The sequence below is a fragment of the Sphingomonas corticis genome (assembly GCF_012035195.1).
Lineage (GTDB): Bacteria > Pseudomonadota > Alphaproteobacteria > Sphingomonadales > Sphingomonadaceae > Sphingomonas > Sphingomonas corticis.
Window position 1 is genome coordinate 1 of the sequence record NZ_JAAVJH010000003.1, and the last position, 53,694, is coordinate 53,694.

The following is a 53,694-nucleotide window of genomic DNA, read 5'->3' on the forward strand; positions in this document are numbered from 1 at the left end:
GTCGGGCTACGCCCGCCCTACGCCGCAACCAGCGCGAACGGTGCGACCCCCATACCCGTCACGCTGCTTGACGAAGGGGGTCCCTTTTGCACGCCGATAGGGGGTCCTTTTTGGACGCCGATTGACAATGACGTTCCTGGTCGTCCGCCCGAACAGGATCACCCGCGCGCTCGTCTACCTGGGCGACGCGTCGTACAGCATCTACGTCTCGCACATCGTCTTCTCGGTGTCGGCCTGGCAGGTGGAGAGAAGGCTGCCGCTGCCTACCGACGCGGTCGGCGTGTTGCTCACCGCCATGGCGATCGTCGTCGGCTGCCTGTCGTACAGCCTGTTCGAACGGCAAGTGACCGACCGCCTCAAGGCTGCACGACGGACGCGCCGCACCGAACCGCAGGCGGTCAGCCCGTGACCCGACGCGAGCGTCGCCACGGGCAGGCGCCTCGCGGGACCGGAACGATGTTCGGGAAAGGCTTGGTGGAAGGGGCTGGATTCGAACCAGCGTACACTTGCGTGGGCAGATTTACAGTCTGCTGCCTTTAACCACTCGGCCACCCTTCCACGGGCGTCGCTTCGAAAAGCGAGGGCGCCCCATGCCGCCTCGATCCCCCCCTGTCAACGCACCTGTTGCACGGTTGCCGCGCGGGCGGCCCCGGCCTAACGCGTGCGGCATGACCGAGGGATCGAGATAATGGCGCGTCGCGGACACCGGCCGAGCCAGGCGACGGGGCAGCGGCCGCGGCTGTGGGGGCGGCATCCGGTGACGGCGGCGCTCGCCAATCCGAACCGCGTCGTGCGCAAGCTGTGGGCGACGCGCGAGGCGCTGGCGTCGCTGGACCTGCCGTCCACGCTCACCGTCGTCCATGCCGAGGCGCCGGACCTCGGCCGCCTGGTGCCCGCCGACGCGCCGCACCAGGGGCTGGTGGCGGAGGTCGATCCGCTCGACGACGTGTGGCTGGGCGACCTGCTGGCGAGCGAGGACGCCGGGCGCCGCCCGCTGGTCGTGCTGGACCAGGTGACCGATCCGCACAACGTCGGTGCGATCCTGCGCTCCGCCGCCGCGTTCGACGCGCTCGGCATCGTCACGCAGGATCGCCACGCCCCGCCCGAATCGGGCGCGCTGGCGCGGGCCGCATCGGGCGCGCTGGAGACGGTGCCCTGGGTGCGCGTCGTCAACCTGGCGCGCGCGCTGGAGGAGATCGCGGGCGCGGGCTACTGGCGGATCGGCCTCACCGGCCACGCGCGCGGCACGCTGGCCGACGCGCTCGGGCCGGAAAAGATCGCGATCGTGCTGGGCGCGGAGGGCGAGGGGATGCGCCAGAACACCGAGGCGCATTGCGATGACCTTGCCCGGCTGCCCATCTCCGGCCAGGTGGAGAGCCTGAACGTGTCGAACGCCGCCGCGATCGCGCTCTACGCGGTGGCCGCGCGGGGGTGATCCCCCGCGCGCGTCAATCCTCCTCCGCCACCGTCACCGTCAGTCCGTCGAGCGCGTCCTCGAACGGGATCTGGCACGACAGGCGCGAGTTGGCGTCGCGCGTCGCGCTCGAATCGAGCAGGTCGTTCTCGTCCTCGCTCATCGGCGGCAGCCGGTCGGCGAAGGCCGGGTCGACGTGGACGTGGCAGGTCGCGCAGGAGCAGCAGCCGCCGCACAGCGCCAGCACCTCGTCGATGCCGGCGTCGCGGATCACCTCCATCACGGAGAGGCCGGCGCTGCCGTCGATCTCGCGTTCTTCCCCTTCGCGCGTCACGACGATAAGCTTCGGCATCATGGCATCCTCATTGTGTCGGCCACTCCATGCCGCCGGATCGCAGGCCCCGCAATGGGATTGAGCGAGGGCGACCTGCGCGCCGGGCTGGACGCGCTGGCGACGATCGAGCCCGCGTTCGGCGCGGCGCTGGCGCGCGTCGGCTATCCCGCGCCGCGCATCCGCCCGCGCGGCTATGCCACGCTGCTGCGCACCATCCTGGGCCAGCAGGTGAGCGTGAAGGCGGCGGACGCGGTGTGGCGCAAGCTGGCGGAGCGGCAGGGCGATCCCGCCGATCCGGCGACCATCGTATCGGCGACCGACGAGGACCTGCGCGCCTGCGGCTTTTCGCGCCAGAAGGCCGCCTACGCGCGCCACCTGGCGGACGAGGTGACGAGCGGCCGGCTCGACCTCGCCAACCTCGCCGCCGACGACGAGGAAGCGATCGCGCAGCTGGTGCGGATCAAGGGCATCGGCCGCTGGTCGGCGGAGGTGTACCTGCTGTTCGCCGAGGGGCGGGCGGATATCTGGCCGGCGGGCGACCTCGCCGTGCAGATCGAGGTCGGCCGCATCCTCGGCCACGCCGCGCGCCCCGGCGAGCGGCAGGTGCGCGAATTGGCGGAGGCGTGGCGCCCCCACCGCGGCGCGGCGGCGATCTTCACGTGGCACCATTATGGCGCGACGGGGGATGCGCCGCTTTGATGGAAGCGTCCGGTTGTGGGTGGAAAACGGAAGTTGCTTAAGGCACGAACCCGCCGACGATGCGCTGCACACGAGCCCACAGCTCGTCCGACATTCCGTTCTGCCAGACACATGCTAAGGTCCAGAAGAAGCGGCGGTCTGCTCGTGCCTCGACCTCGACATCAGCGATCACTCGGTCACCATTTTCGCCAAGCAGCGTTTCAAGCGGCCCAGCGCCCAGCATGCCGAGGACTTGCTTAGCGCCGGTCTGACCTTCCGTGAACAGGTCCGACTCTGCATACCTGCTCACAACATCCTTAATCACGCTGAAGGCGAGTTCCGGCTCATCGTAGGCAAGTTCATCTAACCGGAAGCCCTTCTCAAAGACATCCTCCGGTGCGTCATCAGAGCTCTTATAGCACTGCAACGCAATCCAATCGTCACCATGTTCTTTCACTGAAAGCTGCATCGGCGACACGGTGCCAGCGACCCCTGATGTCCGCAAGTGGGCGATAGCGGACGCGGCGCCGGTGGGAGCGGCGGTGTCGTGTTCCGGTGGTGAGCGGACGCCCGGCGTACTGGAAGGCCGGCGGGGAAGCGGGCATGGCGGTCGCGCGCGAACGGAACGACCATGCCGACCGGCCGCGACCTGATCGCCGAAGTTGACCACGATCAAGATCCGTCGCACACCGTCGACGGGCAATTGCATCGGGGGCGATCGTGCGGCTGTCGCGGCGCGTGAAGGTGGCGGGCGGCGTGGTCCTGGCTGCGCTCGTGCTTGCCGGAAGCTGGATCGGCTATCGCATCCTGACGCACGGACCGCCCGCGCTGATCTACGCGCGGGTCGGTCCGCCCGCCGCTCGCCTGCGCTATGGGCCGGGCACCGCGCAGACGATCGACCTCCGCGTGCCGACGGGGGCGGGCCCCTTTCCGGTGGTCGTGCTGATCCATGGTGGCTGCTGGACCACCGAATACGGCAGCCCGGCCTACATGGCACCGCTGGCGGACGCATTGCTCCGGCACGGCGTTGCCAGCGCCAACATCGGCTATCGGCGAGTGGGCGAGGCGGGCGGCGGATGGCCGGGCACATTTCGCGACGTGGGGGCGGCGGTGGACGCGATCCGGATGGTCGGACCGCGCTATCGCCTCGATCCGACGCGCGTCGTCGTGGCGGGCCATTCCGCCGGTGCCCCGCTGGCGCTATGGAGCGCGACGCGCGCCCGGCTCCCGGCAACGAGCGATGTCTACGCCGACCGCCCCCTGATCCCGCGCGCCGTCGTCGCGATCGACGGACCGGGGGCATTGGGCCGCTTCATCGGCCAGGACGCGGACATTTGCGGCGACCCGGCGATCGTGCCGCTGATGGGCGGCACGCCGACGCAATTTCCGCGGCGTTACGCCGACGTCACGCCGCAGGACCGCTTGCCGCTCGGCGTGCCGCAATTCCTGATCCAGGGCGGCATGGACCATCCGGACGACGCGTACGTCGTGGCTGCCCGCGCGTCCGGCGATCCCGTCCGCTTCGTGCGGCCGCCGGGGCGCGTGACGCACTTCGACGTGCTGATGCCGTGGCAGCAGCAGGGAAAGCCCACGCTCGATGCGTTGCTGAGCGCCGCAGCCGTGACAGTCGGGGCAAGAACGCCATCTGCGATCCCGGCTCGATGAACGTCGGTCGCGACCGACGCGGCGGTGCCGGACGTCCGCAAGCGGGCGGCGCCCCCCGTTTCACCGCTTCCACACCACCCGCAGGATGACCGGAGATGAAGACGCCACTCGCCACCGGTGCCGGTCTCGCCCTTCTCCTGATCGCGGCAACCGCAGCGGCGCAGGCCAGTCCCTGGTTCGGCACCTGGTCGCTGCGGCCGAAGGATGCGGGCGGGAAGCCGGAGACGCTGGTATACAGCGACGCGGGCGGCGGCGCGATGCGGATGGAGTCGGTCGAGCAGCGTAGCGTCATCGTCACCCGCTTCGACGGCATACCGGCGGCGGATGTCGGCGCCGGCGCCGCGAAGGGGAACGCGCTCGCCGTCAAGGCGATCTCGCCGACCGTCTACGACTGGACCTTCTTCACCGGCGGAAAGCCGTTCGTGCAGGGGCGCAACACGCTCGCGCCCGACCGGAACTCGTTCAGCGAGGTGAGCTGGCTCGTCGGCAAGCCGGGCGACATCGTTACGCTGGTCTACGAGCGGCGGTGAGGCTGTCGAGCGCCTTCATGTGACGGCGCGATGCCACGCCGCCCGCCTTACGTGCGGCGCCCCGCGCAACGCCTTGAGGTTGAAGCCTTCGCACCCCGCTTCTATACGCCGCCCGTCGCCGCTGCGCGGGGTGCGGTGTCGTTCGGCGGCGCAGAGGGCAGGGTCGATGGTCGGATGTTGACGTGCTGATCCTGATGCTCTCCGCGCTGATCGCCGCCCCGGCTCCGGTCGCCGCCCCTCCTGCCGTCCGCCGCGCCCGCGCCGCCGCCCCGTTGCGCCGTCGCAAGGCGCGCCGCCCGATCTATCCCCGCCTGGAGGAGGTGGACACCGTCGTCGTGGAGGAGGACGCGCCCGATCCCGCGCCGCTCGACTGGGGCGAGCTGGTCGCGCTGCTGCCCGTGGTGCGCCCGCCCGAGATCCCGGCGGAGATCCGCGCCATGCTGGACGCCGCGATGCAGGACGGCGACGAGCGCGGCGTCGACACGATCGTCAAATACGCCCGTGTCGGCGATCCCATCTCCGCCGACCTCGTGCTGCGCCGCGCGACCGAGTGGCGCGACGCGCGCGCGCGGGCGCGCGACCAGAAGGTGCGCTCGGCGGGCATGTTCCAGCTCTGGCGCGGCCGGGTGGAGGCGGGCGGCTTCGTCTCGTCGGGCAATTCCAACGTCACGGGCCTCAGCGGCACGGCGGACCTGACGCGCGAGGGGCTGCGCTGGCGCCACCGCGTGCTGGCGCAGGCCGACCTGCAGCGCACCGACGGCATCACCAGCCGGGAGCGCTACGTCCTGGGCTACCAGCCCAATTACAAGATCAACGACCGCGGCTACATCTACGGCAACGCGCAGTTCGAGGCGGATCGCTTCCTCGGCTACGACCAGCGCTACAGCGCGTCGGCGGGCGCGGGCTACGGCGTGCTGCGGCGTGCCGGCCTGACGCTCGACCTGGAGGTCGGCCCGGCGTTCCGACAGACCGACTTCACCGACGGCACGATGCAGAGCAGCCTCGCCGCGCGCGGCAGCGTCGACCTGGACTGGACGCTGGTGAGCGGCCTCGTCTTCACGCAGGACGCCTCGGCCTATCTCGAGCGGTTCAACAGCACGGTGCGCAGCGTCAGCGGCATCGAGGCGAAGCTGATCGGCCCGCTGTCCGCAAAATTGTCGTACACGCTGCAATATGAGAGTCAGCCGCCGGAAGGGCGCCTCTCCACCGATTCGATCACCCGCGCGTCGCTGGTCTACAGCTTCTGAGGACCGGCTCGCCATCAGGTGATCCGTTCGTCCCGCCGAGCCGCTGAGCGAAGCGAAGTGGCGTCTCGAAGGACAGGTGTGTCCCATCTCCTTCGAGACGGGCTTTCGCCTGCGCTCGATCCCTCCTCGGGACGAACGGAGGCGGGCGACCCGACGCCGCTCCGGAGTCCGCCCTTACCCCACCCGCTTCAGCGTGGCGGAGAAGGCGAACACCGCGCGGTCCTCCTGCTCCATCGTGCCGCGCACGAAGATGAGGCTGCGGCCCTGGCGCAGCACCTCGCCGCGCGCGGTCAGCAGCGTGCCCGGATGCGCGGCCGCGAGGAACTCGGCATTGAACGTCACCGTCACGCCGTGGACGCCCTGTTCGGCGCCGCCGGCGATGGCGAACAGCGCGAAGTCCGCGAAGCTCATCAGCGCGCCGCCGTGGATCGCGCCCGATCCGTTGCGGTGGTGCGCCTGCGGCAGGAAGCCGCACAGCACGCCGCGCTCGTCGCGCCGCGCGTAGAACGGGCCCACGTGATCCTCGTAGGGATCGCCGGGCATCCACGTGGACCAGCCCGCCCACTCGCCCGTCTCGACCGCGACGAAGTGCGCGCCGGGCGCCGCATTCTCGGTCATGCCGCTGCTGTCCTCACGCCATCGCCTCCACCTGCTCCGCCAGCTCCAGCCAGCGCAGTTCCGCCGCATCCTTCTCCGCGCGCTGCGCGGCGATCCCCTGCGACAGGCGGTCGAACCCGGCGGGATCGCGCGCGTAGAGCGCGGGGTCGGCCAGCGCCGCCTCGTCGCGCGCGATGGCGGCGTCCAGCGCCTCGATCCGCGCGGGCAGCAGGTCGTAGTCGCGCTGGTCCTTGTAGCTCAGCTTCGCGCGCACCGGCTTGGCGGGCGCGGGGGCAGGGGCCTCCTTCGCCGCCGCCGCCTTGCGCGGCTCGGCGCGCGGCCGGCGCCGGCGCTCCCAATCCTCGTAGCCGCCGGCGACCACGTCCACCTGCCCGCTGCCGTCCAGCCCCAGCGTGACGGTGACGGTGCGGTCGAGGAAGTCGCGGTCGTGGCTGACGATCAGGACGGTGCCCTCGTAATCGGCGATCACCTCCTGCAACAGGTCCAGCGTCTCCAGGTCGAGGTCGTTGGTCGGCTCGTCCAGCACCAGGAAGTTCGACGGCCGCGCGAACTCGCGCGCCAGCAGCAGCCGGGACCGCTCGCCGCCCGACAGCGTGCCCACCTTCGCCTCCACGAGGTGCGGATCGAACAGGAAGTCCTTCAGATAGCCGTGGATGTGCTTGCGCGTGCCCAGCACGTCGATCCACTCGCCGCCGTCGGCCAGCACCTCGCGCACCGTCTTGTCCGGTGCCATCAGGCGGCGCTGCTGGTCGATGACGATGCCGTCCAGCGTGCGGGCGCGCTTCACGCTGCCGCTGTCGGGCTCCAGCTCGCCGGTCAGCAGCCGCAGCAGCGTCGTCTTGCCCGCGCCGTTGGCACCGACCACGCCGATCCGGTCGCCGCGCGCCACGCGGAAGGTCAGGTCCCTGATGACGGGGCGGTCGCCCCAGGATTTGGTGACGTGCTCGGCGTCGATCACCACCTTGGTCTTGCTGTCGTCGCTCGCCATCGCCAGCGCGGCGGTGCCCTGCGGCCCGATCATCGCGGCGCGGGTAGCGCGCATCTCCTTCAGCTTGGCGAGCCGGCCCTGGTTGCGCCGCCGCCGCCCGGTGACTCCGCGCTGCAGCCAATGCTCCTCGATCTTCAGCTTGGCGTCCAGCCGCTGCGCATTGCGCTCCTCTTCCGCGTGCACCGCGTCGGTCCACGCCTCGAATCCGCCGAAGCCCACCTCGTTGCGGCGCAGCTGGCCGCGATCGAGCCACAGCGTCTGCTTCGTCAGTCGGGTGAGGAAGGTGCGGTCGTGGCTGATGACGACGAAGGCGCCGCGGAACCGGCCCAGCCACTCCTCCAGCCACTCGATCGCGGTGATGTCGAGATGGTTGGTCGGCTCGTCCAGCAGCAGCACGTCGGGATCGAGCGCCAGTGCGCGCACGATCGCGGCGCGCCGCCGCTCGCCCCCGCTGGCGGTCGCCGCCTCGCGGGTCAGGTCGATGCCGAGCTGCCCGGCGATCGCGTCCGCCTCGTACCGCTCGGGCGCGCGCGCGCCGGACAGGACGTAGTCGGCCAGCGTCGCGCAGCCCGTCAGGTCGGGTTCCTGCTCCAGCATCACCACATTGGTGCCCGGAACCAGGGTGCGTCGCCCCTCGTCCGCCTCGATCGCCCCCGCGATCAGCCGCAGCAGCGTCGACTTGCCCGCGCCGTTGCGCCCGATCAGCGCCAGCCGGTCGCGCGCGCCGATGTAGAGGTCGAGATGTCGGAAGAGCCAGCCGGAGCCCTGGACGAGGCCCAGGTCTTCGTAGGCGAGGATGGGAGCGGCCATGACGGGGGCAGCTAGGACGTCGCGCGCCCGCTCGCAACCGCGGCGGACCAGGACCGTTGGCGGGGGCGCCACATTCATTCGCTATTCAACGCGTCGTCCCTATGGTCTTATGGTGAGATTGCCCCTGCTGCTTCCCCTCCTCGCCGTGCTGGCCGCCGCCGCGCCGCTTCCCGGCGACCAGGATCGCGAGAGCGTGCAGGCGTGGCGCGCGACCCGGCAAGGCCGCGTGCTGCCGCTGAAGGAGATCGAGCGGCGCGTGGTGCCCATGATGAAGGGGGCGCAGTACATCGGCTTCGACCTGGAGCTGCCCAGCGGCGTCTACACGCTGAAGTTCCTGAAGAACGGCAACGTGATCTGGGTGGACGTGGATGGCCGCTCGGGCAAGATCCTCGGGCAGACGGGGCGCTGATTGTCCGCGTTCAGCCCCGCGACAGTCGCATTTCCATAGCGGCCGGCTTTCGTGCTAGCGCGCGATCCGGCCGTTTTTTCTTGCAGGAGCTCCACCACCGATGCGCGTGCTGATCGTCGAGGACGAGCCCAACCTGGGGCAGCAGCTGAAGAACACGCTGGAGGGCGCGGGCTATGCCATCGACCTCGCCACCGATGGCGAGGAGGGGCATTTCCTCGGCTCGACGGAGAGCTACGACGCGATCGTGCTGGACCTGGGCCTGCCCGAGATCGACGGGCTGACCGTGCTCGACCGCTGGCGCAAGGAGGGCAAGACCATGCCCGTGCTGGTGCTGACGGCGCGCGACAGCTGGTCGGACAAGGTGGCGGGGCTGGACGCGGGCGCGGACGATTACGTCGCCAAGCCGTTCCAGACCGAGGAGCTGATCGCCCGGCTGCGCGCGCTGATCCGCCGCGCGTCGGGCAACGCCTCGTCGGAACTGACCGCGGGCGACGTGCGGCTCGACACCCGGTCGGGCAATGTGACGCGCGCGGGCGAACCGGTGAAGCTGACCGCGCAGGAATACAAGCTGCTCAGCTACCTCCTCCACCACAAGGGCAAGGTGGTGAGCCGTACCGAGCTGATCGAGCACATCTACGACCAGGATTTCGACCGCGATTCGAACACGATCGAGGTGTTCGTCACGCGCATCCGCAAGAAGCTGGGGCAGGACGTCATCACCACGATCCGCGGGCTGGGCTACAGCCTGGAGGATCCGGACGCCTGACCGGCTTTCCGGCCGTGCCTCCGCCCCGGCGAACGCCGGGGTCCAGGTGGGAAGAGCCCCGTGATGATGCGCGACGCCCAGTGACGATCCGTCCACAGCTCAACCCCGGCGCGCGCCGGGGTGGTCGCCGATGACCGAAGAGGCATCCGCGCCGGACATGCCCCGCGCGCGCGGGTCGCTGTCGCAGCGCATGATCCTGATCGCCGCGGTGTGGATCAGCGTGCTGCTGGCCGGCGGCGGCTTCGCGCTCGACCGCGTGCTGGTGGCCGCCGTCACGCGCAACGCCGACGACCAGCTCGAATACGTCCTGCGATCGCTGCTCGTCTCCGCGGAGATCGGGCCGGAGGGCGAGGTGATCTTCAACCGCGAACCCGCCGACCAGCGTTTCCTCGAACCCTATTCGGGCCTCTACTGGCAGGTGTCCGCGCCGGGGAAGGAGACCTTTCCGTCGCGCTCGCTGTGGGACCGCCAGCTCGCCTATGGCGCCCGCCACCGCGACCGCAACATCCACACCTACGACAGCCGACAGTTCGGCGAGGAGAAATTGCGCGTCGTCGAGCGCGACGTGAAGCTGCCCGGCTCGCCGACGTGGTGGCGCTTCCAGGTCGCCTCCAGCCGCGAGGCGCTGGACGCGCAGATCGCGATCCTGCGCCGCACGCTGGTGCGCAGCTTCGTGCTGCTGGGCCTCGGCCTCATCATCCTCGCCGCGATACAGACCTTCTACGGTCTGCTGCCGCTGCGCCGTGTCCGGCTGGAGATCGCGAAGATGCGCGCGGGCCGCTCCAGCCGCATCGCCGGCGACATGCCGGTGGAGGTCATGCCGATGGTGGAGGAACTGAACGCGCTGGTCGCGCACAACGAGACGCAGGCGGAGGAGGCGCGGCGCCACGCCGGCAACCTCGCGCACGCACTGAAGACGCCGCTCACCGTCATCATGAACGCCGCCACCGCGCAGGCCGACGACCTCGCCGACACGGTGGTGCGCGAGGCGCGGACGATGCGGCGACAGGTGGACCACCACCTCGCCCGCGCCCGCGCGGTCGGTCGCCGCGGCTCCGCGCACAGCCGGGCGGAGGTGTGGCCCAGCGTCGAATCGGTCGAGCGCGCGGTGCAGCGCCTCTATCCCCACGTCCGCATCGACATGGACGGGCCCAGGGGCCTGGTCGCGCATATCGAGCGGCAGGACCTCGACGAGATCATGGGCAACCTGGTCGAGAACGCCGCCAAGTACGGCGGCGGCAGCGTGTTCGTGACGGTGGGCGTGCAGGCCGGCTTCGTCGAGGTCATGGTGGAGGACGACGGCATGGGCATTCCCGAGGCCGACCGCATCCGCATCTTTGACCGCGGCGTGCGGCTGGACAGCGGCAAGCCCGGCACCGGCCTCGGCCTCGCCATCGTGCGCGACGTGGCGGAGATCTACGACGGCACGGTCAGCCTGGAGGAGAGCGAGGACCTGGGCGGCCTGCTGGTCCGCCTGCGCCTGCCGGCGGCGAGCTGATCCGCGAGCCGCCGCGCACCCCGTTCCCTTTCACGCCGCCCGCCGCGCTCCCGCGACCGGCACCACCTCGTCCCGCCGCAGCGTCAGCACCTCCACGCCGTCGCGCGTCACCGCGACCGTATGCTCGAACTGCGCGGAGAGGCGGCCGTCCTGCGTCACCACGGTCCAGCCGTCGTCCTGCGTCGCGACGCGGCGACTGCCCTGGTTCACCATCGGCTCGATCGTGAAGGTCATGCCCTCGCGCAGCACGGGGCCGGTGCCCGGCTTGCCGAAGTTCAGCACCTGCGGCTCCTCGTGCATCTCGCGGCCGATGCCGTGGCCGCAGAACTCGCGCACCACCGCATAGCCGTTCTTCTTCGCGTGGCGCTCGATCGCGGCGCCGACGTCGCCCAGCCGCGCGCCGGGGCGCACCGCACCGATGCCTTTCCACATCGCCTCCTGCGCCACGCGCACCAGCCGGCGCGCGGCGGGGCTGGCGGCGCCGACGACGTAGGTCTTGCTCGAGTCGGCGATGAATCCGTCCTTCTCCAGCGTGATGTCCAGGTTCACGATGTCGCCGTCGCCTATCGTCGCATCCGCGGCGGGTACGCCGTGGCAGACGACCTGGTTGATCGACGAGTTCAGCACGAAGCCGTAGCCGTACTGCCCCTTGCTGGCCGGGCGGGCGGCCAGGTCGTCGGTGATGAACCGCTCGACACGATCGTTCACCTCCAGCGTCGAGCGTCCGGCGAGGTCCAGCCCGTCCAGCATTTCGAACACCTGCGCCAGCAGCCGGCCCGACGCGCGCATCAGCGCCAGTTCGCCCGGCGACTTCACCACGGTCATGCCGCCTCCTGCACCGCCGCCGCCGCCGCCAGCTGCCGGCGGACCAGGTCGTTGAACGACAGCATCGGGTTGGCTTCCGCCAGCATGCCGATCTTCATCCAGAACTCCGCCTGCGCGTTGATCGAGCGGCACATCACCCCGCTCGCCCGCCGTGCCTCCTCGTGCAGCGCCTCGTCGATCTTCACGATGCCCATGCCATGCTCCTGTCGCTGCACGTGCCCGAAACGTCCGTCGCCGCGTGGCCTTCGACTGCGCTCAGGTCGAACGGCGGAACGTACGCACACGCGATCGGTACCCGTGCCAAGACGCCCACCTTCCGTTCGTGCTGAGCGAAGTCGAAGCACATGCACCGCCCGCGCTCGGCCCGAACAGGGACGCAGCCTCCATCCGAACTATATACGATCCGTATGCCGTGCGGTCAAACGGCCGCACCTCGCTGTCCTACAATGGCGGAAACTGCGATGGTCCCGACCCGCTCTTTCGCATCGTCGATCCCGCGACCGGCACGCCGGTTCCGCGCCTCAACATTCGCCGCGCGCAACCGCGCCGGCGGGTCAACACCCTCAACGTTCGCGCCAGACGGCGCGGCGCTCAGCCGTCGCCGGCGCGCTCGATGTCGGCGCCCACCGCGGACAGCTTCTCCTCCAGCCGCTCGTAGCCGCGGTCGAGGTGGTAGACGCGGCTGACCGTCGTCTCGCCCTCGGCGACCAGCCCGGCGATGATGAGGCTCATCGACGCGCGCAGGTCCGTCGCCATCACCGGAGCGCCGACCAGCCGGTCGACGCCGCGCACCACCGCGGTGCGCCCGCGCACCTGGATGTCCGCGCCCATCCGCGCCAGCTCGGGCACGTGCATGTAGCGGTTCTCGAAGATCGTCTCCGTCAGCACGCTGGCGCCGTCGGCCTTGCACAGCATCGCCATGAACTGCGCCTGCATGTCGGTGGCGAAGCCGGGATAGGGAGCGGTGGAGAGCGTCAGCGGTGCGAGTTTCCCGTCGGAGACGACGCGCATGCTGCGCTTGCCTGCCTCCACCGTCACGCCCGCGGCGCGCAGCGCGTCGATCGTCGCGCCCATCTCGTCGGGCGCCACCTCGGTCAGCTCCACGTCGCCGCCCGCCACCGCCACCGCGCAGGCGTAACTGCCCGCCTCGATCCGGTCGGGCATGACGGCGTAGGTCGCGCCGTGCAGCTCGTCCACGCCCTCGATCTCCAGCGTCTCCGTGCCGATCCCCTCGATCTGCGCGCCCATCGCCACCAGGCAGCGGCACAGGTCGACGATCTCCGGCTCGCGTGCCGCATTCTCGATCCGGCTCGGCCCGCGGGCGGTCGCCGCCGCCATCAGCACGTTCTCCGTCGCGCCGACGGACACGATCGGAAAGGCGTAGCGCCCGCCGCTCAACCGTCCCCCCGGCGCCCGCGCCGTGACGTAGCCCGCGCTCATCTCCAGCTCCGCGCCGATCGCCTCCAGCGCCTTCAGGTGCAGGTCGATCGGGCGGTTGCCGATCGCGCAGCCGCCGGGCAGCGACACCCGCGCCTCGCCCATCCGCGCCAGGATCGGGCCCAGCACCAGGATCGAGGCGCGCATCTTGCGCACGATGTCGTAGGGGGCCTCCGTCGACGTCAGCTGCCCGGCGCGGATCGTCATCACGCGCCCGAACTCGCCGGGGCTCGTCCCCTCGATGCTGGTCGAGGCGCCGACCTGGTTCAGGAGGTGGCCGAACCCGTCCACGTCGGCCAGCCGCGGCAGGTTGCGCAGCGTCACCGGCTCGTCCGTCAGGAGCGCGCAGGGCATCAGCGTCAGCGCCGCGTTCTTCGCGCCGGAAACGGGAATCTTGCCGGAAAGGCGGTTGCCGCCGCGGATCAGGATACGGTCCATGTCGCGGCTCTACCCAACCGGCTTCCCGCCGCCAAGCGATCGTCAGGGCCGGTTGATCGACTTTAATGCGAGCGTTCCCCACCGCCGCCTAGGCATATAGGACAAATCGGGGGATTACAGACACGTGGCCATCCGTTGCCTTGCCGATCACATCGGGGGCCTTCTTGATCTGACACCGGAGGAGCGGGCGACGCTCGACCGGCTGGGCGAGCGCGAGCGGTCGATCCGGCGCGGCGCCGTGCTGCTGCGGGAGAACGACCGCACGTCGGAACTCTTCGTGCTGCTGTCCGGCAACATGATGTCCTACGTCCTGCTGGACGACGGCAGCCGGCAGATCCTGCGCTTCCTGTTCCCCGGCGACCTGCTGGCGACCGCGGCGATCGGCTATTCCAGCTCGCCGGAGACGCTGGTGGCGCAGACGGAGAGCGTGGTGTGCCCGATCGACCGGGTCGAGTTGCTGACGATGGCGCAGCAGCACCCGCGGCTGCTGCTGACGCTGGTGGCGATCGAGCAGGCGGAGCGGACGGCGCTGATCGACCGGCTGGCGGGGCTGGGCCGCACGTCCGCGCGTGCGCGCGTGGCGGCGGTGCTCCTCGACATCCGCGACCGCATGAGGCGCGGCGATCCGGCGATCGCGAACAGCTTCGTCCTGTCGCTGACGCAGGAAGAGATCGGCGACGCCACCGGGCTGACGGCGGTGCACGTCAACCGGATGCTGCGCACGCTGGAGGACGACGCGCTGATCGCGCGCTCGGGCGGGCGGGTGACCGTGCTGAACGAGCCGTCGCTGCGCCGCGCCGCCAACTACGTCGACCGGCAGGCGACGATGGACCTCAGCTGGATGCCCGCGCCGGCGGCGTGACGCCGGCCGCGGCCAGATAGCCGTCGATCGCGCCGGTCAGCCGCGCGAGGCCCGCCGCGTCGCGCCCCTCCGCGCGCAGCGTCAGCGCGGCCTCGGTGTTGCTGGCGCGCAGCAGCCACCAGCCGTCGGCGGTGGTGACGCGTGCGCCGTCGGTGCGGTCTACGCAGGCGCCGTCCCGCTCCAGCGCGGCGACGATCGCGTCCACCACCGCGTGCTTCTCCGCCTCCGCCACCGCGACGCGGACTTCCGGTGTCGCGCGGCGCGGCGGCAGGTCGTCGCGCAGCGCCGCCAGGGTCGTGCCCGACCGGTGGAGCGCGTCGATCAGCCGGATCGCCGCGTAGAGCGCGTCGTCGAAGCCGTACCAGCCGTCGCCGTAGAAGATGTGGCCCGACAGCTCGCCGCCGATCGGCGCGCCGGTCTGGGCCATCAGCGCCTTCATGTGGCTGTGCCCCGTCCGTCCCATCACGACGCGACCGCCCAGGCCGGTAATGCGGTCGAACACCGCCTGGCTCGACTTCACGTCGGCGACGATCGCCGCGCCGGGGAAGCGTGCCAGCAGCGGCTGCGCCAGGATCGCCAGGATCTCGTCGCCGTAGAGCACGCGCCCGCGGCCATCGACCAGGCCGATGCGGTCGCCGTCGCCGTCGAAGGCCACGCCGAAGTCGAGCCCTTCCGCGGCGACCAGCGCCTTCAGGTCCGCCAGGTTCGCCTCGACCGTGGGATCGGGATGGTGGTTGGGAAACTCGCCGTCGATCTGCGTGAACAGCAGGTGGTGCTCCCCCGGCAGGTGCCGGACCAGCCGCTCCAGTATCGGCCCCGCGGCGCCGTTGCCGCAATCCCAAGCGATGCGGAACGCGCCGCCGGACTGGCCCTCCGTCAGGCGGGCGACATAGGCATCCGCGACGTCGGCATCGACGATCCCGCCCGCGCCCTCGCTCCACGCGCCCGCCGCGGAAAGGCGGGCGAGGTCGCGCACGTCGTCGCCGTAGAAGCTGGCGCGCTGCAGCACCATCTTGAAGCCGTTGTCCTCCTTGGGATTGTGGCTGCCCGTCACCTGGATGCCGCCATCCACCTCGAGCGTGTGCGCGGCATAGTACAGCATCGGCGACGGGCAGAGGCCGATCCGCACCACGTCCACCCCGCCGGCGGCCAGCCCCTCGGCCAGCGCCGCCGCCAGCATGGGCGAGTGGGTGCGCCCGTCGTAGCCCAGCGCCACGCGCCGCCCGCCGACGCCGCGCACGCGCGTGGCGAAGCTGCGCCCCACCGCCCACGCGTCCGCCGCGGCCAGGTTGCGGCCGACGGTGCCGCGGATGTCGTAGTCGCGCAGGATCTCGGGTGCGAGGACGTGGCTCATCGCGCGCGGTCGACCCGCGCGAGCAGCAGGTCGCGCGCCGCGTTCAGCCGCCTGGCCGCCTCGTCGGAGCCGCCGCGGTCGGGATGCGCCTGCGCCATCAGCCGGCGATGCGCGGCGCGGATCGCGTCGGCATCGGCGTCGGTGCGCACGCGCAGCAGCCGGCGCGCGGCGACGGCCGGGTCGGCCTTCGCCTTCGGCTTCGCGAGCAGGCGCCAGGCGAGATAGATCACCAGCGCCGCGACGATCCACTTGGTCATGCGTGCGCGCCCTACGCTGCGAACAGCGGCATGGCCGGCTCGGGCAGCGACAGGCCGGCCATCATCTCGCGCAGTTCCTGCCGCGCCGCGACGTGGCTCAGCCCCATGCCGCCGATCGCCTTGGCGTCCAGAAGGGTCAGGCCGGATGGGAACAGCTCGCGATAGATCACGCGCTCGCCCAGACCCGGGATGATGCGGAAGCCGACGCGGCGGGCGAGCTGGGTCAGCGCCTCCTGTACGCGGCGCATGTTGCGCGCCTCGAGGTATTGCAGCCGGTTGCGCAGCACGACCCAGTCGATCGTCGCGCCGTCCTCCTTCGCCCGCGCCTTGCGCGCGTCCCAGATCAGTTCGGAGTAGAAGCTGGGCCGCGTCACCTTGAACGTGTCCGGATCGACCTGACCGATCAGGTCGAAGTCGACGAAGCTGTCGTTCATCGGCGTCACCAAAGTGTCGGCGATGGCCGCCGCGGTGCGCGCGCACGGGTCGTCGCGGCCCGGCGTGTCGATGACCAGAAAATCGTGCGTACCCATGAAGCGCTGGAAATGCTCCGCGAAATTGCCGTCGGCACGCCCGTCCCCGGTGGCGTGCGCGGGCAGCGGCAGGTCCAGCTCCTTGGCGCGCGCGGTCGCCTCGCGGTTCTCCAGATAGCGGCCGAGCGTGCGCTGGCGGTGGTCGAGGTCGATGCAGGCGACCTGCGCGCCCTTCGCCGCCAGCGCGATCGCGACGTGGACGGCGGTGGTCGACTTGCCCGTGCCGCCCTTCTCGTTGGCGAAGACGATGACGTGAGTCTTGAGATCGGCCAACGCCCTAACTTCCCTGGTTGATCGGCTTTCGGCGCGATCATAGAAGCCCCGTCGCCGAGTTTCGAGGGGGTACGCGCGTTGGAGGTGTTTCGTGAACTGGCGGGCCTGCGGGCCGCGCTGGCGGCGGCGGCGGGCGAGGGGCGGGAAGTCGCGCTGGTGCCGACCATGGGTGCGCTTCACGCAGGGCACATCGCGCTGATCGAGGCGGCGCGGCGCCCCGGCGCGTGCGTGGTCGCGTCGATCTTCGTCAACCCGCGGCAGTTCGGCGCGGGCGAGGACCTGTCGCGCTACCCGCGCAAGGAACTGTCCGACATCGCGATGTTGAACGAGGCCGGCTGCGATCTGGTGTGGCTGCCGCCAGTGGAGGCGATGTACCCGGCGGGCTTCGCGACCAGCATCGCCGTCGGCGGGGTCAGCGAGGGGCTGGACGGCGCGGCCCGGCCGGGCCACTTCGACGGGGTCGCGACGGTGGTGGCGAAGCTGTTCAACCAGGTGCAGCCCGCGCGCGCCTATTTCGGCGAGAAGGACTTTCAGCAGCTGGCGGTGATCCGCCGGCTGGTCGCGGACCTGGACTTCGCGGTCGAGATCGTCGGGGTGCCGACGCAGCGCGACGACGACGGCTTGGCGCTGTCCAGCCGCAACGTCTACCTGGACGAGGAGCAGCGTGCGAAGGCGGTGGCGCTGCCGCGCGCGCTGGGCCAGGCGGCGCGGGCGATCGCGGGCGGTACCGCGCCTGACGCCGCGCTGGCGGAAGCGCGCGCCACGCTGACCGCGGCGGGGTTCGACGTCGACTATGTCGAGCTGGTCGATGCCGGATCGCTGCTGCCCGATCCGCCCGCCGACCGGCGGCGCCAGTTGCTGGCCGCGGCCCGGCTCGGCAGCACGCGGCTGATCGACAACCTGGCCGTTTCACCCACGATATAAATCGTTTACGACTATCGTCTTAGAGTAATCCAGCGCGGTTAACGCGTTAACCATTTGGAAGGCCGAATCGGCCGATGGTCATCATCGAGATTGGGGGGCAATCCGATGGAGCCGACCGTGGACAATATCTTCTTCGACCGACAGGTGGCCCGCGCCACGCAGGGTGACGCCAACGCAGCCTTCGACCTGGGCGTCGCCTATTCCACCGGTACGCGCGGCGTGACGGTGGACCTGACCTGCGCGCATCAATGGTTCAACCTGGCCGCCGCCTGGGGGCATGAGGACGGCCCCGCGGCGCGCGCCGATGTGTCCGAGGACATGACCGCGCGCGAGATCGCCAACGCACAGCGCGCCGCCCGCGCCGTACTGGCCGCGATGCAGCGCCGCGCGGCCTGAGATCACCCGTCCAGCCTGAGCGCAGTCGAAGGCCACGGGACACCGTGGCTGGGCTTCGACTTCGCTCAGCACGAACGGAGGCTTATTTCTTCGCCGCCGTCTTTCTTGCCGGCGCCTTCTTCGCCGGGGCCTTCTTTTTGGCCGGCGCCTTCTTCTTCTTGCCCGCGGGCGCTGCGGCGGCGCGCGCGTCGATCAGCTGCGCGGCTTCCTCCAGCGTCAGCGCGTCGGGCGCGACCGTCTTGGGCAGCGTCGCGTTGGTCGTGCCGTCGGTGACATAGGGACCGTAGCGGCCCTCCATCAGCTTCAGCTCCAGCTCGGTACGCGGGTGCGCGCCCAGCACCTTCAGCGGCTCGCGCGCGGCCCCGCGCTGCGGCCGCCCGCCGCCCGCCGCGGCCTCGGCCAGCTTCACCACCGCGGCGTTCATGCCCGTCTCGAACACGTCCGCGGTCGATTGCAGCCGCGCATACTTGCCCGCATGGGCGAGATAGGGGCCGTAGCGCCCGATCGAGGCCGTGATCGGCTCGCCCGTCTCCGGATGCGCGCCGATCGTCCGCGGCAGACTGAGCAGCTTCAGCGCCATCTCGAGATCAAGCTCGCCGATATCCTTGGGAATGGAGGCGCGCTTCGCCTCCTTGCCCTCGCCCAGCTGGATATAGGGGCCGAAGCGTCCCGACTTGCGCTCCACCGGCAGCCCGGTCTCCGGATCCTTGCCCAGCGTCTCCGGCCCGGCATCGCCTTCCGCCGCGTCGCCGCCCTGCGCGAAGCGGCGGGTAAACTTGCAGTCGGGATAGTTGGAGCACGCGATGAACGCGCCGAACCGCCCGCCGCGCAGCGCCAGTTGGCCGTCGCCGCACGCCGGGCAGGCACGCGGATCGCCCCCGTCCGCCTTCTCGGGGAACAGATAGGGCGCGAGGAACTGGTCGAGCGCGGCGGTCACCTCGCTCGGCTTCTGCTCCATCACCTCCGCGGTGCGCGGCTTGAAGTCCTTCCAGAACGCCTCCAGCACCGCCTGCCACGCGGCGCGGCCGCCGGACACGTCGTCCAGCTCCTCCTCCAGCTCGGCGGTGTAGTCGTAGCCGACGTAGCGCTCGAAGAAGCGCTCGAGGAAGGCGGTCACCAGCCGGCCGCTCTCCTCGGCGAAGAAGCGGTTCTTCTCGACGCGGACATAGGCGCGGTCCTTCAGCGTCTTGATGATCGAGGCATAGGTGGAGGGGCGACCGATGCCGAGCTCCTCCATCCGCTTCACCAGCGTGGCCTCGGAGAAGCGGGGCGGGGGCTGGGTGAAATGCTGCTCGGCCTCCACCGCCGTCTTCGCGGGCGCATCGCCCTCGCGCAGGCGCGGCAGGCGCTTCGCGTCCTCGTCCGCGCTGTCGTCCTGCCCTTCCTCGTAGAGCGCGAGATAGCCGGGGAACAGCACGACCTGCCCGGTCGCGCGCAGCACGTTGCGGCCCGTGCCGTCGGCCATGTCGACGGTCGTGCGCTCCATCCGCGCCGACGCCATCTGCGAGGCGAGCGCGCGCTTGAAGACGAGGTCGTAGAGGCGCGCATGGTCGCCCGACCCGACGCGATCCTTGCCGAAGTCGGTCGGACGAATCGCCTCGTGCGCCTCCTGCGCGTTCTTCGCCTTGGTCTGGTAGTGGCGCGGCTTGTCCGGCACGTAGCTGCCGTCGTAGCGGTTCGCGATGGCGGCGCGGGCGGCGGAGATGGCGCTGCCGTCCATCTGCACGCCGTCCGTCCGCATGTAGGTGATCGCCCCGTCCTCGTAGAGCTGCTGCGCGATCCGCATCGTGTGGTCGGCGGAGAAGCCCAGCTTGCGCGCGGCTTCCTGCTGGAGCGTCGACGTGGTGAAGGGCGGCGGCGGGTTGCGCGTGGCGGGCTTGGTCTCGACCGACTGGACGGTGAAGCGGCCGTCCTCGACCGCCTTCCTCGCGGCCTGCGCGTCGCCCTCGTTGCCGATCGACAGCCGGTCCAGCTTCCTGCCGTTCCATTGCGTCAGGCGCGCGGCGAACGGCGTGCCATCCTGTTCCATCGTGGCGGTAACGGACCAATATTCCTGCGCGCGGAACGCCTCGATCTCGCGCTCGCGCTCGACGATCAGGCGCAGCGCCACCGACTGCACGCGGCCCGCGGACTTCGCGCCCGGCAGCTTGCGCCACAGCACGGGAGAGAGGGTGAAGCCGACGAGATAGTCGAGCGCACGCCGCGCGCGATACGCGTCGATCAGGTCGGTATCCAGCTCGCGCGGCGCCTTCATCGCGTCGGTCACCGCCTGCTTGGTGATCGCGTTGAAGGTGACGCGCTCCACCGCCTTGGGCAGCGCCTTGCGCTTGGCCAGCACCTCCTGCACGTGCCAGGAGATCGCCTCGCCCTCGCGATCGGGATCGGTCGCCAGGATCAGGCGGTCCGCATCCTTGGCGAGGTCGGTGATCGCCTTCAGCTGCTTGGCCTTGTCGGCGTAATTCTCCCACTCCATCGCGAATCCCTGGTCGGGATCCACCGAGCCGTCCTTGGGCGGCAGGTCGCGGACGTGGCCGAAGCTCGCGAGAACGCGATAGTCGGCGCCGAGGTACTTTTCGATGGTCTTCGCCTTGGCGGGCGATTCGACGATGACGAGCTGCATTGGTGCCTTAACTAGGAAGCCTCACACGTACGCGCGAGGGTTGGACGTCGGTGGCGGCGCGTCAAGCCGACACGACGGCCGAGATTGACAGCGGCGCCCCCGCGCCCGAGGACGGCGCGGGGCGAAGGGGACGATGGCATGACGGGACGATCGGCTGTGCTGGGAGCGGTTCTGGCGCTTGCGCTGTTCGGCCCGTCGGCACCGGCGGCGGCGCGACCCGAGGCGCCCGCAGCCTGTTCGATCAACGAGACCCGCGACGATCGCGTCGCCGCCGCGATGGGCGAGCGTCCCTATGCCTTCGCCGGGTACGACACGCTGTGCCGCTTCCTGAAGGAGCGCGGGCTGTCGGTCGATCTGGCGGGCGACAGCGGCGTGCTGTCGGGACGGTCCTACGGCTGGGTGTACGTGCGGCTGGTGGATCGGACGACGCGGATCGCCTCCTACGGCTCGTCCTTCACCACCGTGCTGAACGCCGAGGCGTCGACGCCCAAGGCGGAGGAGGCGATGCGGCAGGCGCTGAACGGCGCGATGGCCACGCTGGCGAGCAATCCGCAGTTTCGTGCCCAGCTGGTCGAGCAGATCGCGACGGAGACCGCGCGGTTGCGGCGCGTGCTGGCGAAGCCCTAGTCGATCAGGCTCACTCGCCCGCCGGCGTGCCGTTCCAGCCGGCCGGCGAGTTCCCACTCCAGCAGGACCGCCTGCACCACCGCGGGGGACAGTGCCGACTGGCGCACCAGCTCGTCCACCGGCACCGCCACCGTGCCCAGCAGCGTGGAGAGGCGGCGGCGGTCGGCGTCGGTCGCGTCCTCCGGCGGCCCACCGTCCCAGGGCGATGCGGGAGCGCGGACCGCGCGCGCGTCGATCGGGCGCAGCTGTTCCAGCACGTCGGCGGCGCCCTGGATCAGCGTGGCGCCCTCCCTGATGAGGCCGTTGCACCCGGCCGCGCGCGGATCGCCGGGGTGGCCCGGCACCGCCATCACCTCGCGCCCCGCCTCGCCCGCGAGCCGCGCGGTGATGAGCGAGCCGGATCGTGGTGCCGCCTCGATCACGACGGTGCCGAGCGAGAGGCCGGCGATGATGCGGTTGCGATAAGGAAAGTGTCGCGCGCGCGGCTCGGTGCCGGGCGGCATCTCCGCCAGCAGCAGTCCCTCCGCGGCGACGCGTTCCTGCAGCGCGGCGTTCTCCGGCGGGTAGACCACGTCGATCCCGCCCGCGATCACCGCGACCGTCGCCGGCAGGGCGCCCTGGTGCGCGGCGGAATCGATGCCCCGCGCCAGGCCGGAGACGACCGTGGCACCGCGGGCCGCCAGATCGTGCGCCAGCCCGCGGGCATAGCGGCACGACGCAGCGGAGGCGTTGCGCGCGCCGACCAGCGCGACCGTGGGCGCGCGCGTCAGGGCGGCGTCGCCGCGCGCGGTCAGCACCGGCGGCGCGTCGTCCAGCTCGGCGAGCAGCGCAGGATAGTCCGCCTCGCCCAGGAACAGGTGGCGTGCGCCGATCCGCGCCACCGCCTCCCGTTCCCGCGCGATCGCCGCCGCATCGGGCAACCGCGGCGCGCCGCCGCCCCGTCGCGCCAGGTCGGGCAGCGCGTCGAGCGCCGCGGCGGCGGTGCCGAAGCGGGCGAGCAGCTGGCGGAACGCGACCGGGCCGACCCCCGGCGTGCGGATCAGCCGGAGCCGGTCGGCGGCGTCATCCAACGGGGTCGGCACCGGCGCCCGTGTCGGCGTCGGAACCCGGCGCCCCGGTGCGCCGGCCGACGCGCGGCTCGTCGCCGTTGATCAGGCGGCCGATATTCTCGCGATGCTTCCACAGCACGATGCCCGCCAGCGCCATCAGCAGCGGCACCAGATCGAACGCGTCGGTCATGGCCGCGGTGACGGGGGTGGAGATGGCCGCGATCATGCCCGCCAGCGAGGAGATGCGCGTCGCCGCCAGCAATCCCAGCCACAGCAGCGCGAACACCGCGCCCAGCGGCCAGTGCAGCGCCAGTGCGATGCCCATCAGGGTCGCCACGCCCTTGCCCCCGCGGAACCGCAGCCACACGGGGTAGCAATGCCCGATCAGCGCGGCGGCGGCGGCCAGCACCTCCTCGCCGGGCAGCAATGCGCGTACCGCCAGCACCGCGACGACGCCCTTGGCGAGGTCCAGCAGCAGCGTCGCGGCGGCCAGACCCTTGCGCCCGGTGCGCAGGACGTTGGTGGCGCCGATGTTGCCGGACCCGATGGTACGCAGGTCGCCCGCGCCGAACGCACGCGTGAGGATGACGCCGAACGGGATCGAGCCGAGCAGATAGCCGATCAGCAAGGCGGCGGCGGGCGCGGTCCAGACGATCTGTGTCGGCAAGCGTGCTGTTCCCCCTTCGTCCCGGTGCGTAGCGGATTGTAAGGAAGGGCGCCACTAATCTGGATCAAGATTGATGCGGTCCTTTTGCCTCGCGCTGCCGCATTGTCGCTGACCGTCGTGCACCGTAGAGCCGCGCCATGCACGATACCGCGCCGATCCTGTTCTTCGATTCCGGTGTCGGGGGTCTCTCCGTGGTGGCGCCGACCGTGGCGCTGCTGCCGACGGCGGGAATCGTCTACGTCGCCGATTCGGCGGGTTTCCCCTATGGCACCAAGTCGGAGGGCGAGATCGCGGCGCGGGTGCCCGCGCTGCTCGGGCGACTGGCGGAGCGCTATCGCCCGCGGCTGATCGTGATCGCGTGCAATACCGCCTCCACGATCGCGCTGGGCGCGGTGCGCGCCGCGCTGGACGTGCCGATCGTCGGCACCGTTCCCGCGATCAAGCCTGCCGCGGCGATCAGCCGGACGCGCACCATCGGCGTGCTGGGCACCGCGGCGACGGTGCGCCAGCCCTATGTCGACGACCTGGTCGCGCGCTTCGCCGCGGATTGCACCGTGCTGCGCTACGGCTCCGCCGCGCTGGTCGAGATCGCCGAGGCGGCGCTGGCGGGGGAGGCGCCGTCGCCCGACGCCGTGGCGACCGAACTGGCTGGGCTGTTCGGCCAGCCGGGGGGCGTGCGGATCGACACGATCGTCAACGCCTGCACGCACTTCCCCCTGCTGGAAGGCGACATGACCGCGGTGGCGCCGCCGGGCGTCGCCTTCGTCGATGGCGGACCCGGAATCGCGCGGCGAGTCGCGGCGCTGACCCACGGGCAGGCGTGGCCCGCCGTCGCGCCGCCCGCGCGGCTGGTCTTGACCCGGCTGGGCGAGCGGGAGCGCGCGATCGCCGCGACGCTGGCAGACCGCGGGTTCGCCTCCGCCGAGACACTGTGATCGAGCAAATCCACTGGCGTTGATGCTGGCACGGGGGTAAGTGCCCGTGCCCATGAGCATCGACAGCAGCACGCGGCCGCTCGACTATTCGCGCGTCTTCACCCAGGCCATCGACCGGCTTCACGCCGAGGGCCGGTACCGCGTGTTCATCGACATCCTGCGCAACAAGGGCATGTTCCCCAACGCGCGCTGCTTCGCCGGGCACAACGGGCCCAAGCCGATCACCGTGTGGTGTTCCAACGACTATCTCGCGATGGGCCAGCATCCCAAGGTGATCGCGGCGATGGAGGAGGCGCTGCACGACGTGGGCGCCGGCAGCGGCGGCACGCGCAACATCGGCGGCAACACGCACTATCACGTCGACCTGGAAGGCGAGCTGGCCGACCTGCACGGCAAGGAGGCGGCGCTGCTGTTCACCAGCGGCTATGTGTCGAACGAGGCGACGCTGTCGACGCTGGCCAGGGTGCTGCCGGGCTGCATCATCTACTCGGACGAACTGAACCACGCCTCGATGATCGCCGGGATCCGCAACTCGGGGTGCGAGAAGCGCGTGTTCCGCCACAACGACGTTGCGCATCTCGAAGCGCTGCTGGCCGCCGACGATCCCGCGCTGCCCAAGCTGATCGCGTTCGAGAGCGTCTATTCGATGGAAGGCGACGTCGCGCCGATTGCCGCGATCTGCGACCTCGCCGACAAGTACAATGCGCTCACCTATCTGGACGAGGTGCACGCGGTCGGCATGTACGGCCCGCGCGGCGGCGGCATTTCCGAGCGCGACGGCGTGGCCGACCGGCTGACCATCATCGAGGGCACGCTGGGCAAGGCGTTCGGCGTGATGGGCGGCTATATCGCCGCGGACCGCACGATCGTCGACGTGATCCGCAGCTACGCGCCCGGCTTCATCTTCACGACCTCGCTTTCGCCCGTGCTGGTCGCGGGCGTGCTGGCCAGCGTGCGCCACCTGAAGGCGTCGAGCGTCGAGCGCGAGGGGCAGCAGGCGGCGGCTGCCACGCTGAAGGCGATGCTGGCCGACGCCGGGCTGCCGGTGATGGCGGGCGAGACGCATATCGTGCCGGTGATGGTCGGCGATCCGGTGAAGGCGAAGAAGATCAGCGACATCCTGCTCGCCGAATACGGCGTCTACGTGCAGCCGATCAATTACCCCACCGTGCCGCGCGGCACCGAGCGGCTGCGCTTCACGCCCGGTCCGGCGCACGACGAGGCGATGATGCGCGACCTGACCGACGCACTGGTCGAGATCTGGTCGCGGCTGGAACTGCGCGCCGCCGCCTGACGATCGGCGTCAGGCGAAGGCGACCAGCGAGGGCCTGCCGCCGAGATAGAGCGCGGCCGTGTCCGCCGGGTTCAGCCCTGCCGCCACCAGCTCGGTCACGCGGCGCAGGCCGTAGGCGGTGGTGATGCCCCCGTCCCTGGCGATCGACGGTCGCCGGTACTGCGCCTCGCCGACCAACCACCCGCCCTCCACCTGCCGCACCAGCCCGCGCTGCTCCAGCGCGGCGGCGTGGCGCCATGCGGTCGCGTAGGGAATGCCCAGCGTGCGCGCGATCACCGCCAGCACGGCGGGAACGCGCTCCGCGTCGGCGACGTAATCGCGCGCGAAGCGTGCCGATAGCGCGGGATCGACGGTGATGTGGCGCACGTTCGCCGCCGCGATCGCCCCCCAAATCGTCATCGCGCGCCAACCGCCCAGCGTGTCGCGCCACGTCTCGAACGGCAGCAGCGCGATGTCGAGCGCGGTCGCCAGCACCGCGGGTACCAGCGGGCGTGCCGGCGCGCCACGGGGCGCGGGCAGCACGCCGCCGATCGCGTCGAACTCCTCCACCAGCCGGATCAGCAGGTCGTGCGCCTCGGTGTAGAAGGCGGTGACGCGCGGCGCCGCGGCGGCGGCGGTGCTGATCGACACGCCGCGCGGATCGATCGACACCAGCCCGTCGCGGGCCAGCGCGTGAACGTGGCGACGCACCGTCTCGAACGGGCGGCCGAGCGAGCGTGCCAACGCGTTGATCGATCCGACGCGCGTCGCCGCCGGCGGCCGCGCGATCCTGCCCTGCGCGCTCCAATCGGGCGCCGAGAGCCGCGCCAGCAGCAGCACCACGACGCCGGGATCGTGCCTGATGGTCAGGTGGCGCGCGACCGACTGGCCGATCGCGAGATAGATCTCGCCGGTCCAGCGCGACAGGCGGAGATGGGGAATGGGGGCGGGATCGATCATTGCGGCGGCCGGCGAGCGGACCTATTCCACGCGCGCGGGCGCCGTACCAGCGGCCATCCCGTTCAAAGGTGTCGAAATGGGGCAGCGTCTGCATCGATACGCCGTGACCCTCGCCTGGACGGGGAACACCGGCACGGGTACCGCCACCTACCGCGGCTACGAGCGCGCGCACGTCATCCGCGTGGCAGGCAAGCCCGACCTCCCCGGCTCCTCCGACCCCGCCTTTCGCGGCGACGGGGCCCGCTGGAACCCGGAGGAGCTGCTGCTCGCCTCGCTCTGCGCCTGTCATCAACTGTGGTACCTCTCGCTCTGCGCCGAGGCGGGAGTGGTCGTCACCGCCTACGAGGACGCGGCCGAGGGCGAGATGGTGGAGGAGGCGGACGGCGCGGGCCGCTTCGTCCGCGCCACGCTCCACCCGAGGGTGACGGTGACGGCCAACTCCGATGTCGCCGCGGCGGCGGCGCTGCACGACCGGGCCCACGCGATGTGCTTCATCGCGCGATCGGTGGCCTTTCCGGTGGAGCATCGCGCGACGATCGTGCGGAGCGAATAAGGGGCGGGACGGTTCGGACAGGCATTCCCTTTTCCCGATCGACGTCGGCGGTTTCGGCATCGGGGAACTCGCGGTCGGGCGTCGGATGATCGGCGCGGCGGGATAGCAAAGATCGGTTCGCCGTTGTGAACGCGCGCGCGCAGGTCGGCCTGGACGAGGATGGTCACGTCCATGGTGTGCCGTGCCAGAGGCGACCAGGTTCCGGAATCGCCATCCGCACCGAGAAGCGCCCGCGCATCTCCGCTTCCCGTCCCGCGGGCCAGACCCTACTCTGGCCCGATGCCCACCCCGGATTCGATCGTCATCCTCACCGGCGCGGGCATTTCCGACGAGAGCGGCATCGCCACCTTCCGCGGGCCGGGCGGGTTGTGGGAGGGGCATCGCGTCGAGGACGTGTGTACGCCCAAGGCGCTGGTGCGTGACCCGGCGCTCGTCCACCGCTTCTACGACGAGCGGCGCGGCGCGCTGGCCGGCGTCGCACCCAACGCCGCGCACCGGGCGATCGCGCGGTTGCAGCGCGAGTGGCCGGGCGAGGTGCTGCTGGTGACGCAGAACGTCGACGACCTGCACGAGCGCGCGGGGTCGCACGACGTGGTGCACATGCACGGCGCGCTGCTGTCCGCGCTGTGCGCGCATTGCGGCGTGCGCACGCCGTGGGACGGGGAACTGCCCCCGGCCGCGTGCTGTGGTGACTGCGACGTGCCCGCGCTCCGGCCCGACATCGTCTTCTTCGGCGAGATGCCGTACGAGATGGAGCGGATCGAGGCGGCGCTGGCGCGGGCGGACCTGTTCGTGTCGATCGGCACGTCGGGCGCGGTCTATCCCGCCGCGGGCTTCGTGCGGCTCGCCCGGCACCACGGCGCCGCCACGCTGGAGCTCAACCTCGAACCCTCGGCCGGCAGCGCGTGGTTCGATGACACGCGGCTCGGCCCCGCGGGCGTGCTGGTGCCGTCATGGGTCGAGGCGCTGCTGGCGGGGTGACGCGACGGCGATTAGCCGCTACCCTCGTTGCGATATGAAACGTAGGTGAGGAGACAGTGAGATGGCCACGCTCGCATCGGTCGCGACGCCGCATTACGCCCCCGGCGAGTGGGAGGCGCGAGTCGATCTGGCCGCCGCCTATAGGTTGGTGGCGCTCTATGGCTGGGACGATCTGATCTTCACCCACCTGTCCGCGCGCGTGCCCGGGCCAGAGCACCATTTCCTCATCAATCCCTACGACATGATGTTCGAGGAGATCACCGCGTCCAGCCTGGTGAAGATCGACGTCGAGGGCAATCCGATCGGCGAGACGACGCATCCGGTGAACCCCGCGGGCTTCACCATCCACTCCGCCATCCATATGGCGCGCGAGGATGCGGCGGCGGTCATGCACCTGCACACGCCCCATGGGCAGGCGGTGAGCGCGATGGAGTTCGGGCTGCTGCCGCACACGCAGACGGCGATGATCGCCAGCCACGACGTCGCCTATCACGACTACGAGGGCATCGCGACCGACCTGGAGGAGCGCGAGCGGCTGGTGGCGGACATCGGCGACCGGAACGCGATGATCCTGCGCAACCATGGCACGCTGGCGGTGGGCGAGTCGGTCGGCGCGTGCTTCGTGCGGCTCTACTTTCTCGAGCGCGCCTGCGAGGCGCAGGTCATGATGCTGTCCGCAGGCCGCGAGAATCTGAACCGCGTCCACCAGGGCGTGGAGGAGAAGGTGGCGCATCAGTCCAATCCCAAGGGGATGGGAATGCTGGCGCAGAAGCTGGCATGGCCGGCGCTGCTGCGCAAGCTGGACCGGATCGACCCGAGCTACCGGAACTGACCAGCCGCGTCAGGAGAAGCCGATCGCGGTGATCCGGTCGTCCGCATCCACCGACACGTTCACGCGGTGGGTGCGGAAATCGAGCGTTATCATGTCGCCCGGGCGAATCACGCGCAGCTCCCAGCCGAGCAGCTCGCGGATCGCGACGGGCAGCGTCGCCGCGTCGGTCAGCCGCTGCACGGCGGCGGCGATCTGCGCAGGCGAGGCGTCGCCCTGCGGCATCGGGCCGGGATCGCCTCCGGCGCTGGCCGCCGGAAGCAGCGTGCGGGCGCCGATCGACATGGGAAAGGGCACCTCCGGCCCGGCGCGACCGGCGAAGCGGACGACGTCCCCCGCCCCCTCGCAGGGCGGCTCGGCGAAGGGCCAGGCGGCCCAGCCGTCGCGCCCCACGATCCCGTCCATCAGCAGCGCGAAGCCCGCGTCGGTCAACCGGCACGCATTGAAGCCGCCGCCCGGCGCCCCGCACATCGCGATCGTGGGTCGCGCGAAGGTGCAGGCCTGCTCGATCGCATCGGCACCCACGATGCGGGCCAGCTCCGCCCGAGCCTCGTCAAGCGGCGTGGCCGGAACGCCCGTGCACTGGATCGCGCCATCCGCCTTGAACACCCACGTCCCCATCGCGTCCTCCCCCCGTCGCGTCGCGGGCGAGGGTCGCGGCCCGCGCGACCGGCGTCGAGGAAAGATGCATCCGAACCGGAACGATCACGCCGCCTCCAGCGCGGCGTCGCCTTCGTCCACGTCGGGCGCGCTGTCGGCGTCGGCGGCGCCGTCCTCCAGCGCCGCCTCGTCCGCGGCGAGCGCGTCGGCGTCCGCCGCGGTGATGCCGAAGCGGGCGGCGACGTCGGGCGCATAGCGCAGCAGGTCGGGCCGCAGCTTCAACAGGCTGACGTCCTTCGCCTTGCCCTCCATCATCACGTCGAACGTCAGCCCCTGCGCGGTGCGCATGAAGGTGCCGAATTCGAACGGATTGGTGAAGTCGGCGTGGCCGGTCCATACCGGCGGGCGGAGCACCGTCTTCACCCGCGCCGTCGCCTTCACCGGCGCCTTGACGATCTCGCCCTTCTTTACCGCCTTGCCGCTGGCGCGCTGCTTCGGCGTGATCTTCTGCTTCAGTTCGCGCATGGCGGTGTTGGGCGAGGAGAAGTGGATCTTGGGCCGCACGCCGGTGGGCCAGGTGGCGAGAAAGCGCTCCAGCGTGTCGCGCAGGTCCAGCCCCTCCTTGTTGAGGCACCAGAAATGCTGGTAGTCGAAGATCAGGCGCACGCCCGTCCGCTCGTGGATCCACAGCACGTCCGCGGCGGAGAAGCGCAGATCGTCGTTCTCCAGCACCAGGCGGCGGCGGACGTGGTCGGGACATTTCTCATAGCCCTGGATCCAGCGCGCGCGGCTCGCCTCGTGATCGTCGTAGACGCCGCCGACGTGCGTCACCATCACCGCCTCGTCGTCCAGCCCCATGCGATCGAGCATCTCCGCCTGGCTGGCGAGGTCCCAGATCGACTTGGCGGTCAGCCCCTCGTCGGGACTGTTGAGGAGGACATATTGCGACGGGTGGAAGGACAGGCGGATGCCCAGCCGCCGCGCCTTGGCGCCCAGCCCAGCGAGCTCGGCATCGCTCTCCGCCACCATCGCGTGGAACTGCGGCATGTCCGGATGGGTGGCATAGGGAGCAAGGTCGGAGGACAGGCGGTACATCTCCAGCCGCTCGCGCGCGAGATAGTCAAGGATCGCGTCGACATGCTCCAGCGAGACCTTCAGGTGCGGCCCCGCCTGCCAGCGGCGGGTATCGTGCGACTTCAGGTCGGGACGTCCCATCACCTTGACGGGAAAGCCCAGGCGGAGCGGATGATCGGTGGGCGTGCTCATGCGCGGTGCAACGCCGTGGGGCGTCGCCGGGTGCCCGCCGCGATGCCGGCACCCGCGAGCAGCAGCGCCATTCCGCGCAGCCAGCGCCCCCGTCGCAGCATCGACAGGCCATAGCCCGCGGCGGTCGCACCCGCGAGCGGCAGGCGGGGCGCGGCGTCGCGAGGAGCGGCCGGGATGGACGCTGGCCGCTCGACCAAGGGATCGACGACGTGATCCGCCACCCAGGCGCCGCGTGCGCCCAGCGGCCTGGCGGTGCCCGTGGTGGTGTCGTGCGCGGTCTGGTGCTCCAGCTCGCTGTTCAGCTCCGCACCGAAGAGCAGCAGGTAGCTGGAAAGATAAAGCCAGGTGAGCAACACCACCACGGCGCCGAGCGACCCGTAAGTGGCGTTGTAGTTGCCGAAATTGGCGACGTAGATGCCGAAGCCCAGGGTCAGCAGCACCCAGCCCGCCGCAGTCAGCAGCGACCCCGGCGTGATCCACGTCCAACGCGCCTGCGCGCGCGACGGGCCGTAGCGGTACAGCGTCGCCGCCGCCGCCGCGGCGACCAGCATCAGCAAAAGGTAGGAGACGATCTTGCCCGCCACGGCGACGCCCGGCGCGTGCGGCAGCACCTCCTCCAGCGCGGCGAGCGCAGTGACGGCCAGCCCAGCGGCGATCGCGGCCAGCACCGCGGCGAACGTGATCGCGAGGTTGACCAGCGTCAGCCGCACGAAGCCGCGCTTCTCCTTCTCCTCATAGGCGATGTTGAGCGCGGTGACGACCGCCCCCGCCCCGTTGCGCGCGCCGAATAGCGCGATGCCCAGCGCCAGGAGCAGGCCGAAGCCCTTCTTGCCCTCCGACGTCTCGACGACGTTCATCAGCTGCTCGCCGACCAGCTGCGCCGCATCCGCCGGCATTGCCGCGGCCAGCGTGCGGACGTTGGCGATCACCGTCTCCGGCTCGGCGAGCAGGCCGTAGCTCAGCACCACCGCGCCCAGCAGCGGGACGATCGCGAGGAAGCCGTAGAAGGCCACCCCCGCGGCGACGAGCCCGATGTTGTCGTCCGACGCCTCCGCCCAACTGCGCTTCGCCACCGCCAGCCAGGTGGCGCGTGGCATCTGCCAGGGGGTGGGGGAAGGCGTGGGGGCGGGGGGCATCGGCATTTCATCCCATGATCTGAAGGGGATGAATGTGTCGGCGCAGCGGTGTGTTCCGAACCGCTACGCCTGAGCTGCAGGTTATGGTCGGAGTCGCTGGTTACGAAAGCCGCGAACGACTTCACGGGCTCAAGATCCGCAGGCGAAATTCCAAGTTCTGGCGAACTCCGCAAATAAATCAATCTTATGAGCAAAATGCGAGAAGCAAGCGAGAAGATTGAAGTTTTTTGATGTTCATGCTATGTTCCACTGAGATGGTGGAGGGCATCAATGATATCGACGAACGTTGATCGAAAAGCTTTTTCTTACTGGTTGAGAACCGGTCGCCTCCCAGCCGTACGCAGCGCGGCGGGGTTGGAGTTGAAATTCAATCCCTGGCATGATCCCGAAGACGGGCGCTTCACCTTCGCGAACACCGGCGACTATCATCCGCGAGGAAGTGGGGGTGGCGCGAAGGCGCGGCGACCTCGTGCCGGGCCAACGCCGAAGTCGCAGCCGTCCTCCGACGATCTCGTCATTACTGCGCAACGCCAAACGGTGAGCGACGTCGAAGCGTTGTCGGATCAGGAATTCGGCGCCTTCGAGCGGGCGGCCAAGGCACAGCGCTGGATCGAGCGGCGCGAGAATGCGGAGATACGCGAGTATGTCCGGCTGAAGAAGGCCGTCGAGGCTCGTCGTGCCCGCGAAAAGGCGGGCGAGCGCGATTGGGAGCAGCAAGGTCGGGACTTCGCCTTTCTCTATGGCCAGGAGATGGCGATGCAAGCCGTCGGCGGTGCTGCCGGCAGGTTTGTTATCGCTCCTGCCGTGCGTGCGGCGGCGCCGAGGATCGAGCGTGTGGTGCGGCCACAGGCCTACGCACGGAAGCTGGCCGAGCGGATGCCGCGGCCTGCTCCGACCAGGCCGCTTTGGGTCGACGAGAATGCTTCAATGGGCGAGCGCGCCCGATTGTACAACGATGCGGCTCCAGGCGTCAGAAGAAATCCGGTGACAGGGCGGCAGCAGGCGCCCAGCCTGTACCGCACGACCGAGGATGGAAAACGCAGGCTGGTTCGGTTCGATGGGTTTGAAGACGATGCCTATCCCGTCTACATCGATCGAAAGACGAGCATAAGGTTCACGGCGAAAGCGAAGGATCAAGCTCTCCGGCAATCCGTCGCCCTTCGTCAAAATCATGCCAGCGGGCGATGGGACGTGCCTGACGAGAAGACCAAGCGGGAGGCTATGAAGCTCCTAAGGAAGTTAAATATCGATAACATCGGGGTGAAGGTGGTGAAAGAATGAACTATCTCGTTTTCGCTCGCGTCGTGGCGATTAGCCTTCTGTATCTTGAGGCCGTCAACGAGGAGGCATTGGATCTCGACACTGCCGTCCAGGGGATGGAGGAGATTACGGCCACCTTGAACGAACTTAATCCTGAGGAGATTGCGTTGCTGGATAGCGCCCTTCAACAGGTCGCGCTCGAATATCGCGGGGAGCAACGAGAGATGGTCAAGAACCTGGCGAAGGATTGCGGCCTCGTCGATGATCCCGAGGATGAGGACGGAGCAGACGGCTAGGCTCAGGCGCCGCGGCCCGGGCGGCGAAGGCGGATGTAAGTTGAAGGAAAAAGGCCCCGGCATCGCTGCCGGGGCCCTCTTCGTTCGTCGGCGATCGCCGGAGGATCAGTCGCGGTCGCCGGTCAGGAAGGCGGGGGCGAACTCGGGGGCGTTGCCCTCATCCTTGCCGCCTTCCGAACGCTCGCGCCGGGGGCCGCGCTCGCCGCGCTCGCCGCCACGGCCGCCGCCGTCGCGACGCGGGCCACGACCGCCGTCGCGATCACCGTCACGCCGCGGGCCCCGGCCGCCGCCGTCACGATCGCCACCGTCGCGGCGCGGGCCGCGATCGCTGCGCTCGCCGCCCCGATCGCCGCGTGGTTCGCGCGCCGGGCGGGTGTCCTCCAGCTCGGCGCCGGTCTCCTGATCGACGACGCGCATCGACAGGCGCACCTTGCCGCGCTGGTCGATCTCCAGCACCTTGACCTTCACGGCCTGGCCCTCGCTGAGGACGTCGGAGACCTTCTCGACGCGCTCGTTCTTGATCTCGCTGACGTGGACCAGGCCGTCCTTGCCGCCCATGAAGTTCACGAACGCACCGAAATCGACCAGGTTGACGACCTTGCCGTCGTAGACCTTGCCGACCTCGGCCTCCTCGACCAGGCCCTTGATCCACTTGATCGCGGCCTCGATCTGCGAGGGGTCGGAGGACGACACCTTGATGACGCCCTCGTCGTCGATGTCGACCTTCGCGCCGGTGGTCGCGACGATCTCGCGGATCACCTTGCCGCCGGTGCCGATCACTTCGCGGATCTTCGACTTGTCGATCGTGAAGGTCTCGATCCGCGGCGCGTGCGCCGACAGCTCGCCGCGGGTCTCGCCCAGTGCCTTCGCCATCTCGCCCAGGATGTGCGCGCGGCCGTCATGTGCCTGTGCCAGCGCGACCTTCATGATCTCCTCGGTGATGCCGGCGATCTTGATGTCCATCTGAAGGCTGGTGATGCCCTCCGACGTGCCCGCCACCTTGAAGTCCATGTCGCCCAGATGATCCTCGTCGCCCAGGATGTCGCTGAGCACCGCGAAGTCCTTGCCTTCCAGGATCAGGCCCATCGCGATGCCGCTGACCGGGCGCTTGATCGGCACGCCCGCGTCCATCAGGCTCAGCGAACCGCCGCAGACCGTCGCCATCGACGACGAGCCGTTGCTCTCCGTGATGTCGCTGGTGACGCGGATCGTGTAGGGAAACTCCTCCTTCGACGGCAGCACCGCGTGCAGCGCGCGCCACGCGAGCTTGCCGTGGCCGACGTCGCGACGCGACGGCGCGCCGAAGCGGCCCACTTCGCCGACCGAATAGGGCGGGAAGTTGTAGTGCAGCATGAAGTGCTGGTACGACAGGCCGTTCAGCCCGTCGATCATCTGCTCCGCGTCGCGGGTGCCCAGCGTGGTCGTCGCGATCGTCTGCGTCTCCCCGCGGGTGAACAGCGCCGATCCGTGCGCGCGCGGCAGGAAGTGGACCTCCGCCGAAATCGGGCGAACCGTCTTGGTGTCGCGGCCGTCGATACGCTTGCCGGTCTTCAGGATCGCGGTGCGGACGATCTCCGCCTCCAGCTTCTTCACCAGCTTCAGCGTGCCGAGATACTCGGCCGGATTCTCGTGCTTCAGGTCCTCGAACGCCTCGCGCGCCTTGGTGCGGGCGGCGTTGATCGCGGTCTGGCGGGCCTGCTTGTCGGTCAGCTTGTAGGCCGCCTCCATGTCCTTGCCGATCAGCTTCTTCAGCTTGGTCTTGGCGGCGGACTGGTCCGGGCCCTTGGGCAGCTCCCACGGGTCCTTGGCGGCCTGCTCGGCCAGGTCGATGATCGCGTCGATCACGTCCTGCGACGCCTTGTGCGCGAACATCACCGCGCCCAGCATCACGTCCTCGGACAGCTCCTTGGCTTCCGATTCGACCATCATCACCGCGTCGTGCGTGGCGGCGACCATCAGGTCCAGCTCGCCGGTCGCGACGTCGGCGTCGGACGGGTTGAGGACGTACTCGCCGTCCTTGTAGCCCACGCGCGCGGCGCCGATCGGGCCCATGAAGGGCACGCCCGACAACGTCATCGCGGCCGAGGCGGCGATCATCGCGAGCAGATCGGGCTCGTTCTCGCCGTCATAGCTCATCACCTGCGCGATGCAGTTGATCTCGTTGTAGAAGCCTTCGGGGAACAGCGGGCGCAGCGGGCGGTCGATCAGGCGGCTGACCAGCGTCTCACGCTCGGTCGCGCCGCGCTCGCGCTTGAAGAAGCCGCCGGGGATCCGGCCGCTGGAGGAGAATTTCTCCTGATAGTGGACGGTCAGCGGGAAGAAGTCCTGCCCTTCCTTGACGGTCTTCGCGGCGGTGACGGCGCATAGCACCACGGTCTCGCCGAGGGTCGCGAGCACCGCGCCGTCGGCCTGGCGGGCGACGCGGCCCGTCTCCAGCGTCAGCGTCTTGCCGCCCCACTGGATTTCCACCTTCTTGGTATCGAACATATGATTTCCTTCACTCCCCGGTGCGGATCACGCGGGGGGCCTGTGAGCGAGCCGTTCTTGGCTCGTTTGGGAAGGAGGCCGAATTGCCTCCTCTCCGTCCACCCCGGCGAAAGCCGGGGTCCAGCTCCAGCGGCTGGAGAAGCGCTCCCGCGCTCCGTACTTACTGGATCCCGGGTCGGAGCCCGGGATGAAATAAAGGCGCCTTGCGGCGCCTTTATTTCACTTCCGAAGACCCAGCTTCCCGATCAGCGCCAGGTAGCGGTCGCCGTCGGTCTTGCGCAGATAGTCCAGCAGCGAGCGCCGCTTGTTGACCATCATCAGCAGGCCGCGCCGCGAATGGTTGTCCTTCGCATGACCCTTGAAATGCTCGGTCAGGTTCTTGATCCGCTCCGTCAGGATCGCGACCTGCACCTCGGTCGACCCGGTGTCGCCCTCGGCGCGGGCATGTTCCTTGATGACTTCCTGACGGCGTTCGGCGGTGATCGACATTCTGTTTCCTTCGACATCTCTTACAGGTTGAAGCCGCGAACGACACGGATCAGTCCGTGCTCGATCTCCACCAGCGCGACCGGAATGCCATCCAGCGTCGCCAGCGCCTGACCCTCGTCGGCGGCGATCCCGGCCAGTACCCGCCCCTGTCGGAGCGCCCCTGCCTGGTCGGGAGCGAGCGGAAGAGCCGGGATGTCGTCCAGCCCTGCGCTCAGCGGCAGGAGGTATTCTTCAAGGGTGCGGCCCTTAGCGGCTTCGTCGAGAATGTCCAGCGATATCGCCGCGTCGAGGGTGAACGGCCCGGCGCGGGTGCGGCGCAGGTAGGTGACGTGCCCGACGGTGCCGAGCGCGACCGCGATGTCGCGTGCGAGGGAGCGGATGTAGGTGCCCTTGGAGACGTGCGCGGCGAGGGTGATGCTATCCTCCCCGCGCTTCGCTCGGGGAGGGGGACCGCCCGGCGCAGCCGGGTGGTGGAGGGGTGGATACGGCGCGCTCACCGTATCCACCCCTCCACCAGCTTCGCTGGTCCCCCTCGCCGGGGCAAGCTCGGGGAGGATCTGGAGCGACCGCACCGTCACCTTGCGTGTCGCGAGAGCCACCTCCTCGCCCGCGCGCGCGAGGTCGTAGGCGCGCTGCCCGTCGACCTTCAGCGCCGAATAGGCCGGCGGCACCTGCTGGATCGCGCCGGTGAACCGCACCAGCACCGCCTCCACCTCCGCACGCGTCGGGCGCACGTCGCTGGTCGCGACCACCTGCCCCTCGGCATCGAGCGTGTCCGTCTGCTCCCCGAAGCGGATCGTGAAGTCGTAGACCTTGTCGCCGTCCAGCATCCGCCCGGCCAGCTTCGTCGCCTCGCCGATCGCGATCGGCAGCACGCCGGTGGCCAGCGGGTCGAGCGTGCCGCCGTGCCCGACCTTCGCCTTGCCGTGCCCGGCGGTGCGCAGCGCGCGCTTCACCGCGGAGACTCCCTGCGTGGAGCCGAGCGCGAGCGGCTTGTCGAGGATCAGCCAGCCGTGGAGCATCGCCGTCAGCCGAAAACGGACGCGAGCTTCAGATATTGCTCCACCAGCGCCTGCGCCGGCGGGGCGACCAGCCGCTGCACCAGATTGGCGGCGGGGAACAGCGCGGGCAGCACCAGCAGCAGGACGATGAGCAGCGGGAAGCCGAAGCGCGCCAGCCGGTCCCATTGCAGCGCCAGCCGCTCCGGCAGCAGCCCTGCGACCACGTGGCCGCCATCGAACGGCGGCAGGGGGATCAGGTTGAAGATCGCGAGGAAGACGTTGATGATGAGGAAGTTGACGAGGTTCGTCGCCAGAAACGCCGCGGCGCTGCCCGCGGGCGCCACCGCCACGCTGGACGCGAACACGCCCAGCATCACCGCGCCGACAAAGGCGAGCAGCAGGTTCGATCCCGGCCCGGCGAGCGCCACCAGCAGCATCCCCTTGCGCGGATTCGCCAGCCGCCGCGCGTCCACCGGCACCGGCTTCGCCCAGCCGAACACCGGCGCCTTGGCGATGGCCAGCATCAGCGGCAGGACGACGGTGCCGATCGGATCGACGTGGCGCAGCGGATTGAGGCTGAGGCGCTTCAGCTCATCCGCAGTGGGATCGCCCAGCGCGCGTGCGGCCAGCCCGTGCGCGACCTCGTGAAAGACGATCGCGATCACCAGCGGGATGATCCACACCGCCGCCGACCAAATGATACCGTTGGGGTCCATGCGCGCGAGATAGGGGAGGGGGTGAATGAAGGCTAGGTCAGGTTGATCGATGCTACGGCATCAGCCGTTCCGCAGCGCCTCACCGAAGTGCCGCCGGCATAGCGCGACGTAGCGGTCGTTGCCGCCGATCTCCGTCTGTCGCCCCTCCGCCACCGCGCGACCGGTGTCGTCGACGCGCAGGTTCATCGTCGCCTTGCGCCCGCACGCGCACACCGACTTGATCTCCACCAGCGCGTCGGCGAGCGCCAGCAGCCGCGCCGACCCCTCGAACAGCGCGCCGCGGAAGTCGGTGCGCAGGCCGTAGGCGAGCACGGGGACGCCGAGCGTGTCCGCGATGTGCGCCAGCTGGTCGACCTGGCGCGCGCACAGGAACTGCGCCTCGTCCACCAGCACGCACGCCACCCGCTCGCGCGCGTGGCGTTCCTCCACCAGCGCGGCGATATCGGTGGCGGCGTCGAACATCGTCGCGGCGGCGGCGAGGCCGATCCGCGACGTGATCGTGCCGGCGGCGAAGCGATCGTCCACCGCGGCGGTGAACAGCATCGTCGCCATGCCGCGCTCGCGATAGTTGAAGTCGGCTTGGAGGAGGTTGGTCGATTTGCCCGCGTTCATGCTGGCGTAGTAGAAGTAGAGCTTGGCCATCAGGCGAGCGTCTCGACCGGCAGGGGGGCGTCGCCCAACTCCCGAGTCACGCCCCGGTCAAACGTGACGAAGGCGTCGGCCACGCCGCGTGACGCGACGAGATGCACCGCATCGGCCCAGTCCGCTCCCGCGCGGTAGCGCTCGATCGCCCAAGCCAGGCCGTTCCGATCGGACACATGGACGGTCTCGGTCATCAAGAGACCGGACAGCGCCGCTGCAACCGTGCCACGCTCGAGGCCCATTCTGCGGGACAGAACCCATCCGAGTTCCAGCCACACCGACGCCGGTATCCACACGGGTTGCTCGATGACCGCCCTGGCGGCGGCGGCCTGATGCGGATCGTCCTGCAGGATCAATCGGGCGAGGACGTTGGTGTCGACGGCCCTCAACGATCGTCATCGGCGATGTCGGGGGACCAGCCGAGCTGCCCCACCGGCACCGGCGCCCCTTCGTGCCGATAGAGCGCACGAAAGCGGGCGACGGCCTCCTCCACGCTAATCCGGCCTCCTGTCCCGCGGCGGCGCAAGGTGACGGCATCGTCGCTCTCGAAGATCTCGAGATCCGTGCCGGGCTGCCATCCGAGCCGGTCCCGCGTTGCCTTGGGCACCACGACCTGGCCCTTCTCCGAGATGCGGGTATGCGCGTTCATCGCGGTAAGATGCGTCTTACTTCACTCGCCGTCAAGGTCGCGCGCCACTGCGGGGTCGCGTAGCAGGCGGTCGATGTGACTGCCCTCGTCGAAGCTCTCGTCCGCCAGGAACTTCAGCCGCGCGGCATATTTCATCCGCACGCGTTTCGCGACTTCGCGCTGGAGGTAGGCGGTGTTGGTGCGCAGCGCCTTCAGCACCGCGTCCTCGTCGCGACCGAGCAGCGGCTTCACGAAGACGGTGGCGTGGCGCAGGTCGGGGGACATGCGCACCTCGGTGATGCTGACGAGGTGGCTGGCGAGCACGTCGTCGTGCACGTCGCCGCGCTGCAGGATCTCCGACAAAACGTGGCGCACCTGTTCGCCCACGCGCAGCGTGCGGACGGATGGTTCGGCGGAGTCGCGGTTCGGGTTCATGTCTGTGCCTGGGTCATGACGGCGTGGATGCGGGCGAGCGAGCGCAGGTTGCGCGCGGTGCCCTGTCGGCCGATGCGTTTCTCGATGAAGGTCTTCGTCAGCTTGCTGGGTCCGGCGCCATCGACATAGTCGATGTGCACCGCCCGGTCGCCCGCGGCCAGCCGCTCGCGCCCGCGGTGGTCCGCGACCAGGCGGGCGAAGCCGTCCGCCGACAGCGGGCCATCGAGGAAGAGGGTGTGCACCAGCTTCTCCTCCCCGTCGGTCGCGAAGGGATTGTCGGCCATCGCCGCCGCTACCTCCACCGCGGTGCGCACCGCCGCGAAGGTGCGGAAGCCGAAGCGCGCCGCCACCACGTCGCCGACGCGGGCGGCCAGCGCCGCGTCGGACGTCCCGTCGTGATCGAACAGCACGTTCCCGCTCGCCGTCACCGTGGCGACGTTGGCGAAGCCCGCGTCGGCCAGCGCCGCGCGCAGCTCCGCCATCGCCACCCGGTTGCCGCCCACGTTCACGCTGCCGAGGAAGGCGACGGTGCGCGGCATGGCCGGACCGTCGCCGACTACAGCGTCCGCTCGCGCAGTTCGACCTCGTACGTCTCCAGATAATCCCCACCGCGGATGTCGGTGAAGTTCTGCGAGAAGGTCACGCCGCACTCCAGGCCGGCGCGCACCTCGGCGACGTCGTCCTTGAAGCGGCGGAGCGACGCGATCTCGCCCTGGTAGATGATGACGTCGTTGCGCGTGATGCGGGCCTTGAGCGCCTTGCGAATGACACCCTCGACCACCAGCAGGCCCGCGGCCTTGCCGTGCTTGCCCGCGGAGAAGACCTCGCGGATCTCGGCGCGGCCCACGACGGTCTCGAACGCCTCCGGCCCGAGCTCGCCCGCCATGCCGGCGCGGATCTCGTCGATCAGGTCGTAGATGACGTCGTAATATTTCAACGCCACCTTGTGCCGCTCGGCGATCTGTCGCGCGTTGGCGTTCGGACGCACGTTGAAGCCGATGATCGGTGCGCCGCTCGCCGCGGCGACGTTCACGTCGCTCTCCGTGATGCCGCCCACGCCCGAGTGCAGGATCCGCGCCTTGATGTCGTCGGTGCTGATCTTGTTGATCGCCGCGACGATCGCCTCGACGGTGCCCTGCGTGTCGGCCTTGACGACCAGCGGGTACTCGATCGCCTTGTTCGCCGCCAATGCGGAGAACATGCTCTCCAGGCTCGCCGGCGCCGCCGTGGTGCGCTTGTGCGTCAGCACGCCCTGGCGATACTCGGCGACCTCGCGCGCGCGCGCCTCGTTCTCGACCACCTGCAGCTGGTCGCCCGCCGACGGCGTGCCGGAGATGCCGAGCACCTCCACCGGCATCGACGGCGAGGCCGACTTCAGCGGACGGCCCTTGTCGTCGACGATCGCGCGCACCTTGCCGCTCTCCGCGCCGACGACGAACACGTCGCCGACCTTCAGCGTGCCGCGCGTGACCAGCACCGTGGCGACCGGCCCGCGGCCCTTGTCCAGCTTCGCCTCGACGACGATGCCCTCGGCGTCGCGGTCCGGATTGGCGCGCAGCTCCATCAGCTCGGCCTGGAGCTGGATCTTCTCGATCAGCTCGTCCAGCCCGGTCTTCTTCAGCGCGGAGACCTCCACGTCCTGCGTTTCGCCGCCCATGCTCTCGACCTGCACGTCCTCGGACAGCAGGCGCTCGCGCACGCGCTGGGCGTTGGCGTCGGGCTTGTCGATCTTGTTGATCGCCACGATCATCGGCTTGCCCGCGGCGCGGGTATGGTTGATCGCCTCGATCGTCTGCGGCATCAGCCCGTCGTCCGCGGCCACCACCAGCACGACGATGTCGGTCACGTCGGCACCGCGCGCGCGCATGGCGGTGAACGCCTCGTGGCCGGGCGTGTCGAGGAAGGTGATCTTCGACTTGTCCTTCAGCGTCACCTGATAGGCGCCGATGTGCTGCGTGATGCCGCCGGCCTCGCCGCGCACCACGTCCGTGCCGCGCAGCGCGTCGAGCAGGCTGGTCTTGCCGTGGTCGACATGGCCCATGATCGTCACCACCGGCGGACGCGGCTGAAGCTGGTCCTCCGTGTCCTCGGTCGTGTCGAGCGCCAGGTCGATGTCGCTGTCGCTGACGCGGACGATGTTGTGGCCGAACTCGGTCACCAGCAGCTCGGCCGTGTCCTGGTCGATCGTCTGCGTCATGGTGACGGGCGAGCCCATCTTGAACAGCGTCTTGACCAGGTCGGAGCCCTTCTCCGCCATGCGATTGGCGAGCTCCTGGACGGTGATCGCCTCGGGCACCTGCACGTCGCGGACCTGCTTCACCTGCGGCTCGCGCGGGCCGCCGTAGTGGCGCTTCTCCTTCTCGCGCGCGCGCTTCAGCGCGGCGAGGCTGCGGGCGCGCGCGCCATCCTCGTTCAGCGCGCGGTTGACGGTCAGCTTGCCGCCACGGCGCTCCTCCGACTTGCGGTCGCGCTGCTGCGGGCGCGCGGCCGGCGCGGCGTTGCGCGGCGTGGCCGAACCACCGGGAAGCGGGCGCGGGGCGCCGGCACCCGAAGCGGTGCCCGACGCCGCGGCGGGCGCGGCAGCGGGCTTCGGCTCGGGCTTGGGCTGCGGCTTCGGGATCTCCGGACGCGCCACCGGCGAGAAGCGCCGCGGCGCAGGCATCGAGGGATCGCGACCCAGCTCCAGCACGGGCGGGGGCGGCGGCGGGGCGGCAGGGGTGGGCGCGGGAGCAGGCGTCTGCGCCACCGGAGCGGGCGCGGGTGCGGGCTCGGGCGTCGCGGGCGCGGCCTTGGCCACCGGCGCGGCCTCGACCGGTGCGGATTTAACCGCCACGGGCTCGGCCGGTGCCGCTTCGGGCGGGGCAGGCGGCGGCGGCGGCGGCGGCGCGGCGGCTTCCGCCTCGGCACGCGCCTTTTCCTCCGCGCGGCGCGCGGCCTGCTCGGCCGCGGCCTCGGCGGCGCGCTGCTTCTCCGTCTCCTCACGGCGGCGCGCATCCTCCAGCGCGTGCATCCGCTGCTCCTCCGCCTCGCGCAGCAGGCGCGTCTGCCGCTCCTGCGCGGTCTCTCCGGCGGGGGCGGGGCGCGGCGCGGGGGCGCTCGGCTGCGGCGCAGGGGCCGGCGCCGCGGCGGGCGCGGGCGCCGGCGTCGGCTCCGCCGTGGCGCCCTGCGGACCGAGCACGCGGCGACGCTTCACCTCGACCACCACCGTATTGCTACGGCCGTGGCTGAAGCTCTGCTTCACCTTGCCGGTCTCGACCGTGCGCTTCAGCCCCAGCGGCTGGCGCATTCCGAGTTTCGGCTTGTCGTTGTCGGTCTCGCTCACTCAATATCCTCGTCTGTCGTCGCGGCCCCGGGAATCGTCGACGCCGGCCGGTCGAAACCGGGCGCCGATGCGCCTTGCGCGGCCGGTGCGCAAGGGGCGGAGGTCAGTTCAGGGCCGATAAAGCGCAGCCAGCGCGCCAGGGCTTCCCCGGTGCGCGTCGCTGCCGAACGGTCGATGACGCCGACGTGTACCACATTCTCACGTCCCAGCGCCAATCCCAATATGGTGCGCGGGACCGGCAGCGCCAAGCCCCTGAGGTCGGATCCTTCGCGGTCGGAACCGACGCGCCACGCCTGCGCCAGCTTGCGCGCGCCGTCCTCCCCCGCGTCGGCGGCGTGGTACAGCGCATGGAGCTTGCCGCCGCGCGCCGCCTGCTCGATCCGGTCCGACCCGGTAGCGAGATTGCCCGCGCGGGCCTCCAGCCCAAGACGATCGAGCGCGCTGCGCTCCAGCGCGGCGGCGATGCGGGCGGGCAGGTCCTCGGCGATGGTCAGCTCGCCCGTCCTGAACGCGCGCGACAGGGCGCCGCGCAGCCGACCCTTGGCGATCGCCTGCTCCAGCTCGGCACGCGTCACCCCGATCCACGCGCCGCGCCCGGGCGCCTTGCCGCGCACGTCGGGCAGCACCGCGCCGTCGGGCGCCAGCGCCAGCCGCACCAGCGCATCGGGCGAGGCGCGGTCGCGGGTGAGGATGCAGGAGCGGACGGGGTCAGTCATGATGAAGTCCGTCATGCCGGGCCTGTCCCGGCATCCAGGGCAGCGCACGCTGGGTCGGATGAGGGAGCGGCAACCGTGCGTCTACATCCTGGCAAGCGGGCGCAACGGCACGCTCTACGTCGGCGTCACGTCGAACCTCGTCGGGCGACTGATGCAGCATCGCGACGACACCTCTGCCGGGTTCACCACTCGCTACAGCGTCCACCGGCTCGTCTGGTTCGATATGGCCGAGACGATGCTCGACGCCATCGCCACCGAGAAACGGATCAAGAAATGGCCGCGGCGATACAAGCTGAACCTGATCGAGGCGGGCAATCCTCGCTGGCGAGACCTTGCCGGCGACCTGGGTCTGCCGCCGATGCCAGCCGACCGCGACGCCTGACGCCCTGGATGCCGGGACCAGCCCGGCATGACGGATCGGTCCCGTCATCCCGGGCTGGTCCCGGGATCCAGGGTGGCGAGCGATGCCGCTCGTTGGCTTGCCCGGCGCCGCTACCGTGTCATTGCGAGGGTGCCGCATCCGCGTCCTCCCTCGGTCGGTCGCGGTCGGCGATCAGTACGCCGCCCGCGCCGTAATTCTCCGGCGACACTTCCTCGATCACGACCTGCACCGCGGCCGGGTTCTTGCCCAGGCGCGTGACCAGCGAGGTCGTGACGTCGGCCACGATCCCCGCCTTCTGCGCGGCGCTGGCCGCGCCTGCCAGTCTGATCGAGACGAAGGGCATCAGGCCTCCTGCTGCTCCGCCCCGTCGACCGGCGCGGCGTCCTCGTCGGCGAACCAATGCGCGCGGGCGGCCATGATGATCTCGTTGCCCTGCTCGTCGGACAGGCCGTACTCGCCCAGCACGCCGCCCTTGTTCTCCGGCCGGTCGCGGCGCGGCGCCTCGTCGTTGCGGCGGCGCGGCTCGGCGCGCTTCTTCTCGACCAGTTCGTCGGTGGCGAGGTCGGCGAGGTCGTCCAGCGTCTTGATGCCCGCCTTGCCCAGCGTCACCAGCATCGCCTCGGTGAGGTACGGCAGCTCGGCGAGCGCGTCCTCGACGCCCAGCCCCTGACGTTCCTCGCGGTCGGCGGCCTCGCGGCGCTCCAGCGCCTCGGCGGCACGGCTCTGCAGTTCCTGCGCCAGGTCCTCGTCGAAGCCCTCGATACCCGCCAGCTCGTCGAGCTCGACATAGGCGACCTCTTCCAGCGCGCCGAAGCCTTCCGCGACCAGCAGCTGCGCCAGCGTCTCGTCCACGTCCAGCTCGTTCTGGAACATCTCCGTCCGCTCGGTGAACTCCTTCTGCCGCTTCTCGCTCGCGTCCGCCTCGGTCAGGATGTCGATGCCCTTGCCGGTCAGCTGGCTGGCGAGGCGCACGTTCTGGCCGCGGCGGCCGATGGCGAGGGAGAGCTGGTCGTCGGGCACGACCACCTCGATCCGGTCCTCTTCCTCGTCGATCACCACGCGCGCCACGTTGGCGGGCTGCAGCGCGTTGACGACGAAGGTGGCGGTGTCGGGCGACCACGGGATGATGTCGATCTTCTCGCCCTGCATCTCCTGCACGACGGCCTGGACGCGGCTGCCCTTCATGCCGACGCAGGCGCCGACCGGGTCGATGCTGCTGTCGTGCGAAATGACGCCGATCTTCGCGCGGCTGCCGGGATCGCGCGCCGCCGCCTTGATCTCGATGATACCGTCGTAGATCTCGGGCACTTCCTGCGCGAACAGCTTCTTCATGAAGTCGGGATGCGCGCGGGAAAGGAAGATCTGCGGCCCGCGGTTCTCGCGCACCACCTTCAGGATCAGCGACCGGATGCGGTCGTTGACGCGCACGACCTCGCGCGGGATCTGCGCGTCGCGGCGGATGACGCCCTCGGCGCGGCCCAGGTCGACGACGATGTGGCCGAACTCCACGCGCTTGACGACGCCGGTGATGATCTCGCCCGCGCGGTCCTTGAACTCCTCGTACTGGCGCTCGCGCTCGGCGTCGCGGACCTTCTGGAAGATGGTCTGCTTGGCGGCCTGCGCCTGGATGCGGCCGAACTCGATCGGCGGCAGCGGATCGACCAGATAGTCGCCGACCACCGCGCCGGGCTGCAGCTTCTGCGCGCCCTTCACGTCCACCTGCTTGTAGAGGTCGTCGACCTCCTCCACCACCTCGACCACGCGCCACAGGCGCAGGTCGCCGTTGTTGGCGTCCAGCTTGGCGCGGATGTCCATCTCCTGGCCGTAGCGGGTACGGGCGGCGCGCTGGATCGCGTCCTCCATCGCCTCGATGACGATCGCCTTGTCGATCATCTTCTCGCTGGCGACCGAATTCGCGATCGCGATCAGCTCCGCACGGTTGGCGGTGACGCCCGTGGCCATCTCAGTGGGTTTCCTCTTCTTCGTCCGCGGACGTGTCCTGGATTATCTCTTCTTCCGCTCCCTCCATCGAGAGCGGGACGGTGGCGTCGATCAGCCGGTCGGTCAGCACCAGCTTGGCATCGGCGATCAGGGCGAAGGGCACGTGCGCCACCACGCCGGTGCGCGGATGGCGGACCGCGATCTGCCCGTCGGCGTCGATGCCTTCGAGATCGCCCTTGAACTGTTTCTGCCCGTCGACCGCTTCGGTCAGGACGATGCGCGCTTCGTGCCCGGCCCAGTCGGCATAGTCCTTCAGCCGGGTGAGCGGGCGGTCGATGCCCGGCGAGGAGACCTCCAGCCGGTACGCCCCCTCGATCGGGTCGCGCCCTTCCGCCTCCAGCGCGTCGAGCCGGTCGGACAGGCGGCGCGACAGGTCGGCGCAGTCGTCGATCGTCAGCTGGCGCGTGTCGGGCCGCTCGGCCATCACCTGCAAGGTGCGCTCGTCGCCCTTGCCGAACAACCGCACGCGCACGAGGTCGAAGCCGAGCGCGGCGGCTTCGGGTTCGATCAGCGTGGTGAGCGCATTCTGGTCGGTCAAGACGGGCCTTTTCGCAACAAAGCGGTTTCGCGCCGCGGGGCAGGCCCCGCAGCCCCTTGCATCTGGCGATGTAAGAGAAAGCACGGGCGATATAGCGCGGCTGCGTTCGCGCCGCAAGCGGGCGCGAGCGGGGCCGCGCGCGGGAACCATGCGCCCCGGCCGGCTTTGACATTGGTCACGAAAAACAAAGGGGTCCGCCTTGATCCGTCGCCTCGCCCTCCTCGCCGCCTTCGCCATCCCCGCCGCCTGCTCCGCTGCGCCGCAGGGCGGAGACGCCGCGCCGGCCGCCACCGGCGCGCGCCCCTTCGCGATGACCCCGGTGGCCGACTTCGACGCGCCCTGGGCGATGACCTTCCTGCCCGACGGTCGGATGCTGGTGACGGAGAAGAAGGGCGAGATGCTGCTCGTCTCCGCCGACGGCAGGCAGCGCCGCACGGTGGCGACGGTCCCGGTCGATGCGGCGGGACAGGGCGGGCTGATGGACGTCGTGCTGGCGCCCGGATTCGCGCAGAACCGGCAGGTCTACTTCAGCTATTCCGCCGCCGGACAGGGCGGCAAGGGCGTGGTGCTGGCCCGCGCGGTGCTGGACCTGGCGGCGGGCGGCGAGCGGCTGCGGCAGATCGAGGCGATCTACCGCGCCTATCCGCTGGTGGAGGGCGACGGCCATTACTCGGGCCGCATCGCCTTCGCGCCCGACGGCAAGTCTCTGTTCTTCACCGCGGGCGAGCGGCAGAAGTTCACGCCCGCGCAGGACAAGTCCGGCGTGCTGGGCAAGGTGCTGCGCCTGACGCTCGACGGAAAGCCCGCGCCGGGCAACCCGCTGGCCGCGCAGGGCTTCAAGCCGGAGGTCTGGTCCTATGGCCACCGCAACCTGCTGGGTATCGCCTTCGACGCGCAGGGCAACCTTTGGGAACAGGAGATGGGGCCCAAGGGCGGGGATGAGGTCAACCTGATCCTGCCCGGCCGCAACTACGGCTATCCCAACGTCTCCAACGGCGACCATTACGATGGCCGCCCCATTCCGGACCACGCCCCCGGCGACGGCTACGAGGCGCCCAAGGTGTGGTGGAACCCGGTCATCTCGCCCGGCGGGCTGATGATCTACTCCGGCGACCTGTTCCCGCAGTGGAAAGGCGATGCCTTCATCGGCGGCCTGTCGTCCAAGGCGCTGGTGCGCGTCGACCTGAACGGCACGAACGCGAGCAAGGGAGACCAGTTCGACATGGGCGCGCGGATCAGGGAGGTGGAGCAGGGGCCGGACGGCGCGATCTACGTGCTGGAGGACGGCGGGCGCGAATCGCAGGGCCGGCTGCTGAAGCTGACGCCCGCCACGGGGATGCCGGCCGGGACGGCGGGGGCGGGAACGGCGGGGGCGGCAAGGTGACGCGCGGCCGGCTCGCCGCGCTGGGCACGGGCGCGCTCGCGCTGGCGGTGCTCGCGTCCTGCGGCGGCGACGACGACGGCGGCAGCGACACGCCCGCGCCGGCGCCCACCGTGTCCGCGCTGCCCAGCCCCACCGCCAGCGCGTCCCCCGCGCCGCTGCCCAGCCCGACGGCGACCAGCACGGGTGCGGTGCGGCGGACGAACGTGGCGACGTTCGACAATCCCTGGGCCATGGCGTTCCTGCCCGATGGCCGCCTGCTGGTGACGGAGAAGGCGGGCACGCTGCGGCTGGTGACGACCGCGGGAGTGGTGACGTCGGTGTCCGGCCTGCCCGCGGTGGCGGCGGGCGGGCAGGGCGGCCTCCTCGACGTCGCGCTCGATCCGGGCCACGCCGGCAACCGGCGGGTGTGGTGGAGCTATGCCGAGGCGGGCAGCGGCGGCAAGGGGCTGGCGGTGGCGCGCGGTACGCTGACCATCGCGGCGGACGGGCGCGGCTCGCTCTCCGACGTGACGGTCGTCTGGCGGCAGGACCCGAAGGTGTCCGGGGACGGTCATTTCGGCGGGCGCATCGCCTTCTCGCCCGACGGCAAGCTGTTCGTGACCGCGGGCGAGCGCCAGCAGGGCTCGCCGGCGCAGGACCTGACGAAGACGCTGGGCAAGGTGATCCGCCTGAACCTGGACGGCAGCGTGCCGGCGGACAATCCGTTCACCGGCACCGCGGGCGCGAAGGGCGAGATCTGGTCCTACGGCCACCGCAATCCCTACGGTCTGGTCTTCGCCGACGACGGGCGGCTGTTCGAGAGCGAGATGGGGCCGGAGGGCGGCGACGAGTTCAACCTGGTCCGGCGCGGCGCCAACTACGGCTGGGACGCGGTGTCGGAGGGAAGCCGCTACGGCGGCGCGGCCTATCCGCGGCACGCGACCAACCCGGCGGTCGCGGCGCCGCTGGTCAGCTGGACCCCGGTGATCTCGCCGGGCGGGATGATCCAGTATCGCGGCACGATGTTCGCCGGCTGGGACGGCGACTTCGTCCTCGCCGGCCTGACCGCGCAGGGGCTGGTGCGCGTGCGCGTGACCGGCGGCGGTGCCAGCGAGGTGGCGCGCATTCCGCTGGGAGCGCGGATCAGGGAGGTGGAGCAGGCGCCCGACGGCGCGATCTTCGTGCTGGAGGACGGCGCGGGCGGGCGGCTGATCCGGCTGGACCCGGCGTAGCCGCGGGCGCGCCCTCCCCGTCTATCCCTCTCGCTCGATCAGGTAGTTCATCCGCGCCGCCGCGATCGGGCGGGTGCGGTCGTCCTGCCACGCCAGCGCTTCGACGTTGGCGACGCGGTTGCCCAGCCGGGTGACGATGCCGATCGCGCGCGTGTCGTGGTCGCGCCCGCCGCGCATGAAGTCGACGGTGGCGTTGATCGGCTTGATCCGCGGCGACGGCTCGGCGCCCCCCTCGTTCTCCAGCGCGTGGCGCAGCGCGGCGATGGCGGCCACCTCCAGCAGGCCGGAGATCGCGCCGCCCTGCAGGAAGCCGGGGCGCCCCAGCACGTCCTCGCCGAATGGCATCACGATCACGGGCGACCCGTCCTCGGCCCTCTCCGCTGCAACGCCCAGCAACGCGGCATAGGGGGGCAGCTTCACGACGCCGTCCCCGTCGCCGTCCGCGGATAGGTGCCGCTCGGCACCATGAAGGTGGCGGCGACGTGCGCGATCGGATCGGCCGGATCGCCGTCGTGCGCGATGCCGCGGGTAAAGGCGATCGAGCGCGCCACGCGCAGGCACTCGGCACGGCCGATGACGGTCGCGTGCGGGCGCGCGGGGCGCAGATAGTCGATCCGCAGGTCCAGCGTGGCGTGCGGCGCGAAGGCGCCGGTGCGGTTCCACACCGCCAGGCTGGTCGCCACGTCCATGGTCGCGATGATCGGACCGGACGCGAGCACGCCCGTCTCCTCGTCGCCCACCATGTCCGCGCGCCACGGCAGCGCCAGCTCGATCCAGCCCTCGCCGCGCGCGTGGAAGCGGATTCCCAGCCGCCCGCTGTGGCCGCCGAAGCGATGGTCCGCGATGGCCGCCACCGGCATGGTCGAGGGATCATAGTCCATCCGCCTCCCCCTACACCCGCCGCGCCGCGGTGCAACATTGCAGCGTTGTAACTCACGCCGCGCCGGCATCGCGGGCCAGGATCGGCGCCGTAGCGAGGAGGGGGACGGCATGGACATTCGGGGCATCGACATCGCGCAGATCGTCGACCTGGGCACGCAGGTCGCCAATTGCGGCGCCATCCGCGCGCTGGAGCAGGTGGCGGACGGCACCTACGAATACACGGTCGCGATCGTCGTCATCGCGAAGAACAGCCCGCTGTTGCCGTGACGCCGGACGCCGCGGGACGGGCGGTGCGCGACGCGCTGGCCGCGGTGGGCGAGGATGAGCCGGAGGCGCTGGTCGCGCCCGCCCGGCAGCTGCTGGCCGATCCGTGGTGGGTCGCGCCGCTCTTGGCGCCGTGGATCGCGGCACTGGCCGACGATCCCTTCGCCGAGCCGCCGCTGCGCGCCGCGCGCGATCCGCTGCGCACCAGCGCGGTGCTGGCGCAAGGAGCGCACGCGATCCTCGTCGCGTCGGTCATCTCCGCCGCGGTGCTGCGCGCACGGCCGCCCGCGACGACGCTGGCGGTGTCGGGACGCGTGTCGGTGACGCGCTACCATCGCGCGGGCGCGGCGACGCTGCTGGCGTGGGGTGCGGGGGATGCGGGGGATGCGGGAGAGGCGGGGGCCGATTTCGCCGCCGCCGACGCGCCGCCAGCCGTCGCGCTGGCGCCGCGGCCGCTGTTCGACGGCGCGATCGTGACGCTCGACGGCCGCCGCCGCGCCTACCTGATCGAGGGGGCGGAGCGCGACGTCGTGACGCTGACGGTGGCGCCGCGCGCGGGCCGCGCGGGCCTGACGCGCGAGTACGATCGCGCCACGGGCGCGCTGCGCCGCGTGGCGAGCAACGACGAGGCGGGGTCGCGCGCGCGCATGCTGCTGACGCTGCTGCGGCTGTCGGGCCGCATCGACGCCGCGCCGTGCTTCGAGGTGGCCACGCACCATGCCGCCTTCCACCTGCGCTGGGCGGCGATGCGCGAGTGGCTGGCGCTCGACGCCGCGGCCGCCGCGCCGCGGTTGCGCACGATGGCCGCGACCGACACGAATGCGGAGGTGCGGGCCGCCGCCGCCGCGACGCTGCCGATGGTGGAGGCGCGCCTGTGCCGCGCGTGATCGAGGCCGAAGGGGGCGAGTCGATCGAGCTGGGCGAGCTGATCGACGCACTGGAGACAGAGCGCTTCGATCCGCGCGACGAGGACGGGTTCGCCGCCATGGGGCCGTGGCTGGCGCGGCTCGGGCGCAACCGGCGCTTCCTGTCCGACCTGGCGATGGCCGAGCTGGAGCGGCGCTTCGCCGGCCAGTCCGCCGCCGGCTACGGGGCGCAGGTGCTGCTGCTCGCCCCGCCGCGCGCCCGCTTCGCGCTGCGCGCCAATTTCTGGCCCGCGCGCGAGGATGCGGTGGTGCGCGCGGGCGGCACCGCGCCGTTCTTCTACGACGTGGCGCACGACCACAATTTCTCCTTCCTCACCTACGGCTATCTCGGCCCCGGTTATTGGAGCGACGATTATGCCAGCGACGGCGCCGCGCGGCTGCCGGGGGAGCGCGCGGGACTGGTGTTCGAGGAGCGATCGCGGCTGACGCCCGGCAAGCTGATGCTCTATCGCGCGCACCGCGACGTCCACCGCCAGCTGCCGCCCGACGCCTTCTCCGTCTCGCTCAACGTCCTCGGTACCGACCGCGCGCAGCAGTGGCGCGACCAGTATCGCTTCGACGTCGAGCGCGACCAGGTGGTCGAGACGCTGAGCATCGCCCCGTCCGAGGCGCTGGTGACGCTGGCGGTGGAACTGGGCGGCGCGGCGGGCGAGGGACTGGCGCGCGACCTGGCGGCGCGCCACCCGATGCCGCGGATGCGCGCCACCGCGCTTGCCGCGCTGGACGATCCGTCGGCGTTCGAGCGCGCGTGCGACGATGTCGACCCCGCGGTCGCGCGGATGGCCCGGGCGTGGCTGGCCGACCGCTCCGTTTCGGAGAAGCCCGGCCGCGCGGAGGATGCGGCCGCGTCGTAGGACGCCGCGCGTGGGGGTGCGCGTGCTGATCGATCGGCCGGGGGTGGCGGCGGCGCTGGCGGCGCGCGGGATCGGTGCGGGCGACGCGGTGCTGGTGGTCCCCGCCGAGGCGCTGGGCGAGTGGCGGCACGCGGGCGCGGCGCTGCTGGCGGTGGCGGCCGACGCCGCGGCGGAGGCGGCGGCGCTGGACGACGGCGACGCGGCGGACGCGGTCGCCGTCGGCGCGCCCGACGCGCTGATCGCCAGCCGCGCCGCGCGGCTGCTGCGCGCGCGGGGCGTGGTGGCGGTGGGGCCGCTGGTGCTCGATCCCGTGGCGCGCGCGGGCTGGCGCGACGGCCGCGCGCTGGCGCTGCTGCCGCGCGAGTACGCGCTGCTCGCCCATCTCGCGCGGCGGGCGGGGCGCACGGTGCCGCACGCGGAGCTGCACCGCGCGGTCTTCGGCCTGCGCTTCGCGCCGGGCACCAACGTGCTGGCGGTGCAGGTGTCGCGGCTGCGCGCCCGGCTGGACCGCGGCGCGCCCTTCGCGATGCTGCGCACCGATCGGGCGCGCGGCTACCGGCTGGTTGCGGCGCCCGACCCGCCGGGCTAGGCACGGCAAAACGATCGACTTAGCGAGGGAGAGCGACGCATGACCGACCGGGTCTCCATCACCGTGGCGGACGGGATCGCCGACGTGCGGCTGACGCGCGCGGACAAGATGAACGCGCTCGACCCCGCGATGTTCGCCGCGCTGGCGGAGGCGATCGACGCGCTGGCGGCGCGCACCGACGCGCGCGTCGTCGTGCTGTCGGGCGAGGGTCGCGCCTTCTGCGCTGGGCTGGACATGGCCAGCATGGCGGGCGGCGGATCGGGCCTGAAGCTGTCGGAACGCAGCCACGGCCGGTCGAACAGCGCGCAATATGTGTGCACCGGATGGCGCGACCTGCCGATGCCGGTGATCGCCGCCGTGCACGGCGTGGCGATGGGCGGCGGCTTCCAGCTGCTGTCCGGCGCCGACATCCGCATCGCGCATCCCGCCACGCGCATGGCGATCCGCGAGACGTACTGGGGCCTCGTGCCCGACATGGGCGGGTTCGCGCTGTGGCGTGGGCTGGGGCGGGAAGACGTGCTGCGCGAGCTTGTGTATACCAGCCGCGAGTTCACCGCCGCCGACGCGCACGGCTACGGCCTGGTGACGCACTTGGACGAGGCGCCGTTCGAGCGCGCCATGGCGATCGCGCGCGAGATCGCCGGGCGCAACCCGCACGCGGTGCGCGGGGCGAAGCGGCTGTTCGCCGGGCTGCACGACGGCGACACGGCGTCGATCCTGCTGGCGGAGAGCGAGGAGCAGGTGAGGCTGATGGGCACGCCCAATCAGCGCGAGTCGGTGGCCGCCAACATGGCGAAGCGCGCGCCGCGCTTCGTCGACTGACGTCGTCGATCGTCCGTCGTCCCCGCGGGGGACGCCGTCGCCGCCGCCTTCCCCCTTCCACCGCGCTTAACGGTGGATTAATGGGGGCGCATGGCGACCG

At 70.8% G+C, this 53,694-nt stretch carries 61 protein-coding genes and 1 tRNA gene; 28 read left to right on the forward strand and 34 right to left on the reverse strand.

Going from position 1 to position 53,694, the window contains the following annotated elements:
* The first annotated feature begins 127 nt into the window (after positions 1-127).
* Complete coding sequence (locus tag HBH26_RS05005; protein WP_168133529.1) at positions 128-409, forward strand: acyltransferase family protein; 282 nt, start codon at positions 128-130, stop codon at positions 407-409.
* 63 nt (positions 410-472) lie between these two features.
* Here HBH26_RS05005 and HBH26_RS05010 read toward each other — a convergent pair.
* Positions 473-558, reverse strand: a tRNA-Tyr gene (locus HBH26_RS05010).
* Positions 559-688: 130 nt separating this feature from the next.
* Here HBH26_RS05010 and HBH26_RS05015 point away from each other — a divergent pair.
* Positions 689-1,435, forward strand: coding sequence for a TrmH family RNA methyltransferase (locus tag HBH26_RS05015; protein ID WP_168133530.1), 747 nt, complete (start codon positions 689-691; stop codon positions 1,433-1,435).
* Between the two features lie 13 nt (positions 1,436-1,448).
* Here HBH26_RS05015 and HBH26_RS05020 read toward each other — a convergent pair whose 3' ends face one another.
* Positions 1,449-1,766, reverse strand: coding sequence for a 2Fe-2S iron-sulfur cluster-binding protein (locus tag HBH26_RS05020; protein WP_168133901.1), 318 nt, complete (start codon positions 1,764-1,766; stop codon positions 1,449-1,451).
* A 54-nt stretch (positions 1,767-1,820) separates the two neighbouring features.
* Here HBH26_RS05020 and HBH26_RS05025 point away from each other — a divergent pair, with 54 nt between their 5' ends.
* Positions 1,821-2,447: a DNA-3-methyladenine glycosylase family protein gene (locus tag HBH26_RS05025; protein WP_168133531.1), complete on the forward strand. Its 627-nt coding sequence runs from the start codon at positions 1,821-1,823 to the stop codon at positions 2,445-2,447.
* Between the two features lie 37 nt (positions 2,448-2,484).
* On the opposite strand, the gene HBH26_RS05030 is transcribed toward HBH26_RS05025, so the two are convergent.
* The gene (locus HBH26_RS05030; protein WP_168133532.1) at positions 2,485-2,895 is read right to left on the reverse strand and encodes a DUF6869 domain-containing protein; all 411 of its coding nucleotides are present in this window, start codon (positions 2,893-2,895) and stop codon (positions 2,485-2,487) included.
* A 251-nt stretch (positions 2,896-3,146) separates the two neighbouring features.
* Between HBH26_RS05030 and HBH26_RS05035 the strand changes: the two genes are divergently transcribed.
* The 3 genes from HBH26_RS05035 to HBH26_RS05045 all read left to right on the forward strand — a co-directional run bounded on the left by HBH26_RS05035 (position 3,147) and on the right by HBH26_RS05045 (position 5,868).
* Complete coding sequence (locus tag HBH26_RS05035; protein ID WP_168133533.1) at positions 3,147-4,091, forward strand: alpha/beta fold hydrolase; 945 nt, start codon at positions 3,147-3,149, stop codon at positions 4,089-4,091.
* 95 nt (positions 4,092-4,186) lie between these two features.
* Positions 4,187-4,621, forward strand: a complete 435-nt coding sequence (locus HBH26_RS05040) for a hypothetical protein (protein ID WP_168133534.1) — start codon at positions 4,187-4,189, stop codon at positions 4,619-4,621.
* 182 nt (positions 4,622-4,803) lie between these two features.
* Entirely contained in the window at positions 4,804-5,868 is a 1,065-nt protein-coding gene (locus tag HBH26_RS05045) for a DUF481 domain-containing protein (protein ID WP_338057247.1), read from the forward strand.
* Between the two features lie 174 nt (positions 5,869-6,042).
* Here HBH26_RS05045 and HBH26_RS05050 read toward each other — a convergent pair whose 3' ends face one another.
* Together HBH26_RS05050 and HBH26_RS05055 are read right to left on the reverse strand one after the other, a co-directional pair.
* Positions 6,043-6,486 (reverse strand): PaaI family thioesterase, encoded by a 444-nt coding sequence (locus HBH26_RS05050; RefSeq protein WP_168133535.1) that lies wholly within the window; start codon positions 6,484-6,486, stop codon positions 6,043-6,045.
* Between the two features lie 13 nt (positions 6,487-6,499).
* Positions 6,500-8,284 (reverse strand): ABC-F family ATP-binding cassette domain-containing protein, encoded by a 1,785-nt coding sequence (locus tag HBH26_RS05055; protein WP_168133536.1) that lies wholly within the window; start codon positions 8,282-8,284, stop codon positions 6,500-6,502.
* A gap of 109 nt (positions 8,285-8,393) precedes the next feature.
* Between HBH26_RS05055 and HBH26_RS05060 the strand changes: the two genes are divergently transcribed.
* The 3 genes from HBH26_RS05060 to HBH26_RS05070 all read left to right on the forward strand — a co-directional run bounded on the left by HBH26_RS05060 (position 8,394) and on the right by HBH26_RS05070 (position 10,957).
* Positions 8,394-8,693, forward strand: a complete 300-nt coding sequence (locus HBH26_RS05060) for a PepSY domain-containing protein (protein WP_168133537.1) — start codon at positions 8,394-8,396, stop codon at positions 8,691-8,693.
* 100 nt (positions 8,694-8,793) lie between these two features.
* Positions 8,794-9,459 carry a response regulator transcription factor gene (locus HBH26_RS05065; RefSeq protein ID WP_168133538.1) on the forward strand — a complete coding sequence of 222 codons (666 nt, stop codon included), beginning with the start codon at positions 8,794-8,796 and terminating at the stop codon, positions 9,457-9,459.
* 190 nt (positions 9,460-9,649) lie between these two features.
* Positions 9,650-10,957, forward strand: a complete 1,308-nt coding sequence (locus HBH26_RS05070) for a sensor histidine kinase (RefSeq protein ID WP_168133903.1) — start codon at positions 9,650-9,652, stop codon at positions 10,955-10,957.
* 30 nt (positions 10,958-10,987) lie between these two features.
* On the opposite strand, the gene map is transcribed toward HBH26_RS05070, so the two are convergent.
* The 3 genes from map to murA all read right to left on the reverse strand — a co-directional run bounded on the left by map (position 10,988) and on the right by murA (position 13,657).
* A complete protein-coding gene (gene map / locus HBH26_RS05075; RefSeq protein ID WP_168133904.1) occupies positions 10,988-11,776 on the reverse strand; it encodes a type I methionyl aminopeptidase in 789 nt (262 codons plus the stop codon).
* Between the two features lie 2 nt (positions 11,777-11,778).
* Positions 11,779-11,976 carry a ParD-like family protein gene (locus tag HBH26_RS05080; protein ID WP_168133539.1) on the reverse strand — a complete coding sequence of 66 codons (198 nt, stop codon included), beginning with the start codon at positions 11,974-11,976 and terminating at the stop codon, positions 11,779-11,781.
* A gap of 397 nt (positions 11,977-12,373) precedes the next feature.
* Positions 12,374-13,657: a UDP-N-acetylglucosamine 1-carboxyvinyltransferase gene (gene murA / locus HBH26_RS05085; protein ID WP_168133540.1), complete on the reverse strand. Its 1,284-nt coding sequence runs from the start codon at positions 13,655-13,657 to the stop codon at positions 12,374-12,376.
* A 124-nt stretch (positions 13,658-13,781) separates the two neighbouring features.
* Between murA and HBH26_RS05090 the strand changes: the two genes are divergently transcribed.
* Positions 13,782-14,519, forward strand: coding sequence for a Crp/Fnr family transcriptional regulator (locus HBH26_RS05090; protein WP_338057248.1), 738 nt, complete (start codon positions 13,782-13,784; stop codon positions 14,517-14,519).
* Here HBH26_RS05090 and pgmG read toward each other — a convergent pair.
* Genes pgmG through HBH26_RS05105 form a run of 3 tightly spaced genes read right to left on the reverse strand, consistent with a single transcriptional unit; the run spans position 14,491 to position 16,933 of the window.
* Positions 14,491-15,873: a phosphoglucomutase/phosphomannomutase PgmG gene (gene pgmG, locus HBH26_RS05095; protein WP_168133541.1), complete on the reverse strand. Its 1,383-nt coding sequence runs from the start codon at positions 15,871-15,873 to the stop codon at positions 14,491-14,493. The two genes, HBH26_RS05090 and pgmG, sit on opposite strands and share 29 nt — an antisense overlap.
* Positions 15,870-16,130: a DnaJ domain-containing protein gene (locus tag HBH26_RS05100; protein ID WP_168133542.1), complete on the reverse strand. Its 261-nt coding sequence runs from the start codon at positions 16,128-16,130 to the stop codon at positions 15,870-15,872. Before HBH26_RS05100 ends, pgmG begins: the two co-directional genes overlap by 4 nt.
* An 11-nt stretch (positions 16,131-16,141) precedes the next feature.
* Positions 16,142-16,933, reverse strand: a complete 792-nt coding sequence (locus tag HBH26_RS05105) for a division plane positioning ATPase MipZ (protein ID WP_168133543.1) — start codon at positions 16,931-16,933, stop codon at positions 16,142-16,144.
* 78 nt (positions 16,934-17,011) lie between these two features.
* On the opposite strand from HBH26_RS05105, the gene panC reads away from it, so the two are divergent.
* Positions 17,012-17,857 (forward strand): pantoate--beta-alanine ligase, encoded by an 846-nt coding sequence (gene panC / locus HBH26_RS05110; RefSeq protein WP_168133544.1) that lies wholly within the window; start codon positions 17,012-17,014, stop codon positions 17,855-17,857.
* A 117-nt stretch (positions 17,858-17,974) separates the two neighbouring features.
* Positions 17,975-18,253, forward strand: coding sequence for a hypothetical protein (locus HBH26_RS05115; RefSeq protein ID WP_420824977.1), 279 nt, complete (start codon positions 17,975-17,977; stop codon positions 18,251-18,253).
* Between the two features lie 82 nt (positions 18,254-18,335).
* Here HBH26_RS05115 and topA read toward each other — a convergent pair whose 3' ends face one another.
* Complete coding sequence (topA, locus tag HBH26_RS05120) at positions 18,336-20,873, reverse strand: type I DNA topoisomerase (protein ID WP_168133546.1); 2,538 nt, start codon at positions 20,871-20,873, stop codon at positions 18,336-18,338.
* A gap of 138 nt (positions 20,874-21,011) precedes the next feature.
* Between topA and HBH26_RS05125 the strand changes: the two genes are divergently transcribed.
* Positions 21,012-21,500, forward strand: a complete 489-nt coding sequence (locus tag HBH26_RS05125) for a hypothetical protein (protein ID WP_168133547.1) — start codon at positions 21,012-21,014, stop codon at positions 21,498-21,500.
* On the opposite strand, the gene dprA is transcribed toward HBH26_RS05125, so the two are convergent.
* Together dprA and plsY are read right to left on the reverse strand one after the other, a co-directional pair.
* On the reverse strand, positions 21,497-22,582 hold the full coding sequence (gene dprA, locus HBH26_RS05130) for a DNA-processing protein DprA (protein ID WP_338057249.1): 1,086 nt from the start codon (positions 22,580-22,582) through the stop codon (positions 21,497-21,499). The two genes, HBH26_RS05125 and dprA, sit on opposite strands and share 4 nt — an antisense overlap.
* A complete protein-coding gene (gene plsY, locus HBH26_RS05135; RefSeq protein ID WP_168133548.1) occupies positions 22,563-23,216 on the reverse strand; it encodes a glycerol-3-phosphate 1-O-acyltransferase PlsY in 654 nt (217 codons plus the stop codon). Before plsY ends, dprA begins: the two co-directional genes overlap by 20 nt.
* 137 nt (positions 23,217-23,353) lie before the next feature.
* Between plsY and murI the strand changes: the two genes are divergently transcribed.
* Together murI and hemA are read left to right on the forward strand one after the other, a co-directional pair.
* Positions 23,354-24,151: a glutamate racemase gene (gene murI / locus HBH26_RS05140; RefSeq protein WP_168133549.1), complete on the forward strand. Its 798-nt coding sequence runs from the start codon at positions 23,354-23,356 to the stop codon at positions 24,149-24,151.
* A 52-nt stretch (positions 24,152-24,203) separates the two neighbouring features.
* Entirely contained in the window at positions 24,204-25,445 is a 1,242-nt protein-coding gene (gene hemA, locus HBH26_RS05145) for a 5-aminolevulinate synthase (protein ID WP_168133550.1), read from the forward strand.
* Positions 25,446-25,454: 9 nt separating this feature from the next.
* Here the strand turns inward: hemA and HBH26_RS05150 are convergent, their stop codons facing one another.
* Positions 25,455-26,384, reverse strand: a complete 930-nt coding sequence (locus HBH26_RS05150) for a helix-turn-helix domain-containing protein (RefSeq protein ID WP_168133551.1) — start codon at positions 26,382-26,384, stop codon at positions 25,455-25,457.
* A gap of 103 nt (positions 26,385-26,487) precedes the next feature.
* On the opposite strand from HBH26_RS05150, the gene HBH26_RS05155 reads away from it, so the two are divergent.
* The 3 genes from HBH26_RS05155 (at position 26,488) to HBH26_RS05165 (ending at position 28,750) form a co-directional block, all read left to right on the forward strand.
* Positions 26,488-26,937 carry an OsmC family protein gene (locus HBH26_RS05155; RefSeq protein WP_338057250.1) on the forward strand — a complete coding sequence of 150 codons (450 nt, stop codon included), beginning with the start codon at positions 26,488-26,490 and terminating at the stop codon, positions 26,935-26,937.
* A 279-nt stretch (positions 26,938-27,216) separates the two neighbouring features.
* A complete protein-coding gene (locus HBH26_RS05160) occupies positions 27,217-27,918 on the forward strand; it encodes an NAD-dependent deacylase (protein ID WP_168133553.1) in 702 nt (233 codons plus the stop codon).
* A gap of 61 nt (positions 27,919-27,979) precedes the next feature.
* The gene (locus tag HBH26_RS05165; protein ID WP_168133554.1) at positions 27,980-28,750 is read left to right on the forward strand and encodes a class II aldolase/adducin family protein; all 771 of its coding nucleotides are present in this window, start codon (positions 27,980-27,982) and stop codon (positions 28,748-28,750) included.
* Between the two features lie 9 nt (positions 28,751-28,759).
* On the opposite strand, the gene HBH26_RS05170 is transcribed toward HBH26_RS05165, so the two are convergent.
* The 3 genes from HBH26_RS05170 to HBH26_RS05180 form a co-directional block, all read right to left on the reverse strand.
* Positions 28,760-29,368 (reverse strand): I78 family peptidase inhibitor, encoded by a 609-nt coding sequence (locus HBH26_RS05170; RefSeq protein ID WP_168133555.1) that lies wholly within the window; start codon positions 29,366-29,368, stop codon positions 28,760-28,762.
* Between the two features lie 84 nt (positions 29,369-29,452).
* On the reverse strand, positions 29,453-30,613 hold the full coding sequence (gene uvsE, locus HBH26_RS05175; RefSeq protein ID WP_168133556.1) for a UV DNA damage repair endonuclease UvsE: 1,161 nt from the start codon (positions 30,611-30,613) through the stop codon (positions 29,453-29,455).
* Positions 30,610-31,710: a YihY/virulence factor BrkB family protein gene (locus HBH26_RS05180; protein ID WP_168133557.1), complete on the reverse strand. Its 1,101-nt coding sequence runs from the start codon at positions 31,708-31,710 to the stop codon at positions 30,610-30,612. The genes uvsE and HBH26_RS05180 overlap by 4 nt, the downstream gene beginning before the upstream one ends.
* A 309-nt stretch (positions 31,711-32,019) precedes the next feature.
* Between HBH26_RS05180 and HBH26_RS05185 the strand changes: the two genes are divergently transcribed.
* Together HBH26_RS05185 and HBH26_RS05190 are read left to right on the forward strand one after the other, a co-directional pair.
* Entirely contained in the window at positions 32,020-33,030 is a 1,011-nt protein-coding gene (locus HBH26_RS05185; protein WP_168133558.1) for a hypothetical protein, read from the forward strand.
* Positions 33,027-33,305 carry a hypothetical protein gene (locus tag HBH26_RS05190; protein ID WP_168133559.1) on the forward strand — a complete coding sequence of 93 codons (279 nt, stop codon included), beginning with the start codon at positions 33,027-33,029 and terminating at the stop codon, positions 33,303-33,305. The genes HBH26_RS05185 and HBH26_RS05190 overlap by 4 nt, the downstream gene beginning before the upstream one ends.
* A 105-nt stretch (positions 33,306-33,410) precedes the next feature.
* Here the strand turns inward: HBH26_RS05190 and pnp are convergent, their stop codons facing one another.
* From pnp to HBH26_RS05245, 11 genes are all read right to left on the reverse strand, one after another.
* Entirely contained in the window at positions 33,411-35,792 is a 2,382-nt protein-coding gene (gene pnp, locus HBH26_RS05195) for a polyribonucleotide nucleotidyltransferase (protein ID WP_168133560.1), read from the reverse strand.
* Between the two features lie 219 nt (positions 35,793-36,011).
* A complete protein-coding gene (rpsO, locus tag HBH26_RS05200) occupies positions 36,012-36,281 on the reverse strand; it encodes a 30S ribosomal protein S15 (RefSeq protein WP_168133561.1) in 270 nt (89 codons plus the stop codon).
* A 20-nt stretch (positions 36,282-36,301) separates the two neighbouring features.
* Positions 36,302-37,303 (reverse strand): tRNA pseudouridine(55) synthase TruB, encoded by a 1,002-nt coding sequence (truB, locus tag HBH26_RS05205; protein ID WP_168133562.1) that lies wholly within the window; start codon positions 37,301-37,303, stop codon positions 36,302-36,304.
* 5 nt (positions 37,304-37,308) lie between these two features.
* A complete protein-coding gene (locus HBH26_RS05210) occupies positions 37,309-37,998 on the reverse strand; it encodes a site-2 protease family protein (RefSeq protein ID WP_168133563.1) in 690 nt (229 codons plus the stop codon).
* A gap of 60 nt (positions 37,999-38,058) precedes the next feature.
* Entirely contained in the window at positions 38,059-38,640 is a 582-nt protein-coding gene (locus HBH26_RS05215) for a thymidine kinase (RefSeq protein ID WP_168133564.1), read from the reverse strand.
* On the reverse strand, positions 38,640-39,029 hold the full coding sequence (locus tag HBH26_RS05220) for a type II toxin-antitoxin system VapC family toxin (RefSeq protein ID WP_168133565.1): 390 nt from the start codon (positions 39,027-39,029) through the stop codon (positions 38,640-38,642). Before HBH26_RS05220 ends, HBH26_RS05215 begins: the two co-directional genes overlap by 1 nt.
* On the reverse strand, positions 39,026-39,289 hold the full coding sequence (locus HBH26_RS05225; RefSeq protein ID WP_168133566.1) for an AbrB/MazE/SpoVT family DNA-binding domain-containing protein: 264 nt from the start codon (positions 39,287-39,289) through the stop codon (positions 39,026-39,028). The genes HBH26_RS05220 and HBH26_RS05225 overlap by 4 nt, the downstream gene beginning before the upstream one ends.
* Positions 39,290-39,310: 21 nt before the next feature.
* On the reverse strand, positions 39,311-39,703 hold the full coding sequence (gene rbfA / locus HBH26_RS05230; protein ID WP_168133567.1) for a 30S ribosome-binding factor RbfA: 393 nt from the start codon (positions 39,701-39,703) through the stop codon (positions 39,311-39,313).
* Entirely contained in the window at positions 39,700-40,242 is a 543-nt protein-coding gene (locus tag HBH26_RS05235; protein ID WP_168133568.1) for a DUF1697 domain-containing protein, read from the reverse strand. The genes rbfA and HBH26_RS05235 overlap by 4 nt, the downstream gene beginning before the upstream one ends.
* A gap of 17 nt (positions 40,243-40,259) precedes the next feature.
* Positions 40,260-43,025, reverse strand: a complete 2,766-nt coding sequence (infB, locus tag HBH26_RS05240) for a translation initiation factor IF-2 (protein ID WP_168133569.1) — start codon at positions 43,023-43,025, stop codon at positions 40,260-40,262.
* Positions 43,022-43,741 carry a DUF448 domain-containing protein gene (locus tag HBH26_RS05245; RefSeq protein ID WP_168133570.1) on the reverse strand — a complete coding sequence of 240 codons (720 nt, stop codon included), beginning with the start codon at positions 43,739-43,741 and terminating at the stop codon, positions 43,022-43,024. Before HBH26_RS05245 ends, infB begins: the two co-directional genes overlap by 4 nt.
* A 13-nt stretch (positions 43,742-43,754) precedes the next feature.
* On the opposite strand from HBH26_RS05245, the gene HBH26_RS05250 reads away from it, so the two are divergent.
* Complete coding sequence (locus HBH26_RS05250; protein ID WP_239024591.1) at positions 43,755-44,123, forward strand: GIY-YIG nuclease family protein; 369 nt, start codon at positions 43,755-43,757, stop codon at positions 44,121-44,123.
* A gap of 118 nt (positions 44,124-44,241) precedes the next feature.
* Here HBH26_RS05250 and HBH26_RS05255 read toward each other — a convergent pair whose 3' ends face one another.
* Genes HBH26_RS05255 through rimP form a run of 3 tightly spaced genes read right to left on the reverse strand, consistent with a single transcriptional unit; the run spans position 44,242 to position 46,662 of the window.
* Complete coding sequence (locus tag HBH26_RS05255; protein WP_168133571.1) at positions 44,242-44,466, reverse strand: tautomerase family protein; 225 nt, start codon at positions 44,464-44,466, stop codon at positions 44,242-44,244.
* Positions 44,466-46,085: a transcription termination factor NusA gene (nusA, locus tag HBH26_RS05260; RefSeq protein ID WP_168133572.1), complete on the reverse strand. Its 1,620-nt coding sequence runs from the start codon at positions 46,083-46,085 to the stop codon at positions 44,466-44,468. Before nusA ends, HBH26_RS05255 begins: the two co-directional genes overlap by 1 nt.
* 1 nt (position 46,086) lies before the next feature.
* Positions 46,087-46,662 carry a ribosome maturation protein RimP gene (gene rimP / locus HBH26_RS05265; protein WP_239024592.1) on the reverse strand — a complete coding sequence of 192 codons (576 nt, stop codon included), beginning with the start codon at positions 46,660-46,662 and terminating at the stop codon, positions 46,087-46,089.
* Positions 46,663-46,861: 199 nt separating this feature from the next.
* On the opposite strand from rimP, the gene HBH26_RS05270 reads away from it, so the two are divergent.
* A complete protein-coding gene (locus HBH26_RS05270) occupies positions 46,862-48,046 on the forward strand; it encodes a PQQ-dependent sugar dehydrogenase (protein ID WP_168133574.1) in 1,185 nt (394 codons plus the stop codon).
* Positions 48,043-49,257 (forward strand): PQQ-dependent sugar dehydrogenase, encoded by a 1,215-nt coding sequence (locus HBH26_RS05275; RefSeq protein WP_338057251.1) that lies wholly within the window; start codon positions 48,043-48,045, stop codon positions 49,255-49,257. Before HBH26_RS05270 ends, HBH26_RS05275 begins: the two co-directional genes overlap by 4 nt.
* A 21-nt stretch (positions 49,258-49,278) precedes the next feature.
* On the opposite strand, the gene HBH26_RS05280 is transcribed toward HBH26_RS05275, so the two are convergent.
* On the reverse strand, positions 49,279-49,677 hold the full coding sequence (locus HBH26_RS05280) for a PaaI family thioesterase (protein WP_338057252.1): 399 nt from the start codon (positions 49,675-49,677) through the stop codon (positions 49,279-49,281).
* Positions 49,674-50,138, reverse strand: a complete 465-nt coding sequence (locus HBH26_RS05285) for a PaaI family thioesterase (RefSeq protein ID WP_239024593.1) — start codon at positions 50,136-50,138, stop codon at positions 49,674-49,676. Before HBH26_RS05285 ends, HBH26_RS05280 begins: the two co-directional genes overlap by 4 nt.
* Positions 50,139-50,247: 109 nt before the next feature.
* Here HBH26_RS05285 and HBH26_RS05290 point away from each other — a divergent pair, with 109 nt between their 5' ends.
* From HBH26_RS05290 to HBH26_RS05310, 5 genes are read left to right on the forward strand one after another with little or no spacing between them, the layout of a single operon-like run.
* On the forward strand, positions 50,248-50,406 hold the full coding sequence (locus tag HBH26_RS05290) for a hypothetical protein (protein WP_168133575.1): 159 nt from the start codon (positions 50,248-50,250) through the stop codon (positions 50,404-50,406).
* On the forward strand, positions 50,403-51,290 hold the full coding sequence (locus HBH26_RS05295) for a hypothetical protein (RefSeq protein WP_168133576.1): 888 nt from the start codon (positions 50,403-50,405) through the stop codon (positions 51,288-51,290). Before HBH26_RS05290 ends, HBH26_RS05295 begins: the two co-directional genes overlap by 4 nt.
* Complete coding sequence (locus HBH26_RS05300; RefSeq protein WP_168133577.1) at positions 51,278-52,183, forward strand: transposase; 906 nt, start codon at positions 51,278-51,280, stop codon at positions 52,181-52,183. The genes HBH26_RS05295 and HBH26_RS05300 overlap by 13 nt, the downstream gene beginning before the upstream one ends.
* 10 nt (positions 52,184-52,193) lie before the next feature.
* Positions 52,194-52,772: a winged helix-turn-helix domain-containing protein gene (locus tag HBH26_RS05305; RefSeq protein WP_168133578.1), complete on the forward strand. Its 579-nt coding sequence runs from the start codon at positions 52,194-52,196 to the stop codon at positions 52,770-52,772.
* A gap of 39 nt (positions 52,773-52,811) precedes the next feature.
* Positions 52,812-53,594: a crotonase/enoyl-CoA hydratase family protein gene (locus HBH26_RS05310; protein WP_168133579.1), complete on the forward strand. Its 783-nt coding sequence runs from the start codon at positions 52,812-52,814 to the stop codon at positions 53,592-53,594.
* Positions 53,595-53,694 lie beyond the last annotated feature (100 nt).

Excerpts from the sequence above, each read along its gene's own strand:
- HBH26_RS05005 (WP_168133529.1), top strand. The coding sequence starts at position 128 with ATGACGTTCCTGGTCGTCCGCCCGAACAGGATCACCCGCGCGCTCGTC.
- HBH26_RS05015 (WP_168133530.1), top strand. The coding sequence starts at position 689 with ATGGCGCGTCGCGGACACCGGCCGAGCCAGGCGACGGGGCAGCGGCCG.
- HBH26_RS05020 (WP_168133901.1), bottom strand. The coding sequence starts at position 1,766 with ATGCCGAAGCTTATCGTCGTGACGCGCGAAGGGGAAGAACGCGAGATC.
- HBH26_RS05025 (WP_168133531.1), top strand. The coding sequence starts at position 1,821 with ATGGGATTGAGCGAGGGCGACCTGCGCGCCGGGCTGGACGCGCTGGCG.
- HBH26_RS05030 (WP_168133532.1), bottom strand. The coding sequence starts at position 2,895 with ATGCAGCTTTCAGTGAAAGAACATGGTGACGATTGGATTGCGTTGCAG.
- HBH26_RS05040 (WP_168133534.1), top strand. The coding sequence starts at position 4,187 with ATGAAGACGCCACTCGCCACCGGTGCCGGTCTCGCCCTTCTCCTGATC.
- HBH26_RS05050 (WP_168133535.1), bottom strand. The coding sequence starts at position 6,486 with ATGACCGAGAATGCGGCGCCCGGCGCGCACTTCGTCGCGGTCGAGACG.
- HBH26_RS05055 (WP_168133536.1), bottom strand. The coding sequence starts at position 8,284 with ATGGCCGCTCCCATCCTCGCCTACGAAGACCTGGGCCTCGTCCAGGGC.
- HBH26_RS05060 (WP_168133537.1), top strand. The coding sequence starts at position 8,394 with ATGGTGAGATTGCCCCTGCTGCTTCCCCTCCTCGCCGTGCTGGCCGCC.
- HBH26_RS05065 (WP_168133538.1), top strand. The coding sequence starts at position 8,794 with ATGCGCGTGCTGATCGTCGAGGACGAGCCCAACCTGGGGCAGCAGCTG.
- HBH26_RS05070 (WP_168133903.1), top strand. The coding sequence starts at position 9,650 with ATGATCCTGATCGCCGCGGTGTGGATCAGCGTGCTGCTGGCCGGCGGC.
- HBH26_RS05080 (WP_168133539.1), bottom strand. The coding sequence starts at position 11,976 with ATGGGCATCGTGAAGATCGACGAGGCGCTGCACGAGGAGGCACGGCGG.
- murA (WP_168133540.1), bottom strand. The coding sequence starts at position 13,657 with ATGGACCGTATCCTGATCCGCGGCGGCAACCGCCTTTCCGGCAAGATT.
- pgmG (WP_168133541.1), bottom strand. The coding sequence starts at position 15,873 with ATGAGCCACGTCCTCGCACCCGAGATCCTGCGCGACTACGACATCCGC.
- HBH26_RS05100 (WP_168133542.1), bottom strand. The coding sequence starts at position 16,130 with ATGACCAAGTGGATCGTCGCGGCGCTGGTGATCTATCTCGCCTGGCGC.
- topA (WP_168133546.1), bottom strand. The coding sequence starts at position 20,873 with ATGCAGCTCGTCATCGTCGAATCGCCCGCCAAGGCGAAGACCATCGAA.
- HBH26_RS05125 (WP_168133547.1), top strand. The coding sequence starts at position 21,012 with ATGACGGGACGATCGGCTGTGCTGGGAGCGGTTCTGGCGCTTGCGCTG.
- murI (WP_168133549.1), top strand. The coding sequence starts at position 23,354 with ATGCACGATACCGCGCCGATCCTGTTCTTCGATTCCGGTGTCGGGGGT.
- hemA (WP_168133550.1), top strand. The coding sequence starts at position 24,204 with ATGAGCATCGACAGCAGCACGCGGCCGCTCGACTATTCGCGCGTCTTC.
- HBH26_RS05150 (WP_168133551.1), bottom strand. The coding sequence starts at position 26,384 with ATGATCGATCCCGCCCCCATTCCCCATCTCCGCCTGTCGCGCTGGACC.
- HBH26_RS05160 (WP_168133553.1), top strand. The coding sequence starts at position 27,217 with ATGCCCACCCCGGATTCGATCGTCATCCTCACCGGCGCGGGCATTTCC.
- HBH26_RS05165 (WP_168133554.1), top strand. The coding sequence starts at position 27,980 with ATGGCCACGCTCGCATCGGTCGCGACGCCGCATTACGCCCCCGGCGAG.
- HBH26_RS05170 (WP_168133555.1), bottom strand. The coding sequence starts at position 29,368 with ATGGGGACGTGGGTGTTCAAGGCGGATGGCGCGATCCAGTGCACGGGC.
- uvsE (WP_168133556.1), bottom strand. The coding sequence starts at position 30,613 with ATGAGCACGCCCACCGATCATCCGCTCCGCCTGGGCTTTCCCGTCAAG.
- HBH26_RS05180 (WP_168133557.1), bottom strand. The coding sequence starts at position 31,710 with ATGCCACGCGCCACCTGGCTGGCGGTGGCGAAGCGCAGTTGGGCGGAG.
- HBH26_RS05185 (WP_168133558.1), top strand. The coding sequence starts at position 32,020 with ATGATATCGACGAACGTTGATCGAAAAGCTTTTTCTTACTGGTTGAGA.
- HBH26_RS05190 (WP_168133559.1), top strand. The coding sequence starts at position 33,027 with ATGAACTATCTCGTTTTCGCTCGCGTCGTGGCGATTAGCCTTCTGTAT.
- pnp (WP_168133560.1), bottom strand. The coding sequence starts at position 35,792 with ATGTTCGATACCAAGAAGGTGGAAATCCAGTGGGGCGGCAAGACGCTG.
- rpsO (WP_168133561.1), bottom strand. The coding sequence starts at position 36,281 with ATGTCGATCACCGCCGAACGCCGTCAGGAAGTCATCAAGGAACATGCC.
- truB (WP_168133562.1), bottom strand. The coding sequence starts at position 37,303 with ATGCTCCACGGCTGGCTGATCCTCGACAAGCCGCTCGCGCTCGGCTCC.
- HBH26_RS05210 (WP_168133563.1), bottom strand. The coding sequence starts at position 37,998 with ATGGACCCCAACGGTATCATTTGGTCGGCGGCGGTGTGGATCATCCCG.
- HBH26_RS05215 (WP_168133564.1), bottom strand. The coding sequence starts at position 38,640 with ATGGCCAAGCTCTACTTCTACTACGCCAGCATGAACGCGGGCAAATCG.
- HBH26_RS05225 (WP_168133566.1), bottom strand. The coding sequence starts at position 39,289 with ATGAACGCGCATACCCGCATCTCGGAGAAGGGCCAGGTCGTGGTGCCC.
- rbfA (WP_168133567.1), bottom strand. The coding sequence starts at position 39,703 with ATGAACCCGAACCGCGACTCCGCCGAACCATCCGTCCGCACGCTGCGC.
- HBH26_RS05235 (WP_168133568.1), bottom strand. The coding sequence starts at position 40,242 with ATGCCGCGCACCGTCGCCTTCCTCGGCAGCGTGAACGTGGGCGGCAAC.
- HBH26_RS05245 (WP_168133570.1), bottom strand. The coding sequence starts at position 43,741 with ATGACTGACCCCGTCCGCTCCTGCATCCTCACCCGCGACCGCGCCTCG.
- HBH26_RS05250 (WP_239024591.1), top strand. The coding sequence starts at position 43,755 with ATGCCGGGCCTGTCCCGGCATCCAGGGCAGCGCACGCTGGGTCGGATG.
- HBH26_RS05255 (WP_168133571.1), bottom strand. The coding sequence starts at position 44,466 with ATGCCCTTCGTCTCGATCAGACTGGCAGGCGCGGCCAGCGCCGCGCAG.
- nusA (WP_168133572.1), bottom strand. The coding sequence starts at position 46,085 with ATGGCCACGGGCGTCACCGCCAACCGTGCGGAGCTGATCGCGATCGCG.
- HBH26_RS05285 (WP_239024593.1), bottom strand. The coding sequence starts at position 50,138 with ATGGACTATGATCCCTCGACCATGCCGGTGGCGGCCATCGCGGACCAT.
- HBH26_RS05290 (WP_168133575.1), top strand. The coding sequence starts at position 50,248 with ATGGACATTCGGGGCATCGACATCGCGCAGATCGTCGACCTGGGCACG.
- HBH26_RS05310 (WP_168133579.1), top strand. The coding sequence starts at position 52,812 with ATGACCGACCGGGTCTCCATCACCGTGGCGGACGGGATCGCCGACGTG.